The sequence below is a fragment of the Novosphingobium sp. genome (assembly GCF_049240505.1).
Taxonomy (GTDB): Bacteria; Pseudomonadota; Alphaproteobacteria; order Sphingomonadales; family Sphingomonadaceae; genus Novosphingobium.
On the sequence record NZ_JBMLSM010000042.1, the window covers coordinates 1 to 50,803 of the forward strand.

49 protein-coding genes are annotated in these 50,803 nt (G+C 63.8%); 27 read left to right on the plus strand and 22 right to left on the minus strand.

Annotation, left to right across the window (positions count from 1 at the left end; all coding sequences use genetic code 11):
* Positions 1-183 (minus strand): hypothetical protein (locus ACOVQ0_RS03760; protein ID WP_421880325.1); only part of this gene is annotated, 183 nt, incomplete at its 3' end.
* The gene (locus ACOVQ0_RS03765) at positions 180-1,451 is read right to left on the minus strand and encodes an MFS transporter (RefSeq protein WP_421880327.1); all 1,272 of its coding nucleotides are present in this window, start codon (positions 1,449-1,451) and stop codon (positions 180-182) included. The genes ACOVQ0_RS03760 and ACOVQ0_RS03765, both read right to left, overlap by 4 nt.
* Positions 1,452-1,556: 105 nt before the next feature.
* Between ACOVQ0_RS03765 and ACOVQ0_RS03770 the strand changes: the two genes are divergently transcribed.
* Genes ACOVQ0_RS03770 through ACOVQ0_RS03785 form a run of 4 tightly spaced genes read left to right on the plus strand, consistent with a single transcriptional unit; the run spans position 1,557 to position 7,008 of the window.
* Positions 1,557-3,272, plus strand: coding sequence for an alpha/beta fold hydrolase (locus tag ACOVQ0_RS03770; protein WP_421880329.1), 1,716 nt, complete (start codon positions 1,557-1,559; stop codon positions 3,270-3,272).
* Between the two features lie 5 nt (positions 3,273-3,277).
* A complete protein-coding gene (locus tag ACOVQ0_RS03775; RefSeq protein WP_421880417.1) occupies positions 3,278-4,600 on the plus strand; it encodes an MFS transporter in 1,323 nt (440 codons plus the stop codon).
* Positions 4,600-6,165, plus strand: a complete 1,566-nt coding sequence (locus ACOVQ0_RS03780; protein ID WP_421880331.1) for an FAD-binding oxidoreductase — start codon at positions 4,600-4,602, stop codon at positions 6,163-6,165. Before ACOVQ0_RS03775 ends, ACOVQ0_RS03780 begins: the two co-directional genes overlap by 1 nt.
* 18 nt (positions 6,166-6,183) lie before the next feature.
* A complete protein-coding gene (locus tag ACOVQ0_RS03785; RefSeq protein WP_421880333.1) occupies positions 6,184-7,008 on the plus strand; it encodes a cupin domain-containing protein in 825 nt (274 codons plus the stop codon).
* 179 nt (positions 7,009-7,187) lie between these two features.
* Here the strand turns inward: ACOVQ0_RS03785 and ACOVQ0_RS03790 are convergent, their stop codons facing one another.
* The 7 genes from ACOVQ0_RS03790 to ACOVQ0_RS03820 are packed head-to-tail and all read right to left on the minus strand — an operon-like array spanning position 7,188 to position 12,895.
* Positions 7,188-7,916: a hypothetical protein gene (locus ACOVQ0_RS03790; protein WP_421880335.1), complete on the minus strand. Its 729-nt coding sequence runs from the start codon at positions 7,914-7,916 to the stop codon at positions 7,188-7,190.
* 23 nt (positions 7,917-7,939) lie between these two features.
* A complete protein-coding gene (locus tag ACOVQ0_RS03795) occupies positions 7,940-8,602 on the minus strand; it encodes a hypothetical protein (protein ID WP_421880337.1) in 663 nt (220 codons plus the stop codon).
* 2 nt (positions 8,603-8,604) lie between these two features.
* Positions 8,605-9,447: an alpha/beta fold hydrolase gene (locus ACOVQ0_RS03800; RefSeq protein WP_421880339.1), complete on the minus strand. Its 843-nt coding sequence runs from the start codon at positions 9,445-9,447 to the stop codon at positions 8,605-8,607.
* A 1-nt stretch (position 9,448) separates the two neighbouring features.
* Positions 9,449-10,339 (minus strand): VOC family protein, encoded by an 891-nt coding sequence (locus ACOVQ0_RS03805; RefSeq protein WP_421880341.1) that lies wholly within the window; start codon positions 10,337-10,339, stop codon positions 9,449-9,451.
* Positions 10,340-10,396: 57 nt separating this feature from the next.
* Positions 10,397-11,767 carry an MmgE/PrpD family protein gene (locus tag ACOVQ0_RS03810; RefSeq protein ID WP_421880343.1) on the minus strand — a complete coding sequence of 457 codons (1,371 nt, stop codon included), beginning with the start codon at positions 11,765-11,767 and terminating at the stop codon, positions 10,397-10,399.
* Position 11,768: 1 nt separating this feature from the next.
* A complete protein-coding gene (locus ACOVQ0_RS03815; protein WP_421880345.1) occupies positions 11,769-12,590 on the minus strand; it encodes an SDR family NAD(P)-dependent oxidoreductase in 822 nt (273 codons plus the stop codon).
* Positions 12,587-12,895, minus strand: a complete 309-nt coding sequence (locus ACOVQ0_RS03820; RefSeq protein WP_421880347.1) for an REDY-like protein HapK — start codon at positions 12,893-12,895, stop codon at positions 12,587-12,589. The genes ACOVQ0_RS03815 and ACOVQ0_RS03820 overlap by 4 nt, the downstream gene beginning before the upstream one ends.
* A 102-nt stretch (positions 12,896-12,997) precedes the next feature.
* On the opposite strand from ACOVQ0_RS03820, the gene ACOVQ0_RS03825 reads away from it, so the two are divergent.
* The 11 genes from ACOVQ0_RS03825 to ACOVQ0_RS03875 all read left to right on the plus strand — a co-directional run bounded on the left by ACOVQ0_RS03825 (position 12,998) and on the right by ACOVQ0_RS03875 (position 24,698).
* A complete protein-coding gene (locus ACOVQ0_RS03825; RefSeq protein WP_421880349.1) occupies positions 12,998-14,236 on the plus strand; it encodes a methyltransferase domain-containing protein in 1,239 nt (412 codons plus the stop codon).
* Positions 14,233-14,592, plus strand: a complete 360-nt coding sequence (locus ACOVQ0_RS03830) for a hypothetical protein (protein WP_421880351.1) — start codon at positions 14,233-14,235, stop codon at positions 14,590-14,592. The genes ACOVQ0_RS03825 and ACOVQ0_RS03830 overlap by 4 nt, the downstream gene beginning before the upstream one ends.
* The gene (locus ACOVQ0_RS03835) at positions 14,589-16,022 is read left to right on the plus strand and encodes an FAD-dependent oxidoreductase (protein ID WP_421880353.1); all 1,434 of its coding nucleotides are present in this window, start codon (positions 14,589-14,591) and stop codon (positions 16,020-16,022) included. The genes ACOVQ0_RS03830 and ACOVQ0_RS03835 overlap by 4 nt, the downstream gene beginning before the upstream one ends.
* 128 nt (positions 16,023-16,150) lie before the next feature.
* Positions 16,151-17,767 carry an FAD-binding oxidoreductase gene (locus ACOVQ0_RS03840; RefSeq protein WP_421880355.1) on the plus strand — a complete coding sequence of 539 codons (1,617 nt, stop codon included), beginning with the start codon at positions 16,151-16,153 and terminating at the stop codon, positions 17,765-17,767.
* Between the two features lie 4 nt (positions 17,768-17,771).
* Positions 17,772-18,788 (plus strand): zinc-binding dehydrogenase, encoded by a 1,017-nt coding sequence (locus ACOVQ0_RS03845; protein WP_421880357.1) that lies wholly within the window; start codon positions 17,772-17,774, stop codon positions 18,786-18,788.
* A gap of 3 nt (positions 18,789-18,791) precedes the next feature.
* A complete protein-coding gene (locus tag ACOVQ0_RS03850; protein ID WP_421880359.1) occupies positions 18,792-20,165 on the plus strand; it encodes a 3-isopropylmalate dehydratase large subunit in 1,374 nt (457 codons plus the stop codon).
* Positions 20,162-20,767 carry a 3-isopropylmalate dehydratase small subunit gene (gene leuD / locus ACOVQ0_RS03855; RefSeq protein ID WP_421880361.1) on the plus strand — a complete coding sequence of 202 codons (606 nt, stop codon included), beginning with the start codon at positions 20,162-20,164 and terminating at the stop codon, positions 20,765-20,767. The genes ACOVQ0_RS03850 and leuD overlap by 4 nt, the downstream gene beginning before the upstream one ends.
* Before the next feature lie 10 nt (positions 20,768-20,777).
* On the plus strand, positions 20,778-21,698 hold the full coding sequence (locus tag ACOVQ0_RS03860; RefSeq protein ID WP_421880363.1) for a hydroxymethylglutaryl-CoA lyase: 921 nt from the start codon (positions 20,778-20,780) through the stop codon (positions 21,696-21,698).
* A complete protein-coding gene (locus ACOVQ0_RS03865) occupies positions 21,695-22,888 on the plus strand; it encodes a CaiB/BaiF CoA transferase family protein (RefSeq protein ID WP_421880365.1) in 1,194 nt (397 codons plus the stop codon). The genes ACOVQ0_RS03860 and ACOVQ0_RS03865 overlap by 4 nt, the downstream gene beginning before the upstream one ends.
* A 29-nt stretch (positions 22,889-22,917) precedes the next feature.
* Complete coding sequence (locus tag ACOVQ0_RS03870) at positions 22,918-23,832, plus strand: DUF1838 family protein (RefSeq protein ID WP_421880367.1); 915 nt, start codon at positions 22,918-22,920, stop codon at positions 23,830-23,832.
* A complete protein-coding gene (locus tag ACOVQ0_RS03875; RefSeq protein ID WP_421880369.1) occupies positions 23,829-24,698 on the plus strand; it encodes an MBL fold metallo-hydrolase in 870 nt (289 codons plus the stop codon). Before ACOVQ0_RS03870 ends, ACOVQ0_RS03875 begins: the two co-directional genes overlap by 4 nt.
* A 219-nt stretch (positions 24,699-24,917) precedes the next feature.
* Here ACOVQ0_RS03875 and ACOVQ0_RS03880 read toward each other — a convergent pair whose 3' ends face one another.
* The 4 genes from ACOVQ0_RS03880 to ACOVQ0_RS03895 all read right to left on the minus strand — a co-directional run bounded on the left by ACOVQ0_RS03880 (position 24,918) and on the right by ACOVQ0_RS03895 (position 28,175).
* On the minus strand, positions 24,918-25,595 hold the full coding sequence (locus ACOVQ0_RS03880) for a hypothetical protein (protein WP_421880371.1): 678 nt from the start codon (positions 25,593-25,595) through the stop codon (positions 24,918-24,920).
* Positions 25,596-25,963: 368 nt separating this feature from the next.
* Positions 25,964-26,722, minus strand: coding sequence for an SDR family NAD(P)-dependent oxidoreductase (locus tag ACOVQ0_RS03885; protein WP_421880373.1), 759 nt, complete (start codon positions 26,720-26,722; stop codon positions 25,964-25,966).
* A complete protein-coding gene (locus ACOVQ0_RS03890; RefSeq protein ID WP_421880375.1) occupies positions 26,719-27,234 on the minus strand; it encodes a cupin domain-containing protein in 516 nt (171 codons plus the stop codon). The genes ACOVQ0_RS03885 and ACOVQ0_RS03890 overlap by 4 nt, the downstream gene beginning before the upstream one ends.
* Positions 27,231-28,175, minus strand: coding sequence for a fumarylacetoacetate hydrolase family protein (locus ACOVQ0_RS03895; RefSeq protein WP_421880377.1), 945 nt, complete (start codon positions 28,173-28,175; stop codon positions 27,231-27,233). The genes ACOVQ0_RS03890 and ACOVQ0_RS03895 overlap by 4 nt, the downstream gene beginning before the upstream one ends.
* 164 nt (positions 28,176-28,339) lie before the next feature.
* Here ACOVQ0_RS03895 and hisD point away from each other — a divergent pair, with 164 nt between their 5' ends.
* The 6 genes from hisD (at position 28,340) to ACOVQ0_RS03925 (ending at position 33,928) form a co-directional block, all read left to right on the plus strand.
* A complete protein-coding gene (gene hisD / locus ACOVQ0_RS03900) occupies positions 28,340-29,671 on the plus strand; it encodes a histidinol dehydrogenase (RefSeq protein ID WP_421880379.1) in 1,332 nt (443 codons plus the stop codon).
* A gap of 109 nt (positions 29,672-29,780) precedes the next feature.
* Positions 29,781-30,536, plus strand: a complete 756-nt coding sequence (locus ACOVQ0_RS03905) for an SDR family NAD(P)-dependent oxidoreductase (protein WP_421880381.1) — start codon at positions 29,781-29,783, stop codon at positions 30,534-30,536.
* Positions 30,537-30,548: 12 nt separating this feature from the next.
* Positions 30,549-31,700, plus strand: coding sequence for an alpha/beta hydrolase (locus tag ACOVQ0_RS03910; RefSeq protein WP_421880383.1), 1,152 nt, complete (start codon positions 30,549-30,551; stop codon positions 31,698-31,700).
* Between the two features lie 4 nt (positions 31,701-31,704).
* Entirely contained in the window at positions 31,705-32,112 is a 408-nt protein-coding gene (locus ACOVQ0_RS03915) for a VOC family protein (RefSeq protein ID WP_421880385.1), read from the plus strand.
* A gap of 41 nt (positions 32,113-32,153) precedes the next feature.
* On the plus strand, positions 32,154-32,834 hold the full coding sequence (locus ACOVQ0_RS03920; protein WP_421880387.1) for a TetR/AcrR family transcriptional regulator: 681 nt from the start codon (positions 32,154-32,156) through the stop codon (positions 32,832-32,834).
* A 56-nt stretch (positions 32,835-32,890) separates the two neighbouring features.
* Positions 32,891-33,928: a Rieske 2Fe-2S domain-containing protein gene (locus ACOVQ0_RS03925; protein ID WP_421880389.1), complete on the plus strand. Its 1,038-nt coding sequence runs from the start codon at positions 32,891-32,893 to the stop codon at positions 33,926-33,928.
* A 36-nt stretch (positions 33,929-33,964) separates the two neighbouring features.
* Here the strand turns inward: ACOVQ0_RS03925 and ACOVQ0_RS03930 are convergent, their stop codons facing one another.
* The 4 genes from ACOVQ0_RS03930 to ACOVQ0_RS03945 form a co-directional block, all read right to left on the minus strand.
* Entirely contained in the window at positions 33,965-35,053 is a 1,089-nt protein-coding gene (locus ACOVQ0_RS03930) for a VOC family protein (RefSeq protein WP_421880391.1), read from the minus strand.
* A 116-nt stretch (positions 35,054-35,169) separates the two neighbouring features.
* Positions 35,170-35,403, minus strand: coding sequence for a hypothetical protein (locus ACOVQ0_RS03935; protein WP_421880393.1), 234 nt, complete (start codon positions 35,401-35,403; stop codon positions 35,170-35,172).
* Positions 35,403-36,989, minus strand: a complete 1,587-nt coding sequence (locus ACOVQ0_RS03940; RefSeq protein ID WP_421880395.1) for a phytoene desaturase family protein — start codon at positions 36,987-36,989, stop codon at positions 35,403-35,405. Before ACOVQ0_RS03940 ends, ACOVQ0_RS03935 begins: the two co-directional genes overlap by 1 nt.
* Position 36,990: 1 nt before the next feature.
* Positions 36,991-37,800 carry an SDR family NAD(P)-dependent oxidoreductase gene (locus tag ACOVQ0_RS03945; RefSeq protein ID WP_421880397.1) on the minus strand — a complete coding sequence of 270 codons (810 nt, stop codon included), beginning with the start codon at positions 37,798-37,800 and terminating at the stop codon, positions 36,991-36,993.
* Between the two features lie 81 nt (positions 37,801-37,881).
* Here ACOVQ0_RS03945 and ACOVQ0_RS03950 point away from each other — a divergent pair, with 81 nt between their 5' ends.
* Together ACOVQ0_RS03950 and ACOVQ0_RS03955 are read left to right on the plus strand one after the other, a co-directional pair.
* Positions 37,882-38,310 (plus strand): winged helix-turn-helix transcriptional regulator, encoded by a 429-nt coding sequence (locus tag ACOVQ0_RS03950; protein ID WP_421880399.1) that lies wholly within the window; start codon positions 37,882-37,884, stop codon positions 38,308-38,310.
* A gap of 210 nt (positions 38,311-38,520) precedes the next feature.
* Entirely contained in the window at positions 38,521-38,670 is a 150-nt protein-coding gene (locus tag ACOVQ0_RS03955; RefSeq protein WP_421880401.1) for a hypothetical protein, read from the plus strand.
* Between the two features lie 146 nt (positions 38,671-38,816).
* Here ACOVQ0_RS03955 and ACOVQ0_RS03960 read toward each other — a convergent pair whose 3' ends face one another.
* Positions 38,817-39,689 (minus strand): LysR family transcriptional regulator, encoded by an 873-nt coding sequence (locus tag ACOVQ0_RS03960; RefSeq protein ID WP_421880403.1) that lies wholly within the window; start codon positions 39,687-39,689, stop codon positions 38,817-38,819.
* Between the two features lie 86 nt (positions 39,690-39,775).
* Here ACOVQ0_RS03960 and ACOVQ0_RS03965 point away from each other — a divergent pair, with 86 nt between their 5' ends.
* Both ACOVQ0_RS03965 and ACOVQ0_RS03970 read left to right on the plus strand, forming a co-directional pair.
* Complete coding sequence (locus tag ACOVQ0_RS03965) at positions 39,776-40,486, plus strand: CoA transferase subunit A (RefSeq protein WP_421880405.1); 711 nt, start codon at positions 39,776-39,778, stop codon at positions 40,484-40,486.
* Positions 40,486-41,142 (plus strand): CoA transferase subunit B, encoded by a 657-nt coding sequence (locus tag ACOVQ0_RS03970; RefSeq protein ID WP_421880407.1) that lies wholly within the window; start codon positions 40,486-40,488, stop codon positions 41,140-41,142. Before ACOVQ0_RS03965 ends, ACOVQ0_RS03970 begins: the two co-directional genes overlap by 1 nt.
* Before the next feature lie 158 nt (positions 41,143-41,300).
* Here ACOVQ0_RS03970 and ACOVQ0_RS03975 read toward each other — a convergent pair whose 3' ends face one another.
* A complete protein-coding gene (locus ACOVQ0_RS03975) occupies positions 41,301-42,203 on the minus strand; it encodes an oxygenase MpaB family protein (protein ID WP_421880409.1) in 903 nt (300 codons plus the stop codon).
* 17 nt (positions 42,204-42,220) lie between these two features.
* Complete coding sequence (locus tag ACOVQ0_RS03980; protein WP_421880411.1) at positions 42,221-44,668, minus strand: TonB-dependent receptor; 2,448 nt, start codon at positions 44,666-44,668, stop codon at positions 42,221-42,223.
* A 167-nt stretch (positions 44,669-44,835) separates the two neighbouring features.
* Between ACOVQ0_RS03980 and ACOVQ0_RS03985 the strand changes: the two genes are divergently transcribed.
* Complete coding sequence (locus tag ACOVQ0_RS03985) at positions 44,836-45,594, plus strand: helix-turn-helix transcriptional regulator (RefSeq protein WP_421880413.1); 759 nt, start codon at positions 44,836-44,838, stop codon at positions 45,592-45,594.
* A 56-nt stretch (positions 45,595-45,650) separates the two neighbouring features.
* Complete coding sequence (locus ACOVQ0_RS03990) at positions 45,651-46,784, plus strand: acyl-CoA dehydrogenase family protein (protein ID WP_421880419.1); 1,134 nt, start codon at positions 45,651-45,653, stop codon at positions 46,782-46,784.
* Here ACOVQ0_RS03990 and ACOVQ0_RS03995 read toward each other — a convergent pair.
* Positions 46,781-47,743, minus strand: a complete 963-nt coding sequence (locus ACOVQ0_RS03995; RefSeq protein WP_421880421.1) for an acyl-CoA dehydrogenase family protein — start codon at positions 47,741-47,743, stop codon at positions 46,781-46,783. The two genes, ACOVQ0_RS03990 and ACOVQ0_RS03995, sit on opposite strands and share 4 nt — an antisense overlap.
* Before the next feature lie 109 nt (positions 47,744-47,852).
* Positions 47,853-50,803, minus strand: a 2,951-nt coding sequence (gene putA, locus ACOVQ0_RS04000; RefSeq protein WP_421880415.1) for a bifunctional proline dehydrogenase/L-glutamate gamma-semialdehyde dehydrogenase PutA, incomplete at its 5' end; no start/stop codon positions are given.

Sequence of the window (50,803 nt, forward strand, 5' to 3'; positions counted from 1 at the left end):
CGGCACCGCCCCTTCACGATCGAGCACGATTCCTCCCCCGCTTGCCGTGCGGATCGACGAAGTGACGATTTGTCGATCCGCACCGCCGCTCTTCGGGGGTCGGCCACGCTTAGTCAAGTCAGCGGGGGCATCAGCCTGCCCCAGCACATAGCCGATGCCAACGCCTTCGATAACGCTCTTCACGCCCGTTCCCCTCCCCAATCGGGGTAGCGCCCCATTGCCAGCAGCGCCAGCGAGCCCAGCACCAGACAGCCAACGCCCGTCATCAGCGCAAGGTCATAGCGCCCCGTGGAATCGAACACGCGGCCATAGACCACCGGTCCCATACCCCCGCCAAACGCGATCACGGTGTAGAAGCTGCCATAGATCGTGCCATAGGCGCGGCGGCCGAAATAACGGGCGATCAGGTAGGCCAGCAGATCGAATTCGAACCCCGCGCCAAGGCCAAGCGAGATGACCGCCAATGCCGCCTCGGTCGCCCCGATGGTTGGCTGTGACAGCAGGAAACTGCCGATGGCGGGTAGGATCAGGATGCCCACGGCGCAACCCGGTGCCCAGAACCGGTCCAGCAGCCAGCCGCCCGCAACGCGCCCGGCGATGACCGAAAGCCCGAACCCCGCCGTGATCGCACCGATCTGCGGCAGGGTGAACTTCTGCGTGCGCAGGATATTTTCCAGATTGGGCGTGGGGGCCGTGAGCGCAAAGGCGATCAGCAGGAAGGCCACCGTCATGATCCAGAAACGGCGATGGCGCAGTGCCGCGTGCAGTGTCATCCCCGCTTCAATCTCACCTTCCCCAGCGGTCTTGCGGGAACGCGATCCAATCTGCGTCAGTCTTTCCCGAAAGAACAGCGCGACCACCGGCAGGCCGATGACGATAGGCAAGGCCCCGATCACGAAGAACGCGGTGCGCCAGCCATATGTGCCGATCAGCCATGCGGCGAAGGGCTTTACCAGAAAACCGGTGATGCCCGTGCCGGTGCTGGCGATTCCGATGGCAAGGCCGCGATGTTTCTCAAACCAGCCGTTGACGGTGTGCATCCACGTGGCCGTCAGCGTGCCTGCACCCAGAATCGACATGATCACCCACTGACCATAGTAGACCCAGATGTTCCCGCCGCTCAGCCCAAGGCTCATGTACGTCAGGCCGAACAGCACGAGCGAGAGCAGCGCCACCGGCTTTGCGCCATAACGGTCCACCGCAAAACCTGCCATTGGCCCGGTGGCCATGACCACCACCGATTGCACGGTGATGGACCCCATCAACGCGGCGAAGCTCCAACCGAACGCCTGCTGCAATTCGGGCGCAAACATGCCGATGGTGTAGAACGGCAGCGGGCTTAACCCCATTGCCAGCCCCACCATCGACGCCGCGACCACCACCCAGCCTGCGCTGCTGTCACGCGCGGGAAGCGGCGCGATGGAGGACCGGCTTTCGACTGCTGTGGCCATTCGGATTCCCGTTCGTGCGACGTTCAAGGGACTGGACAATGACGAAATGATGGCACATCAATAGTCATATTCATATATCAAATCATCGCAGGGCAGGCAGCACGCATGATTTCGGACGCAAATCCCCATATCACCCGCGGCTATGTCAGCGTCGCATCCGCGTGCGGTGGCGGCAAGCTGGTGCATTATCGCTGCTGCGGCAGCGGCCCGGCAGTGGTCCTGCTGCACGATTCACCCCGATCGTCCCGGCTGCACGTGCCCTTGATGAAAGTGCTCGGCAGGCGGTTTCGCGTCTTTGCACTGGATACGCCGGGCTATGGCAATTCCGATCCCATCGGGTTGGAAGCGCCAACGATTCCCGATTTTGCAAGTGCGCTGGGCGAAGCGCTCGATGCGCTGGGGCTGGCACAGGCGCCCGTCTATGCCACGCATACCAGCGCCAAGATCGCGCTTGCCCTTGCGGCGCGCGGGGGACAGATGCCGCTGCTGGTGCTCGATGGCCTGTCCATCCCCGATCAGCTTGCTTCCGACGATTTCATCACGGCCTATATGCGCCCCTTTGCGCCAGAGCCGACCGGCGCCTTCCTCAGCGCGGAATGGAGCCGCACGCGCGATATGCTCCGCTGGTTCCCGTGGTTCTCGACCCGTCCCGAACATCGCATTGCGATGGAACCACCCTCGGCGGAATGGATGGAGGATTACGGCATCGACCTGTTCTGCGCGGGGCCGCACTATGCCGATGCCTATACCGCCGCCATGCGCTGGAACCCACTGGACGATTTGCACGCGGTGAACGTGCCCACCATCGTCGGCGCGCGGACCGACGATGTGCTCTATCCCCACCTCGACAAGGTTCCCACCGCCGCAAACCCTGCGCTGTCGGTGGAAAGGCTGGGCGCAGATCGCACGGCGTGGGCAAACTGGATTGAAGACAGGCTGGCCAATGGCGGCGGCAGTTCCGCCTCTGCCCACCGGGCAAAGGACGAAGCGGCGCGTGGCTATGTTACGCTTGATCAGGGGCAGGTCCACTGGCAGCGCTTCTCTGGCCCTTGCACAGCCGAACAACGCCCCCTGCTGATCCTTGCCGGGCCATCCACGCTGGAAGGCATGGCATGGGCCGAAGCGATGCGCGCGCACCGCCCGGTGATCGTGCCCGATCTGCCCGGCTTTGGCGATTCCGACGCGCTTTCCGATATGGATGCAGAAGCCATTGCCGATGCGCTGGCCGCACTGGTCGGCAGGCTGGAGCCTGACGCTTGCGATGTGCTGGCTGTCGGCCTTGCCGCGCCCATCGGTGCCATGATGGCGGCGCGCAGGCCGGGGCTGGTCGCCACGCTGACTATCATCGGCGCGCCTCCTTTCGATGCCCCAACCGACGCTGCCCTTTTGCCGCCAGTCGCTTTCGACGCGCTGGCCGGATCGCATCTCCACCAGTTCTGGCACATGTTGCGCGATGGCACAGTGCAGTGGCCCTGGTATTCCGCCGCCCCGGCTGCGGCCCGGCCCGCGCCCGTTCTGCCCGACGCTCACGCGCTGCATCGCGCGCTAACGGGAATGCTCAAACAGCGGACAACCTATGGCAGCGCCATTGCCGCCGGACTGGCCGTGCATGACGCTGCGCTTTGGCAATCGGTTCAGACGCGCACTTTCGTGGCGGTGGGCGATGATCCCGCCACCGCGCAGGCTGCAAGGTTGATCGACCTGCTGCCCGCCGGTGCCGCATTCATGCTGCCCGATGACCGCGCCAGCGCCGCCGCAGCGCTGCACACAGCGATTGTGCGGACCGATCAATCCACACGGGAAAAGGTTTCGGCAATTTGAACGTGATGCCCTCTCCCGCGTGGCCACGCCGGTCCTACGCCTGGTATGTCCTGTCGCTGCTGACGCTGGCCTATGCGCTGGCGATCCTTGACCGGGTTTCGATCGCACTGCTGATCGAGCCGCTGAAGGTTGCGCTCGATATCAACGATACGCAGTTCGGCCTGCTGCAGGGCATGGCCTTCAGCGTGGTCTACAGCGTGCTGGGTCTGCCGCTGGGCATGTTGTCAGACCGCAGACGGCGGGTAACGCTGCTGTTTGGTGGGCTGATGCTGTGGAGCGCGGCAACCATCGGCTGCTCCTTCGCCAGCAATTTCCACGAATTGTTCATCGCACGGATGCTGGTGGGCGTGGGCGAAGCAGCGCTGGTGCCGGTCGCCACGTCATTGATCGCGGATTACTTTGCGCCCGAAGTGCGACCCAAGGCCTATGGCGTGTTCGTAACCGGCAGTTCGCTGGGCACGGCAGCGGCAATGGCACTGGGCGGGCTGTTCCTCGATTGGGCAGAGCGGCTGATTGCCGGAATGCCGGGCCTGTTTGGCACAATGCAGCCGTGGCAGGTGGTTTTCGTGCTGTGCGGCGCGCCCGGTCTTGTTCTGGCGCTGGTGCTGATCCTGACCGCCCGCGAACCGGCGCGGCAGGGCGGCAGCGTGGCCACCGAACCGATCAGCCTGCGCCCGGTGCTGCGCCTGTTCATCGAACGGCCCGGCGCATTCGGCCTGTTCATGCTGGGATCGGTGCTGAATCTCGTCTGCGTCTATGCCATCGTGGGCTGGTTTCCCGCGTTGTTCATCCGCGCGCATGGCTGGACCGCGGCGGAGACCGGCAAGATTCTGGGCATGGTCGGCCTGCCCATCTCGATCTTTGCAGCGGTGAACAGCGGCTGGGTGATCGCCTGGTTGAACCGACGCGGCCATGCCGATGCGCCGGTCCTGTGCGCGATGGGCTGCGCGGCTTCGATGGTGGTGTTCGGCACGCTGGCCTGCCTTGCGCCCACCGGCAATCTGGCGCTGCTGGGCTATGCGCTCAACGCGCTGTTCCTGAACTGGAACACGTCGGCGGTCTATACCGGCTTTGCCCAGATCACGCCCAACGCCCTGCGCGCGCAGGTCATGGCGTTGCAGACCATCGCATCGGGCCTGATCGCGCTGACGGCGGGCAATTTCATCGTGGGCTTCCTGTCCGACACCGTGTTCACCCAGCCCAATGGCATTTCGTGGTCGCTGGGCAGCGTGTTCTTCTGCTGCGGCCTTGCCGCGTTCCTGATCCTGATGGCCAGCCGCCGCAGCTTCCGCACCGCGACTGCCGCTCTTGATGCAAAGGCCGCTTGATGCCCCTGAATGACGATCTGCGCGCCCTGCTCGGGGCCGATGGCCTCCTGACTGACACCGAAAGCCTGCGTTTGCACGGGTCGGACCTGCTGGACGAAGGCGCACCCTGCCTTGCCGTGATCCGCCCCACCAGCGTCGATGCTTTGGCCGAAGCCGTCCGCCTGATCGGCGCTGCGGGCGTGCCGATGGCCCCGCGCGGCGGTGGGCTGACGTATGTTCGCGGCTATGTCGTGCCTGATCGCGGCTTCGTTGCGGTCGATCTTGCGCGGCTCAACCAGATCGTGTCGATCAGCGAAGAAGACATGGTGATCACGGTGGAAGCTGGCGTCACATGGCGGCAGATTCACGAGGCGCTGAAACCGCTGGGCCTGCGCCTGCCCTTCTTCGGCACATTCTCCGGCGCACGCGCGACGGTTGGCGGGGGCCTTTCCAACGGGGCGCTGTTCCTTGGCACGGCGCGGCACGTTTCTGCGGCAGAGACGGTGATCGGCATGGAAGTGGTGCTGGCCGATGGCACGCTGCTCCACACCGGACAGCAGGCGGTAGAGCGCGCGCCAAAGCCGTTCATGCGCACGTTCGGACCGGATCTGACCGGGCTGTTCGTGCACGATGCCGGAGCATTGGGCATCAAGGCCCGCGTCAGCCTGCGCCTGATCCGCGCGCCAAGGGCCAGCGGTTACCTCTCGTTCGGGTTCAGCGATCAGGCCGCCGGCATCGCCGCCCTGTGCGAAGTCGCCCGGTCGGACATTGCCGAAGACGCATACCTGATGGACCCGGACAAGACGCGCATCGCCCTTGCCGCACCCACCGATCTGGCGCGCGATGCCAAAGTGCTGGCAAAAGTCATCGGGCAGGAAGGCGGGCTGCTGAAAGGCCTGAAAGCTGGCGCGAAGCTGGCGCTGGCGGGGCGGTCCTTCATCGACGACGGTTGCCATTCTCTCCACCTCGTCCTTGCCGGGCGCAGTGACGAAGCGGTGGCGGCAGACATGGCCGCCGCGCGCGATATCGCCGCGCGGTTCGGCGGCATGGCCCTTCCCGATTCCATCCCGCGCGCGGGCCGGGCCGACCTGTTCAATCCCGTATCAACGATGGTCGTCGGCCCGCAGGCCGACCGCTGGATCGCGCTGAACGCCAAAGTGCCGCACAGCGAGGCCTTGCGCCTGACGAATGCCATCGAAACCTTGCTCGCACGGCACAAGGCGGCGCTCGACAACGCAGGCGTGATCGTTTCGCGCCTGCTGACCGTGATGGGCACGCACGCTTTCAGCTATGAGCCGGTGATGAACTGGCGCGATAGCTGGTTGCCGTTGCACCGCGATATCCTGCAAGGCGAAAACCGCCTGACCGAACCGCCCGCCGCGCCCGATGCCCGCGCGCTGGTGATGCAGGTGCGCGCGGAGCTGATCGCGCTTTTCGCCGAACACGGCGCAGCGTCGAACCAGATCGGGCGGACGTACCCTTACGCGTCGATCCTGCGCCCTGCGCCGCGTGCCTTGCTGGAAGCGGTGAAGGCGGCGGTCGATCCCAAGGGGCTGATGAACCCCGGCGCGCTCGAACTTTCCTGACCCTTTCAAAGGACCGCTATGGCCCGCCCGCATATCGAATTCGTCCACGCGCAAAACGTGGGCTGGACACCTCGCGCCGACGGGGCAGAGGAAAAGGTGCTGAACGCCGATCCCCTGTCGGACGAAGCCACGCTGATCGTGCGCTATCCGCCCGGCTACAGCGCTCCGGCCAGTTCACCCGATCACGGCGCGGAAGAGTTTTTCGTGCTGGACGGTGCCATCGATATCGATGGGGAAAAGCGGCGCGCCCACGCCTATGGCTTCCTGCCGCAAGGTTCCGGCCTTGGCGTGCGCCACACCGCGCAAGGTGCGGTGCTGCTGGTGTTCCGCCATGCCGCGGGTGACCCGAACGCGCTGGACGGAACCGCGCAGACAATCACGCTCCACACCCCCGCCATGCCGTGGGACGTTTCGACCTATGACCCGAAGCTGATCCATTTGCGCCTCGCGCGGAAGGTTCTGCGGCTTGGCCCGAACAATAGCGGACGCACGTTCCTGCTGACCGGCATGGCGCATGGCGTTCCGGCTGAAGCCACCACGTTACCCGCCGAGATGCACGATCACGCCGAAGAGATGTTCATGCTGCAAGGCGCAATGTGGGCGCCCGAGGGCCGCATGGGCGCAGGCGCCTATTTCTACCGCCCGCCCGGCATTCTGCACGGCCCGCACGTTTCGGAATACGGCTTCCTGCAAATCATGCGATCGCCGGGCGCGAATGCCATCGTCACGCATTGGAGCGACGTTCATCGCCCCTTGCCCATCAATGCACCCTATTGCCCGGTTTTGCCGCATGGCACGCCGCCCGAATGGGCGTGGAAGCTGACACCGCAAACCGCGTGGTAATCCCCCGTAGTAAGTGACCCTCCGATTTCGTCATTGCGAGCGCAGCGAAGCAATCCAGAGCCAGCGCAAACCGCACTGGATTGCTTCGCTACGCTCGCAATGACGAGCAGGGTTCCTCACGAAAAAGTGCCCGCATCTTTCAATGCGGGCACCACCAACTTGCCAACCGGTGAATCGGCTCAGCGGTTCAGTTCGACCAACTCGTACCACGTCTGCATGTAACCGCCGACGCCGCCCTGCACGAAGATCGAGTCATCGTCCGCCGTCACCCACACCTGATAGGGCGGGTGCGCTTCGCCGCCGATGGAGATCATGCTCGCATCTTCGTCGGAGAACTCGTACTTGTAGCAATCGAACGTGCCTGCCGGAACGGTCACCGTTTCCTGCCCCACATAGGCAAGGTTGATTTCCGACTTCGAAATCAACGGCGGGGTTGCGCCGCGATGGTCGGGCGATGGCAGGAAGCAGGGGAACTTGCGCTTGTGCGGCCCCTTGCTGCGGTCCATCTTGCGGGTGATGTAGGCGTCAGCCACGATCGGGTGCGTGCCAAAGCCATCGAACGGTGCATCAATCGCCATCGTCTGCGAAACACGGCCGATGGACGGGCCATAGCTCTCGCATTCTACCGTGTCCTTGTTGATGATGAACAGGCCCGAACCCATGAATTCATCACCGATCACCAGACGGACGAAGCAGTCCATCGGGCGGTCGTTTTCATCAAGGCTGTACACGATGTCGCGGTGGACGGTCGGCGCCGGTTCGTCGATTTCGCAACGCGCCCGCAGCGTGCGCTTGCCATCGGTGTGGTGCGTCCAGGTAAACTCCTCGCGGCCACGCTCTTCACCTTCGCGGCCGGGCTTGCGCGAGGTGTAAAGAACCTTGCCGCTGATGGTCCGATGCTTCTGCAATGGAAATCTCCCTTTCGTGTAATTCAGACGGGGGTGGCGATGCCGAGGAAGCTGGCAATCAGCACGACGACCCACAGCACCATCACGGTGGGCTGGGTAATAGCGATGACCCCGGCAATGGCCTTGTCGCCTTCAGGCGTCGGGCCATTTTCGCGCAGGTCGATGATTGCGGGGAACAGCGGCACCAGTTGGCGGCGCACCAGCAGGCCAATGGAAATGCAGGTGGCCAGCGCCAGGAGCTTCAGCGAGATGAACAGCGGCAGGGCGATAGCGCCGGCAAGGCCCGCAACGCCGCTGCCGATCAGCGCGGCCAGCACAACGTAACGCACCGCGATGTCCACGCGCTTGTAGCCAGCGCCCGCAGGCCCGTGCTTCAGGTGGACCGTCCATGCCAGCGCCAGCCATGCAAGGCCAAGCACCCAGACGAGCAGCGCTGCGGAACCCGGCACGTCGATCCAGCCTTTGGCCACGGCAAGGCCGAACCCGGTGGGAAACGCCAGAATCAGCGTGGTGCGCGGAGCCATGTCGATGTTGTTGAGGATTTTCAGCGCCATCATCCGCTCCGGCACCGAACGGGCCGGATCGATCATGAAGCGCGAGCTGTAGAACGCGCCCAGATCACCGCCCAGCCAATAGACCGGGATCAGGATGTGCAGCAGTGTGAGCAGCGAAAGGCCGATGTCCATATTCAAGCCTTTCCACCGAAAAATGCCACCATCGCGTCATGCCGCGCGGCGCGGAATTCGACGGCATCAAGACGCGGCAGTTCAACGAACGCGCCATCGCCCAGCAGCTTTTCCAGCGCCACGCTGGAATCGTACAACGGATCGTTGATCGCGGCGGTCACCAGCGTCGGGCAGGCGATCAAGGCCATGCGCTTGTCGGCAGGCCATTTGAACGCGGCGCGATAGTTGAGGTGATAGGTCGTGCTGGCCTTCATCACTTCGACGATCCATGCGTGCAGATCGGCTGCGCTGCCAAGCCCGCCATCACGGCGGCCCGCACGGGTGCGTCTATACCACGGGAAGAACACGTATTGGTCGCGGCAGAACTGGAACAGTCGGGCAAGATAGGCGCCATCCAGATCGGGTTCGAACGGGAAGGCATAGGTGGCCAGAATCTCTTCCAGTTCCTCGCCTTCCATCAGGCTGACGCCATCCAGCACCAGCGCAGAGACACGCTCTGGCGCCCGAATTGCCAGTTCGGCGGCAATCGCCGCGCCAGTGTGCGAACCATAGACGCGCACTTTTTGCAGACCCACCGCATCCATGAACGCCAGCGCTGCGGCAGCGAGGTCCGGGATCGTAGGTTCCTGATCGGACAGCGGGTCGCTATCGCCGTTACCGGGCGTGTCGGGCGCATAGACGCGCGCTTCGGCGGCGAAATCTTCGATCAGCTTTATTTGCTGGCGTGAACTGCCGGGCGATGCGTGGAGGACCAGCAGCGGCTCGCCACTGTCACCCGCATAGCGATAGTGCATCTGGCCATGCGGCACGTCCACGAAGCCGCGCTTGATTGCAGGGCTGCCCATCTCAGATTTCTCCCCCTTCGACCACTTCCAGCAGCGCGCCTTCGGGCGTCACCAGCATGCCGCTGCGCCTGCCGCCATAAACCGCGCCTTCGCGCACCACCGGCGCACTGGCCCAATGGCCTTCAAGCCGGTCAAAATCGGGATAGAGCATGGTGGTGATCGCAACGCCGGGTGGCAAAGCGCCTTCATGGCGTGGGCGTTCGGTTGCCGCGTCAGGATACTGGTCCAGTTCAAGGAACACCTGCCCGCCGCCGCGCGCCGTGGTCAGTTCGGTCTTGGCCGTTTCAGGCAGGCCGAACGCCTTTTCGATCATGGAATAGCGGATGGCCACCGGATCGATCATCGGCAGGCGCAGCACGTCCTTCACCCACTGCGCGGTCTTGCGCAGATCGGGGCAGGCCAGCACCATGATGAACGGACGGTCCACCAGCGATTTGGGTTCAGGCAGACCCGTGCCAGGTCCCGGTTGCAGGATTTCCGTCAGATAGACCGTTTCCAGATCCGCCCCGCGCACCTGCATCGGCTTGACCGTGGCAAAGCCATCCAATGGCTTGGGCGGGCCGATCACTTCGAAGGGGCTTTGCAGCATCTTTTCGTTCACGGCTTCAACGTCGGTCACGCACAGTTCGATGGCGGCCCAGCCATAAGTGCGGATCGGCGCATAATCGGGCACCGGATCGCCTTCGACAAAGCGCAGGAAAACCTCGTCGCCCGAAGCGGGTTGCAGCACGGCATAGCGGCGTCCGGCGCTGGCCGGTGCATTCCACGCGGCAGCAAGATCGGCGGGCACGTCGCCCTGCTCGACCGTGCGATACTCCATCCAGCTTTCATAGCGGGCAATGGCGTCGTTGATGTCGCCGACGACGTGCGTGGCGCACTTCAGTAAGGTCATGGTGATTCCCCGCTGTGTGGAAATTATTTGATATAGATATAATACAAATGCAAGCGCTTATGACAGCACGCCGCTGCCAATGATTGCGCCCATCGCGTCAGCCTGCTGATCAAGGCCCAGGACCGCGCGTTCCAGCGCTTCATGCACTCCGGCCAAACCGCCAAACGACAGGCAACCTTTCGCCTTTTCAGCGTGTTGCGCATCGCTCAGCGGCCATTCGGGGGAGCCGAGCTGCGCGAGAACCGGCTGCACCAGTTCGCGCCCGTCCAGCGTCCGGACCACGGCGCGCGCAGGCACGAAGGCGGCCAGATCAGGGTTGTCATCGGCGATCACGGTGATCTTGTTCGCCAGTACCAGAACCTGCGGATCGTCCAGCGCCTCGCCCCCGAAATCAGCCAGCGTCACCTTGCCGCGCAGCAGCGTCACCGCCGCCAGATACTGCATACACAGCCGCGCATAGCCCGGTGCCATCCCCGCTTTCGCAGGACGCCCGACAAGCCGATGGATCAGCGGCGGCGCATGATATTCAAGGCTTTCAAGGTTCGCCGCCTGCAATCCCTGCTCGGCCAGCAACTGCTGCACCGCCACGATGCCGCCATGCCCGGCGCGACCCGTGGGAAACGGCTTCCAGCTCACCTCGGTAATGCGATGCCCCTGCCCCAGCCTTGCCAGCGCCGGACCAAGCGCTTCGCGCACTTCCATCAGCGCAAAGTATCCGAACGGCCCGTCCAGCGGCCGCGTAACCCCCGGCATTCCACCCCGCGCCAGATCGATGGCGACAAGGCTGTTGCGGGCGGCATTGGCCACCTGCACTGGCAGGGCAGGCTTGCCCTCGACGTGCGCCTGCATCGTGCCCGAAACCAGCGCCAGCGCATGGCCGAAAGCATCCAGCGCCATATCGCGCGGCATGGCGCCAAGGCTGGCAATAGCCGCCACGCAACCAAAGATGCCTGCCGTTGCCGGGCGGAAGAACTTCAGCGCATCGGGCGCGGCTATGCCCAGCGTCACGGCAACATCCACGCCTGCCACGATAGCGGTCAGAAACTGCTCTCCGCTGACCCGTTCGCCCCGCTGTGCCTCTGCCAGCAGGGCCGCCAGCACCGTCGCCATCGGGTGCAGCACGGCAGGTTCATGGACGCAATCGTACTCCTGACCGTGGATCTGGAAGGCATTGACGAAGGCGGCAGACGGCGCGGGGAGGCGCACATCGGGCCTGCCCAGCACGCCCGCCACATCGCCCGCGCCCCAGCCCTGCACCATCGCCAGCACTGCATCGGCATGGGCGGCATTGCGCCCCGCCACGCCCACAGCCAGCGAATCATGCAGGAACGTCTTGGCCCGCGCCTTCACATCTTCCGGCAGGTCTGCCCAGCGCAGCGACAGCGCGTGGTCGATCAGCACATGCGCCGGGTTTGCGGCCTCTGGCATATCAGTGCGGCTCCTCGCCGCCAGACACGTTCATGCTTTCGCCCGTGATATAGGACGCCTCTGCCGAACACAGGAACGCGACCGCATTGGCCGTATCCTCCGGCAAACCGGGGCGGCCCAACGGGATTCGTCCTGCCATGTTCTTCAGATACTGCTCGACGCTGATGCCCTGCACGGCGGCGAAGTGTTCGTTCTGCCACTTGCCAAGGCCGGTGGTCACATGGTTGGGGCACACGTTGTTCACGGTGATGCCATGCGCGCCCAGCTCGATGGAGGCAGACCGCACCAGCCCGACCAGCCCGTGCTTCGACGCGGTATAGGCCTGCGCGTGCATGAAGCCCGACTTTGCCGCTTGGCTGGCGATGTTGACGATGCGCCCGCCCTTACCCTGTTCGATCATCACTTCGGCAGCAGCCTGAAGCCCGAACCACGCGCCAGTCAGGTTCACGTCGATCACCGCGCGCCAATCGTCCGCCGACACTTCGCCCAGCGGCTTCATGATATAGCCGATCCCGGCGTTGTTCACCCAGATATCCAGCGAACCGTGGGTGGCAACCGCATGGGCCGCCAAGGCACGCACCTGATCCGGGTCACGCACGTCGCACGAGAAGGTCGATGCCGCGCCAGGCATCGATTCGGCCACTTCGCGCATTTCCGCCTCGGCCCCGATCATCGCATCGGGCGTGGCCGAATCGCGCGATCCGCCGATGTCGGCAATGACCACGGCGGCGCCTTCTTCACTCAGGCGGCGGGCAATCGCCTCGCCCAAGCCCTGCTTGCGGCCTGATCCGGTGATGACGGCAACCTTGCCTGCAAACTTCACGCCGTCACCTCTTCGGTGGTCATGAAAGTCACCTCGACCATGCCGCCGAATGCTGCGGCCACTTCGCCCATTGCCGCGGTCGACACGTCCTTTTCGAACTGGGCCATGTCCGCAATATCAAGCACTTCGATATAGCCGAACGGCGGCTTGGCATCGCTACCCATGACTCCGGTCGTGCGGAACACGCGGAAGCTGGCAATGGATGGCAGCGCGTTCACGGTGGGCAGATCGACGCTGCGCGCCCAGTCCAGATAATCCGCCTCGGAAACGCCGGGCTTCAGGTTGAAAACTGCGAAAATATGCATGGCTCGGTCCTCGCTTTGCCGCCTGCCGGTCAATCGCAAGTATCATCCTTGCTTCTGCCGAAAGGTCAATATACCCTATGAATATAACAAATGAGGAAGGCCGTGAACTCTTCATCACACACCCCGTCCCCGGTTTCGAACGACCCTAGCGCCGGTTACGATGGTCCCCCGGACTATCGCGTGATTGGCCGCCACGCGGTTTTCCCCGAAACCAGCCATGACGAGATCGAGCGGATCAACTTTCTGGCCCAGATGAACCGGCATCTCGCCGCGCGCGTGGTGCCGGGTGTGAAGGCGGCTTACGACGCCCGCGTGGTCCCTGCCTTCGAAGCCGCGCATGGCCGCCCGATGGCAGACCGCCACGAAGCCCGCCGCGCCATGCTGGAAGACCCTGCGTTTCAAACATGGTCGGCCCTGCGCCGCATGACGATGGAACAGCGCCAGCAGGCAGGCCGATGGGCCGCCCTGCGCCAGCGCGAAAAGCTGAACGCCATTGCCGCCGATCTGACCGATGGCGATCCACGCCTCAGCCTTGATCCGTCATTGCCGATCCCGCGCTATGTCTCGGCGGTGGACCACCACTGTATGCCGGGCAGCTATCACACCGAATACTTCCCCGGCGATGCGGTAAACGGCGCGAACTACGATCACGCCGGCTTCGTCACGACAGGCGGATTGCTGGGCAAATATTCCGATGGTGGCGGCCACGCGGTCGTCAAATGGGTCAAGCGCAACCTGCCCGATTTCAAGCCGCAGAAGATCCTCGAAATCGGCGGCACGGTCGGTCATTCCTCGCTGCCGCTGGCGCAGGCTTTTCCACAAGCGGACATGACCGTGGTAGACCTTGGCGCACCGGTTCTGCGCTATGGCCTTGCCCGCGCAAAGTCGCTGGGCGTAGACAATATCCGCTTCGTGCAGGCCAGTGGTGAGGATCTTTCGATCTACCCGGATGCCAGCTTCGACTGGATCCAGACGACGATGTTCCTGCACGAACTGTCGACCAAGGCCCTGCGCGCGATCTTTGCCGAAACGCGCCGCTTGCTGAAGCCGGGCGGCATCGTGCTGCATGTGGAGCAGCCGCAATACGCGCCGGAAATGCCCCTGTTCGAACAGGCGATGCGCGATTGGGATGCGTTCTACAACAACGAGCCGTTCTGGAGCCGGATGCACGAGATGGATCTCGACGCCGAAATGGTGGCCGCAGGGTTCGACCGTGACAAGCTGATCCACGGCGGCGTGACCGGCGTGGTCGATCGCGAACTCTTCCCCGATGCGGAAGAGGATGACACCGAAGATTATGGCCGCAAGGCCGCATGGCATGTGATCGGAGCTGTGGCATGAGCTTTGCCGACGCCCTCGCCGGAGCAGGCGCAAAACCTGCTGGCAAACGTCCCTATTTCCTCGAACCGCAGGTGGAGCGCGTCCTCGCCATCACGATGGCAATGGCGCAGGAACTTGCCGTCGCCCGCCAGCGCGGCGACACGCTGGAACGCCTGCTGCTGGAAAAGGGCGTGCTGACGCCGGGCGAGATTGACGCTTTCGTGCCCGATCGCGCCGCATCGGCTGAACGCCAGATGTGGAATCAGGAATTCATCGCCCGCATCCTGCGCATCGTGCAGCAGGAAAATGAAGCGGCGGCAGGCGCTCCTGATGTGGCTTCGGGTGAGATTGGCGAAGAACTGGCCAACGACGCATGATGCCAGCCCGCGAAATGCCAAACTTCGAATATGTGATCCCGGTGCTCGTCATCGGCGGCGGAGCCTGCGGCTGCATCGCCGCGCTTTCTGCCCACGATGCAGGCGCGCAAGTGCTGCTGGTCGAGCAGGATGAACGCCCGATGGGCAGCACCGGCATGAGCCAGGGCCTGATCTGCGCCGCCGGAACCAAGGCGCAGGCCGCCTTGGGCATCGAAGACAGCGCGGATCGCTATTTCGAAGACATCATGGCCAAGACCAAAGGCCTGACCGACCCGGTTCTGGCCCGCGCGATTGCCGATCATGCCGGACCCACAGTGGACTGGATGGTCGAAGTGCACGATCTGCCGTGGCAATTGGATACGGGTTTCCGCCCGGTCTATGGCAACTCCACGTTCCGCGTGCATGGCTGGCGCGGCCACGGCGGGCAGGACATGGTGGACCTGCTCCACGCCCGCATGGCAGACGCCGGAATCGATGTGATGCTGGGCGCCAGGCTGGTCGAAGTCCACGCCGATGATACAGGCCGCATCCACGGCGTCACGCTGGAACGTCCTGATGGGGCGCGCGAACTGGTCGGCTGTGAAACGCTGATTCTGGCCTGCGGCGGATTTGCAGCCAATCACGCAATGGTCGCACAGCACATGCCCGATGTGGCCCACGCGCGGAACAACGGCCACGAAGGCAGCCAGGGCATCGGCATCACCATCGGCCAGCAGCTTGGCGCAGCGTTTGGCGATATGGGTGCCTATCAGGGCTATGCCATGCTCACCGAGCCACAGGGCATCCCGGTGCCGCCCGGCGTTCCGGTCGAAGGTGGCGTACTGGTAAACATCGAAGGCAACCGCTTCACCAACGAAGTCGAAGATATTGCCGGCATGGTTCATCCGGTTCTGGCCCAGCCCGGCGATCATGTCTGGGTGGTGTTCGATAAGCGCATCGAAGGGCTGACCGATTACATCCCCGAAATGCAGCAGCTGATTGCGCTGAACGCGGCGAAAAAAGCCGATACGCCAGAGGAACTGGCCGCCCTGATTGGCGTGCCTGCCGATGCGCTGGCCACAACACTGGCCGAAGCTCACACCGCGCAAGCCAGCAACCAGCCCGATGCACAAGGCCGCATCTGGGGCGATGACAAGCCGCCCGTCGCCCCCTTCCGCGCGGTAAAGGTCGTCGGCGCGATCTTCCACACGCAGGGCGGGCTTCAGATCGATGGCGCGGCCCGCGTGCTGCGCGCGGATGGCACACGCCTGCCCAATCTGTTCGCAGGTGGCGGCGCGGCGCGATCCGTCTCAGGCCCGGCGCATTGGGGCTATCTGCCCGCGATGGGCCTTGCCACGGCGGTCACTTTCGGTCGCCTTGCCGGTCTGGGAGCCGCTGCACTGGCCCAGCAGGCCGTCGATGCCGGATGGCAAATTCCGATCTGCGGATAGGCGAATTGCCCATTTGCAGTTCGGTAGATTATTTGACATATCATTATAACAATTAGTCTGCACGGACCTGAATCGGTCATAGAGTTCAGCCCCGTGCGGCAAAGCGGAAGATCACGATGTCCGACAGCATGACCCTTGCCAAAATCGCCACGGCCCCTGCCGATCTGCGCGCCCGTCTGGAATCGATTGTCGGGGCGGATCACGTCACGTCCGATGAAGCCACGCTGCGCCTGTTCAGCGAAGACATCTGGGCGCGCGGCGATCATGTGGTGATGCTCTCGGTCGCGCCTGCCAATACGGCAGAGCTGGCCGCGGTTGTTGCCGCCACCAATGATGCGGGCGTTGATCTTGCCCCGCGTGGTGCGGGCATGAGCTATACCACCAGCTACACCCCCGCCACCGACACCACGATCACGCTCGACATGCGCCGCATGGACCGCGTGCTGCGCGTCAGCCCCGAAGACATGACCGTCACGGTCGAAGCAGGCTGCACCTGGCTGGCGCTGAACGAAGCACTGAAGCCGCATGGGTTGCGCACCCCGTTCTGGGGGCCGATGTCGGGCATCTATTCCACCATCGGCGGCGGGCTGTCACAGCTTAACGCCATGTTCGGTGCGGGCCACTACGGCACGTCCAGCGAAAGCGTGGTTGCGATCACGATGGTCCTTGCCGATGGCCGCACCTTGCGCACCGGCGCGCGCGGTCCTGATGGCGATACCCCGCATTATCGCCACTATGGCCCTGATCTGGCAGGCCTGTTCATGGGCGATTCCGGCACGCTGGGCATCAAGGCGGAAGTGACCCTGCGCCTGATCCGCGCGCCCGGCTTTGAAGATTCCGTGTCGTTCTCGTTCAAGACGGGCGAGATCATGCTGCAGGCGCTGGCCGAAATGACCCGCGCGGGCATCGCTTCGGAAACCTGCGGCTTCGACCCCGGCCTGACCAAAGTCCGCATGAAGCGCATGTCGATGGCCAGCGATGTGAAGACGCTGGGCAAGGTGATCGCCAAGGAGAAGTCTTTCGGCAAGGGCCTGCTGGCCGCTGCCAAGATCGCCATCGGCGGGCGCAACTTCATCCCCGAAGAGGAATACCCGCTGCACATCACGGCAGAGGGGCGCTGCAAGGAAGCCGTAGCCGCCGATATCGCCACCGCGCGTGAAATTGCCGCCCGGTTCGAAGGCGAAGAGATCGAAAACTCCATCGCCAAGGTCATCCGCGCGATGCCCTTCCCCGCGCCGAATTCCATCCTCGGCCCCGAAGGCGAAAGCTGGGTGCCGGTCCACGGTCAGGCCTCGCTGTCCACGGCGCCAGCCATGTTCGCCGAAATCCGCGCCTACTTCGATTCGATGCAGGAAACCTTCGACAAGCACGGCATTTTCAACGGCTTCCTGTTCTCATCGCTGTCCACCACAGCGCTGGTGATCGAACCTGTGTTCTTCTGGCCCGAAGGCTATCGCCCGATCCATGAATCGATGGTCGAACCGGCCCACCTCAAGAACCTGAAGCAGCTTGGTCCCAATGCCGATGCCACCGCGGTGGTCACCGAAGCACGCGAACATGTGAAAGCCATCTGCAAGAAGTATGGCGCTGCCCACTTCCAGATCGGCCGCGCCTATACCGCCTATCGCGAAAGCCGCGACGAAGCGTTCAAGGACGTGCTCGATGCGGTCAAGGCCGTCGTCGATCCTCGCGGCATCTTCAATCCCGGCTGTCTCGGCTTCCCGATCCGTGAAGGGCGGAACTGATCGCATGGGGGGGCAAGAAACCTATCGCGCGATCCGCCTTGAACGGATCGCACCATCCTTCCGCGAAGGTGCGGATGTGGTCGAACTGCCGGTGACCGAACCCGCACGCGGTGAAATTCGCGTGCGCAACCTGCATTGCGGCGTGAACGCCATTTTCGATACGCAGATCGCCCGCAACGCGGTCGATTACGTCAAGATCGCCTTGCCTACATTCACCGGCGTCGAAGCCATCGGCGTGGTTGAAGCGGTTGGCGAAGGTGTGACCGGCTATGCCGTTGGCGATGCCGCCGTCACCGTGCGCTTCACCGGCGGCTATCGTGAGGCAAACACCGCCGCCGTGGCCAACTTCGCGCCCGCCCCTGCCGCCACGCGCGAATATCTCGCGCTCGCCTCAACTGGCGTGTCTGCGCTGGTCGCGCTGGAACAGATCGGCGAAGCGCGCACGGGCGAAACGGTTGCCGTATCCGCCGCAGCAGGTGGCTTGGGTCACCTCCTCGTGCAGCTTGCCGTCCTCAAGGGCTGCCGCGTGATCGGCGTGGCAGGCGGCGCTGAAAAGTGCGCGTTCGTCGCCTCGCTGGGGGCAGAGCGGGTGATCGACTACCGTTCCGAAGACGTCGGCGCGGTGCTGGCAGCGGAATATCCCGGCGGGATCGACGTTGCCATCGATACCGTCAGCGGCACGATCTTCGACGCATTCCTTGCCAACATTGCCAACCACGGACGGCTCGTTGTCGGCGGCGCGGCGGCAGACCTTGAAGGCAGGCCCGAAGTCGTCACCGCCCCACGCATCGCCCACTCCATCTATTACAAGGGCGCATCGGTGCGTGGCTTCATGAACGGGCTGCTGACACCGCACTGGGACGATGCGCGCAAGCGTCTGTTCCGCCTCTATCAGGACGGCAAGCTGCGCGTGACGTTCGACAGCCAGCGCAATGTGGGCATTGAAGGCATTTACGACGGGATCGAACGGCTGCTTTCAGGCAAGTCGATGGGCAAGGTCATCGTCGATCTGCAGTCATAACCGATGACAGTTTCACCCAAGACGCTTTTCGAAAAGATCTGGGATGCGCACCATGTGGCCCAGACGGCAGGCGGCGCGCACCTGATCGCGATTGACCGCGTGTTCCTGCACGAACGCACCGGCGCGGCGGCGCTCAAATCGCTGGCCGCCAATGGCCGCCCTGTGCGCGATCCGGCGCGGGTCTTTGCCGTGATGGATCATATTGTCGACACGCGGCCCGGGCGCGGCGATGGCACATTGATGCAGGGCGGCAGCGCCTTCATCACCGAAACCCGCGCCGCTGCCCACGCCGCCGGGATCACCCTGTTCGACGTGAACGATCCCGATCAGGGCATCACTCACGTCATCTCGCCCGAACTAGGCATCGTCCTCCCCGGCGCAACCCTTGTCGCGCCCGACAGCCACACCTGTACCCAGGGCGCGCTGGGCGCTTTCGCATGGGGCATCGGATCGTCCGAGGCCGAACATGCGATGGCCACCGGCGTCCTGCGGCTCGACCGGCCAAAGACCATGCGCGTAACCTTCACCGGCGCGCTCACCGCAGGCGTCACACCCAAGGACATGGCGCTGCATCTGCTGGCCACCCACGGCGCGGGCGGCGGTGCAGGCCATGTGGTTGAGTTTGCCGGAGAAGCCGTCACCGCACTCGACATCGAAGGCCGCATGACCCTGTGCAACATGGCAACCGAGTTTTCGGCCATGACCGCGATCATCGCGCCTGATGACAAGACGTTTGCCTATCTCGCCGGTCGCCGCCACGCGCCTGCGGATTTCAGCGATCCCTATTGGGCCACACTGACAACAGACGACAGCGCATCCTTCGACCACGAAATCGTGATCGACGCTGCCACCATCGCCCCGATGGTAAGCTGGGGCACCAGCCCCGAACACAGCATGGCCGTGACCGCCACGGTGCCGCAGGGGCCGGAGCGCGCCCACGCCTATATCGGGCTGGACGCGGGCCAGACGCTGGCAGGCACGCCCATCGATGCCGCCTTCATCGGTTCCTGCACCAACGCCCGCCTGTCAGACCTGCGCCGCGCCGCCGATCTGCTGCGTGGCCGCCATATCGCGCCGTCGATCCGCAAGGCGCTGGTCGTCCCCGGCAGTTCTGCCGTGAAACGCGCGGCGGAGGCCGAAGGGCTGGACAAGGTGTTCACCGACGCCGGTTTCGAATGGCGCGCCAGCGGCTGTTCGCTGTGCTTCTTTGCCGGCGGCGAAAGCTTCCCCGAAGGCGCGCGCACGATCAGCAGCACCAACCGCAATTTCGAAGGCCGCCAGGGGCCGGGCATCCGCACCCACATCGCCAGCCCCGAAACCGTTGCCGCCAGCGCGATTGCAGGGGTGATTGCCGATCCGCGGGAACTCGCACGATGACCCCGTTCACCACGCTCCATTCCACCGCCATCCCGCTGCTGCGCGATAACGTCGATACCGACGCGATCATCCCCAGCCGTGAGATGAAGACCACCGGACGCACTGGTCTGGCGGACGGTCTGTTCGCCCCGTGGCGCTATACCGATGTCGCCGCGCGCGTGCCCGACCCTGCCTTCCCACTAAACCAGCCACAGGCGCAGGGCGCGGCCATCCTGCTGGGCGGCGCAAACTTCGGCTGCGGTTCCAGCCGCGAACATGCCGTTTGGGCGCTGGCCGAATATGGCATCCGCTGCGTGATCGCGGAAAGTTTCGCCCCCATCTTCCGCGCCAACTGCATCCGCAACGGCATTCTTCCGATCACGCTGGACCGCGCCGCCGTGGATAGGCTTGGCTGGCAGACGCTCGACGTTGACCTCACCACGCAAACCGTGCGGTGCGGCGATCAGGCCCACGCCTTCACCATTGAGGACGAACCGCGCCTGATGCTGCTTGAAGGGCTGGACGCCATCGCCCTCACCCTGAAATCCCTCCCCGAAATCGACGCATGGACCGCCGCCGACCGCGCCCGCCGTCCGTGGATCTATGCCGGAGCCCCAAAATGACCGAGTTGGCATGACCGAAATTCTCGTATCCGAAGTTGGCCCGCGCGACGGGCTGCAATCGATCAAGGCGGTAATGCCGCTTGCCGCCAAAAAGGCATGGATTGCCGCCGAAGCCGCCGCCGGTGTGCGCGAAATCGAAGTGGGCAGCTTCGTGCCGCCCGCGCTTTTGCCGCAGATGGCCGATACGGCGGAACTGGTGAAGTTTGCGCGCACGATCCCCGGCCTGAACGTCGTCGCACTGGTCCCCAACGCCAAAGGCGCGGCCCGCGCGGTTGAGGCTGGCGTCCACGGCCTGTCCATCCCCTTCTCGATGTCCGAAACGCATTCCCTGCGCAACGTGCGCAAGGATCACCCCGCAATGCTGGCCGAAATTGCCGAAGTCGCCCGCATCGCACGTGAAGGCGGCGCGCACTTTGCCGTGGGCCTGTCCACCGCATTCGGCTGCACCATCGAAGGCGCGGTTTCCGAAGACGCCGTTGTCCGCCTCGCCGTCGCCTCGGCAGAAGCGGGCGCACTGGAATTCAGCCTGTCCGATACCACCGGCTATGCCGACCCCGCGCAGGTCCGCCGCCTCGTGCGCAAGGTGAAGGCCGCTGTCGGCGCAGACAAGCTGACCACGCTCCACCTGCACAACACGCGCGGTCTTGGCCTCGCCAATGCGCTGGCCGGGCTTGAAGAAGGCATCACCACGATCGATTCCTCACTCGGAGGCCTTGGCGGTTGTCCTTACGCGCCGGGCGCTTCGGGCAATCTCGTCACCGAAGACCTCGTGCTCATGCTCAATTCGATGGGCCTGAAAACCGGCATCGATCTCGAAAAGCTGCTCACCGTGCGGTCAATCCTTGTCGAAGCCCTGCCGGGAGAGCCGCTCTACGGCTTCACTCCCGATGCAGGCCCGATGATGGATTACAACGAAAGGATCGCCCGATGACCGAGGCCCACAACAACGGCCCCACCCCGCTCGCGGGCATCCGCGTGATCGAATTTACCCACATGGTCATGGGGCCAACCGTGGGCCACATCCTTGCCGGGCTTGGCGCAGAAGTCATCCGCGTCGAACCCATCGGCGGCGATTCCACCCGCCGCCTTCTCGGCTCCGGCTCCGGCTATTTCCCGATGTACAATCGCGGCAAGCAGTCGATCTGCCTCAACCTCAAGTCCACCGAAGGTCTTGCCGTAGCGCGCGATCTGGCCGCCAGCGCCGATGTGCTGGTCGAAAACTTCCGCCCTGGCGCATTGGACCGGCTCGGCCTTTCGTATGAAACGCTGTCGGAAACCAATCCCGGCCTCGTCTACTGTTCGGAAAAGGGCTTCCTCCCCGGCCCTTACGAACAGCGCACCGCGCTGGATGAAGTGGCGCAGATGATGGGCGGCCTTGCCTATATGACCGGCCCGCCGGGACGCCCGTTGCGCGCAGGATCCAGCGTGGTTGACGTGACCGGCGGCATGTTCGGCGTGATCGGCATCCTTGCCGCCTTGCAGGAACGCCAGCGCACCGGGCGCGGGCAAAAGGTCGTCGCCAGCCTGTTCGAAACCACGATCTACCTTGTCGGGCAGCACATGGCGCAGTTCGCCGTCACCGGCAAAGCCGCTGCCCCCATGCCCGCGCGCATTTCGGCATGGGCCATCTATGACGTGTTCGAAACGGCGGATGAACCGGTGTTCATCGGCGTGGTCAGCGACAGCTTGTGGGAAAAGTTCTGCGCCCTGTTCGCCCTCGATGATCTGTGGGCCGAACAAGACCTGCGCACCAACAATGCCCGCGTTCTGGCGCGTGACCGCATCATGCCGCAAGTCCGCGCGCTGATGGCCACGATGACTCGCGATCAGATCGTGACAAAGCTGGAAGGCACCGGCCTGCCCTTTGCCCCCATCGGTCGCCCCGAAGACATGTTCGACGATCCCCAGCTCGCCAATGGTGGGCTTGAAGACGTAACCCTCGACAATGGCAAAGAAACCCGCCTGCCGACCATTCCGCTGGAAATGGGTGGCAAGCGCCCCGGCGCTCCGGTCACTCTGCCACAACCGGGGGCCGATGGCCGCGCGATCCTGCAAAAGCTGGGCTACCCGGCAGACCGCATTGCCGACCTGATCGGCCAGGGCGCGGTAGAGACTGCCTGATCCAATCCAGAAACGTGGGGAATATGCCGATGACCGATTTCGACACCAGCGACGAGAACTTCCTGCTCAGCCGCCGCACCATGCTGACGGGCGTTGGGCTCACTGGCGCGGCCATCGCCGGAGGCTCCGGCCTGCTGGGCGCATCCCCCGCCTTTGCTGCGGAACTGGCGCGCGAGGAAGGCATCCCGACAGACGCCGCAGCCCGCATCGCCATGATCCGGCGTATGCGCCTGCGCACCGATCCGGGCATCGTTTACTGGTGGTTCCGCGGCCGCAACTATGCCCAGCAGGGCGCAAAGCTTACCCCGCTGTGCGAACTGGTGTTCGGCGCTGTGATGAAGGTCAATCCGCTGGCAGACGGCAGCATGGAACTGACCTCCTACGAACTCGGTTTCCGCACGGCCCCCGGCAGTAGCGAACGCTCGGACCAGCTCCGCAACCCGCTGACCGGCGAGATGGTGGACGTTCCGTTCGTACCGGTCGGGCCGACAACGGTGCGCTACAGTGCTGCCAATGATCTTATCTTCGACGGCAAGATCGGCAATACCACCTTCAAGGCCGAACACGTGCCCGAACTGTTTTACCACATGGGCGATCAGATCACCTTCCAGCAGCACACCGCTGCGGACACAGAAACACCCGGCCTGCCTGCGCGCCGTCTGAACGACATGACGATGATCACCAGCCCGGCCAAGGAAGCGCTCGACCCGCGCGTCCACTGCGCCAGCGCCACGGGATATGGCACCGATCTTTCCGACTATGCCCGCTGGTGGAAGATGCCCGCTGGCATGGGCACGCAATGCCTGCGCAGCGTTGGCCGCAAGGAAACCAGCTATGCCGGTATGCCGAAGGACTGGGTGGACATGCTCGCCCGCGTAAACCCCGAAGGCGCACGCAATCCGCAAACGCTGTTGACGCTGAAACAGGAAGAATACCGCAATTGATCCGGGCATTGGGCCTCGTCCTTGCCGCTGGCCTCCTTGTGGGGGCGAGCGGTGAGGACGACCCGTTGACTCGCCCCATCACCGGGGCTGACGCTGCGCGGTGGCTTGAACCCCAAGGCCCGGCGCAAGTGTCTGGCAACACCTGGTATATCGGCACGCGCCGCATCCGGCAGGCCGTGATCGATACTGGCGCAGGGCTAGTGCTGATCGACGCAGGCCTGCCCGAAAGCTTTGCCACCACCACCGCGCATTTCGCCGCCCTTGGCCTCGATCTGCACAAGGTTCGCCTGATCCTCGTCACCGAAGCGCATTACGATCATGCCGGTGGCGTGGCCGCCGTGGCTCGCGCCAGTGGCGCGCGCGTTGCCGCATCACGCTGGACCGCCGCCGCCATGCGCGAGGGCATCAGCGGCCATGACGATCCGCAAGCCTCCTCGCTCATCGCCTATCCCCGACAGACAAAGGTGCGCGCGCTGCGCGGTGGCCAGCGCATCCGCATGGGCAGAACCACCATCACCGCCCATGCCATGCCGGGGCACACGCCGGGCAGCATGGGCTATTCATGGCAAAGTTGCGATGCGCAGCCGTGCCGCACGGTGCTGTTCGCCGCCAGCCTCAACCCGCTGGCCACCGGCAGCTACACCTATCGCGCCAACCCAGCGCTGGTCGCCGGAATGCGCCGCACGCTGGCAGGCCTTAACACCGCGCCGTGTGATATCCTTCTGACCGGTCATCCTGAACATTCGGGCGCAGATGCCCGCCTGACTGCCGCACTCGAAGGCAAAGCCGACGCCTTCGCCTCCCCCGGAGCCTGCGCCACGCTGGCCCGCAAATACGGCGCTCTGCTGGACCGGCAGCTTCCCTGACCGCAGGGCCAACCCAATAAATAGCCCGTCATCCTGAACTTGTTTCAGGATCCATTTTGCCTGTCGGGCTGCCGTTGTTGGCGAGAGATGGACCCTGAGATAAACTCAGGGTGACGATCTGGTTGGAGCGGTCGCGTTCGCCATCTAACCTTTGCTACAAACGCAAAAAGGGCGGCCCAACCGGACCGCCCCCTTGTTTCTCGCATCAATCCACCCGGATCATAACGGCTTGACCGTTCCCAGGAAGCAGATGCCCGAAATCGTGATCCAGTAGACATAGGCCATCAGGCGGCCATACAGGAATTCACGTTCCAGCGCGGCTTCTTCTGCCGGGTTCGGACCTTCGGCCAGACGGCGGAAGCGCACCGTCCACAGGCGCATGATCCAGCGCAGGCCCAGCCCGATGCACAGGGTGAAGCCATAGAGCGTCAGCTTGGCCGCATACCAGCGCGATCCTTCGCCCGCTTCAAGCGGCCCGTGGCCCAGCAGCGAGGAGATGCCGACCACGAAGATCGTCGGGATCAGCACCCAGCGGATCTTCTCGTCGATCTTGGTCAGCATCACACCGCGATCGGTTTCGCGGAAGATGAAGGCCGACCAGCACAGCGCCAGCCATCCGGCCACGAAAATCCACATCGCAGTGAGATAGCCCCCGCCGTAGGGCTGCAACCCGTAGATGTTGCCCATGTGCAGCCCCAGCGGCAGCAGCGTGATAATGCCGGTGCGCGCCAGAATATCGATGCGATAGGCGGTTTCCATGTGCCGCCTGCGCTCGTCCATCGAGAGCTTGCGATTGATGACGTTAAAGCTTGTCTGGAAAACACCCCATTCACCGCCCAGCCAATAGACCATTGCGATGATGTGGACCCAGCGCAGTACCAGCACTTCTTCGATCAACGACTTTCCCCTTAGATGCGGAAGCCGCCACTAAGCCGATGCGCACAAGCCTTTGAAAAGCCGCGCATGACGCGGGCGATATACGCCCTCATGGCGATGCCTCGTTCCCCGCCGGCATCCCTGTCCGGCCTGAAGTTTGCGATGGCATCCCGGCGGATGGAGCCTTGCGATTCCAGCAGCCGTTCAACAGTATCAGAGCGTGCGCGCGGACCGTTCTGGCCTTGCGCCCGTCATCCTCCTCAATCGCCAACATGCGATACGGGAAACAGGGATTTGTGGGAAAATGCCCGCACAACGGTTATAAACCGGGGCTTCGGGAGATCTGAAAGCGCAATTTCCGAAGTGCACCTAGATGCACCTAGGCGCACCTAACTGCCGTCTGTGATCACCGTGCCGCCATCAACCACAAGGTTTTGGCCCGTCACAAACGCGCCTGCGGCAGAGCCGAGAAACGCCACCGCGCCCGCCACTTCGGCAGGGGTGCCGGACCGCCGCAGCGGCGTCATGCCCATGCGCCGCGCCATGAAGTTGGCATCGTCCAACAAGGGCCTGGAAAGTTCGGTGGCGATGAATCCCGGCGACACCGCATTCACCCGCACGCCCTGTGGCCCCCACTCCACCGCAAGGTTGCGCGCCAGTTGCGCAACGCCCGCCTTGGCCAGCGCATAGGCATTGATCCGCCCATTCCCGCGCAAGGCCGAAAGGCTGGCGACCAGCACCGCCGCCCCGCCCCCGCGCGCCGCGATGTGCGGCAGGGCAAGGTTGCACAGCACGACCTGGCTGCGCAAGTTGATCGCCATGACGCGGGCGTAATCGTCCATGTCGATATCGGCAAAGGGTCCGGGCTTTCCGGTGATCCCGGCATTGCAGACCAGCAGGTCCAGCCCGCCGAGTTCGGCACAGGCAAAATCGACCAGCCTTGCCAGTGCGGCGTCATCGGTCACATCGCAAGGGCATCCCGGCATTGCCAATTCGGCGGCGACCCTTGCGGTATCGCCCGTATCCTCGCTGGAAATGACCACGCGCGCGCCTTGCGCGATCAGCGCTTCGGCAATCGCACGCCCGATGCCGCGCGTCGATCCGGTGACGATGGCCGCCTTGCCGGACAGGTCGAAGAGGCCGCTCATTTATTTTCGGGCCGGTCTTCCGCCAGCGGCTGCCCGTTGTGGAGGTAGGCCGGTGCCTCGATCAGGATGAAAGCGATGCGGCACACTTCGTCGGTGGCATTGCGCCACAAGTGATTGGTGCCGCGCTGCACGATCACGCCGCCTTCGCGCACGGTGGTCTTCACGCCGTCTTCCAGCTCCAGTTCGATCTCACCCTTCAGCACGATGCCGTAGTCGATGGAATTGGTGCGGTGCATCGGGCTTTCCTGATGCGGCAGCATATCGCAGATGCGGATCACCGACCCGCCGTTCAGCGTCAGCCCCGCATCGCGTTCGCGCCCGTCGGTTTCGTCGTTGTTGTCTGCCGGGACCGTGGCCGTGGTCCACATGGTGAGCATCGCCGCATCGCCGCTGGGGATCAGCCGCGTGGGGCTGAGGTCTTCCGACTTGAACCGCGCACGGCCATTTTCATCATGGCCGGTAACAACGCGCTGAACGAGAGGAAGCCCGGATTCGGAAACGCCGCTGGTCATGCCTTCACCACTTTCTGTTCAATTGCACCAAAGGGCGCCCGCCCGTTTGCGTCCACACCTTCCATGCGAACCACATCGCCAAAGCGCATGAAATCGGTGCGTGCCGCGCCTTCGTCGATCACTTCGATCCCGCGCCGTTCAGCAATGCAGGACGAACCGATTTCGCGGAAGTTGGCGTTTGAGACAGTGCCCGATCCGATCACCGTGCCCGCCACCAGATCGCGCGTGCGCGCAGCATGGGCGACAAGTTCGTGGAAGCCGAAGCCCATCGGTTCGCCATTGGCCGCGCCAAACCGCCGGCCATTCCAATCGACGTTGAGGTTCAGGCACACCCGGCCATCGCGCCAGTCAGCGCCCAGTTCATCGGGCGTGACGGCAAAGGGGGCCATGCCGCAGGGCGGCTTTGCCTGAACCCAGCCAAAGCCGGTCTTCATTTCCGGCCCGGCCAGCGTGCGCAGCGACCAGTCGTTGATCTGCACGACAAGACGGATGTGCGCCATCGCATCCTCCGCCGAAGTGCCCATCGGCACCGCATCGACGATCACGCCGAATTCGCCCTCAAAATCGATGCCGAGCGCTTCGTCCACGAACTTCACGTCATCGCGCGGGCCATAGAACCGGTCGGACGTGCCCTGATACATCAGCGGCACATCGGTCTTGGGCTTGGTAATGCCCAACACCGCGTCCATCAGATCGCCGTGGCTCTGGAAAGCGGACCCATCGAGCCACTGCCACGCGCGCGGCAATGGGGCCATGATCTGCGCCGGGTCCAGCGCATCGGGGAACGTGTCGATGGCGGCAAGCTGCGCCGCCACTTCGGTCCAGCGTTCAAGCGCCTGCTGCATGGTGTCAACAGGTGCCGCCGCACAGGCCGCGCCATCGGGCGATACCGCCACCAACCGCCCGTCCTTTGTTCCGTCACGCAAGGTTGCCAGCCGCATCTGTGTTTTCTCTCCCGACAGTAAGTCCATCCTGCCGATAGGCACGCCCGCGCTGCCGGACAAAGGCATTCAGTCGATAGCGTCGCATCGATACTATGCGATGGTCGGTGCGCGCAGGGTGCTGCAATGGCGGGGACATTGCAATCAAGCGTGCGGGGAGACTCATGGCCATTTGGCTCAAGCGCGGCGCAGCCGCAGACGTAAAGGCAGAAACCGACCGCAAGGTCCGCGATATCGTGGAAGCGGCGCTGGCCGATATCGAAAAGCGCGGCGATGCCGCCCTGCGCGACATGAGCATCAAGTTCGATGGCTGGGACCGCGAGGATTACCGGCTTTCGCAGGCCGAAATCGACGCCGCGGTTGAAAGCCTGACCCCGCAGGAGCGCAAGGACATCGAATTCGCGCAGGCGCAGGTCAAGAACTTCGCCCAGATCCAGCGCGCTTCGATGGTGGATGTGGAAGTCGAAACGATGCCCGGCGTGGTGCTTGGCCACAAGAACCTGCCCATCCAGAACGCGGGCTGCTATGTTCCCGGCGGCAAGTATCCGCTGCTGGCATCGGCGCATATGAGCGTCATCACCGCGAAGGTTGCAGGCGTTCCGCGCGTGATCACTTGCGCCCCGCCGTTTCAGGGCAAGCCCGCACGCGCCATCGTTGCGGCACAGGCGATGGCCGGGGCCGATGCGATCTATGCCTTGGGCGGCATTCAGGCGATCGGCGCGATGGCCATCGGCACGCAGAGCATCGATCCGGTGGATATCCTTGTCGGCCCGGGCAATGCCTTTGTGGCCGAGGCCAAGCGCCAGTTGTTTGGCCGCGTGGGCATAGACCTGTTCGCCGGGCCGACCGAAACGCTGATCATTGCCGACGAGATCGGCTGTGACCCGGAAATGGCCGCGACCGACATTCTGGGACAGGTTGAGCACGGGCCAGACAGCCCCGGCGTGCTGCTGACCAACAGCGAAAAGTTTGCCCGCGAAACGATGGCCGAGATCGAACGCCTGCTGCAGATCCTGCCCACCGCCGATCATGCGCGCAAGGCGTGGGAGACGTTTGGCGAAGTGATCGTGGCCGAAAGCTATGACGAAATGGTGCGCATTGCCGACGATATCGCCAGCGAACATGTGCAGGTGATGACCGCCGATCCCGTTTACTTCCTGAACAACATGACCAACTATGGCGCGCTGTTCCTTGGGAACCGCACCAACGTTTCCTACGGCGACAAGGTGATCGGCACCAACCACACCCTGCCGACGAAGAAGGCCGCGCGCTATACCGGCGGGCTGTGGGTGGGCAAGTTCCTGAAGACCTGCACCTATCAGAAGGTGTTGACCGACGAGGCATCGACGCTGGTGGGCGAATATTGCAGCCGCCTGTGCGCGCTGGAAGGCTTTGCCGGGCATGGCGAACAGGCCAACATCCGCGTGCGCCGCTTTGGCGGGCGCAACGTGCCCTATGCCGGGCAGGCAGAGCCGAGCGAACTGACGCGGGCGTGATGATGGCGCCTTCGCTTCGTCATTCCCGCGCAGGCGGGGATCCAGTCGAGGGTCTGCGCCGTGCCGCGCTGGATTCCCGCCTGCGCGGGAATGACGAAGTTGGGAGTGCGTGATGATACCCCAAACCCCATCGTTCCGGCTGGATGGCAAGCGTGCCGTGGTGACCGGCGCGGGGCGCGGTATCGGCCTTGCCGCCGCCGCCGCGCTGGCACAAGCAGGCGCGGCGGTGACGCTGGTGGCGCGATCATCGGCAGAGATCGCGCAGGCGGCGGAAGCCATCGGCAACGGGGCGCAAGCCGCAACGCTCGACGTTTCCGATACCCAAGCCGTGGCTGCGTTCTTTGCCGAACGCGATCCGTTTCACGTGCTTGTCAACAACGCCGGGACCAACCGCCCCAAGCCGATGTGGGACGTCACCGAAGCCGATTACGATGCGGTGCTGGGCCTGAACGTGAAGGCTGCGTTCTTTGTGGCGCAAGCCTGCGCGAAGGCGATGATCGATGCGGGCACGCAAGGTTCGCTGATCCACATGGGGTCGCAGATGGGCCATGTGGGCGGGCCGAACCGCAGCCTTTACTGTGCAAGCAAGTGGGCACTGGAAGGCATGAACAAGGCCTTTGCGCTGGACCTTGCAGCCCACGGCATCCGGTCGAACACCATCGCACCCACATTTATCGAAACGCCGTTGACCCAGCCGATGTTTGCCGATGCCGCCTTCAAGGCCAGCGTGCTTTCGAGGATCAAGCTGGGGCGCATCGGCAAAGTGGAAGACCTGATGGGCGCGGTGCTGTTCCTTGCCACCGATGCCTCTGCCCTGATGACCGGGACCAGCCTTGTCGTGGATGGCGGCTGGACCGCAGAATAGGAAGATCCCAAGATGTTCGAACCCTTTCCCGGAAACTACGTCTGGAACCTTGGCATGAATCTGGCGCTGATTGCCGGGGGCAATCATGGCGAGTTGGACGAGGTTTGCCGCCCGGTGCGCGAAGCGGCCAAGGCCGGAGCCGATGCCGGATCGGCGCAACTGTTCGATAGCTGGATTGCCGTGGCCGATCAGGTAGCGCGCAATGCGGCACGCGACGAAGCTGAAGGTTTTGCGCTGTCTGCCGGGGCCAAGTATCTGCGCGCTTCTGGCTATTACCTTGGTGCAGAACGGTTGCAGAGCCGTGATTACGCACCGCGCTGGGCCGCCTATGACAAGGGCCTTGAACTCTATCACAAGGGCAGCGCGCTGAGCGGTCTGCACGTGGACAAGGTCGAGATTCCCTATGAAGGATCGAGCTATCCGGCGATCTTCATTCACGACGGCAGCGGCACGCCGCGCCCCACGCTGGTTTCGGTCAACGGCCTCGATTCCATGAAGGAGCAGGTCAATCTCGCGGGCCACGGCGCGGTCAATCTGGCGCGCGGCATGAACACGCTGTTCCTTGATCAGCCGGGCACCGGTGAAGCGATCCGCAAGCGCAATCTGCCCGCCGTCTATGATGCCGAACGCTGGGGCAGCCCGGCGTTCGATTACCTGCTGACGCGCAGCGATGTGATCCACAGCCAGATCGGCATCTTCGGGCTTTCGTTCGGCGGGTATCACGCCCCGCGCATTGCCGCCAACGACCCGCGCTATGCCCTGTGTGCGGTGATGGGCGCGAACCATGTATGGGGCCAGCGCCAGCGCGAACGTGTGGCCAACGAAGGTGAAAACCCCGTGCCGCATTACTGGGACCATGTGATGTGGGTCTTCGGCATCGATAACCAGAGCGATTTCCTGAACTATGCCGATCAGATCACGCTGGACGGGCAGGTGGAGAAGATCCGCGTGCCGTTCCTGATCACGCATGGCGAAGGTGATCGCCAGATTCCCGCCTATAACGCGCAGATGTCCTATGATCAGGCGGTGAACAGCCCCAAGCGCACCTTGCGCATCTTCACCAAGGCGGACTTCGAAGTGGAGCATTGCGGCGCGGACAACGGCACCGGGATGCGCGATTACATTGCCGACTGGTGCGCGCAGACCTTTGCCGAGATGAGCTGAACCCGTGGCCGAATTCACCTTTCATCACGGTGGCGTCTCTGTGCCTTCGCTGGACGAGGCGATCGAATGGTATGGCCGCGTGCTGGGGTTCGAAGTGGAAAAGCGCTTCTACATCGAAGCTGCGCGCAGCCACACCGCGATGGTGCGCAAAGGGCCGTTGCGGTTCGAGATTTTCGAGGTGGAGGGGGCGGCCCCCCTCCCCGAAGATCGCCGTTCCGTGCCGCGTGACCTGAAGACCCACGGCAACAAGCACGTCGCTTTTCGCGTGGAAGATCTCGACGCATTTCTGGCCGAGATGGAGCAGAAGGGCGCGGACGTGGCCTTTGTGGTGCGCGAGGCGTTCGGCAAGGGCTGCTTCATCCGTGACCCGGCGGGCAATCTGATCGAATTTGTGGAAGAACCTGACGCCTGACCATTGCCCCGGCGAAAGGGTGCGGGCAATCATCCGCCGCGATGCAGCCCACAGATAGCCCGCCACCCCTTTCTGCCAAGCAACTGGCCGCGCAGGCGCGGTGCGCGGCGATGGTTGCACATGCGCGGGCACAGATCATGGCGGTCGGCGTCGATCGCTTCAGCGTGAACGAGGTGCTGCGGCTTTCGGGCGGATCGAAGGCCACGCTGGCCAAATACTTTGACGACCGCAACGGCCTGATCGCCGCCGCCATCCGCGAAGAGGCGCTGGGCGCGGTGGCAGCGCTTCATCTCGACAGCGCAGAAGCTCGCGCGGAGCCACTGGCGCAAGCCCTGGCGCGGGCCTTGACCGGGGTGTTGCGCTTCTATCTCTCCGCAGGCTCGCTCGCGCTCTATCGCGCCGTCATCAGCGCCGCGCCTGCTTCAGCGGGAGCGGCGCAGGCGTTCTATGAGCAGGGCCATCGCGTGATCGTGAACGGGGTCGCAGCGCTGCTCGAAGCGCGCCAGCCACAGGACGTGCGCGCAGATCTTGATTGCGCCGACGTGGCTGACCAACTCCTCCACGCCATTCGCGCAGGCACATACGAACGAGCGTTGATCGGGCTGAGCGAGGGGACGGGCGATGAGGCGGGCGATGCGGCGGGCGATGCGGCGATAGAGGCGCGCATCGCCGCCACGCTGGCGCTCGCCCTTCCTGGCATCGAAAGTCCACGAACCGCTTGATCGGGTGCGCCTTTAGATATATGTACCGATGGTACACATAATCGAGAGGACGCGCCGTGACATTTCTTCGCAACGCTTGGTACATGGCCGCGTGGGCCGACGAGATCGGGGACGCAGGCCTTGCGCGCACGATTGCCGGAAAGCCGACGTTCCTTTTCCGCCGGACCGACGGCACGGTCGCCGCATTGCTCGACCGCTGCCCGCACCGCTTTGCGCCACTGTCAAAGGGCACGCGCGATGGCGATGTGGTGGTCTGCGGATACCACGGCCTGGGCTTCGGGGCGGATGGCAAATGCCTGCGCAATCCCTTTGCAGACCGGATTCCCGCAGGATCGGACATTCCCGCCTTTGCGGTGGAGGAGCGCGACGGGATTGTCTGGCTGTGCGGTGGAGAGGCGGAGCGGGCCGATGCGGCGCTGATCCCGGACTTCGGCTTCGTGCCCGATGCCCCGCACAGCCGCACCGTTCGCGGCTATACGCTGATGGCGGCGAACTACGAATATGGCACGGACAACCTGCTTGACCTGTCGCACATCGAATTTGTCCACAAGGGCACGTTCGCAGGGCAAGGCGTGATCTTCGGCGGCGAACACAGCGTGCAGGTGGAAGGCGATACGCTCCATTCGAACTGGTGGATGCCCGATATCGCGCCGCCTTCGGTGGCGCAGGGCGTGTTCCCGCCCGAAGCGAAAGTCGATCACTGGCTGGACATGCGCTGGAACGCGCCGGCATCCATGCGCCTGCACGTGGGCGTGGCTCCGCATGGTGCCGGGCGTGCGGCCGGGTTCGAGGTGCCGCAGGCCCATATCCTGACGCCCGCTGACGACCACACGACGCACTACTTCTGGTCGTCCACCCGCTATCACGATCTGGACAGCGCCGAGGCGGATGCCATGCTGCTGGCCCTGTTCGGAGAGGCTTTCGATCTGGAAGACAAGCCGATGATCGAAGCGGCCTATGCCAACGTGCGCGGCAACCTTGCGGCGGGAGGGGACTTCTGGAAGGAAAAGCCCCTGTCGCTGGGCATCGACCAGGGCGGCACCCGCGCGCGGCGCATTCTGGAACGGATGATAGCCCAGGAGCAGGCGACGTAACAGGCGGCAGGCTGACCCCGCCGCCTGTTCGTCGGGTCAGATGGCGTGTTCGTCGTCGGCGGTCAGGTTCGCCAGATCGCCTTCGATCGGCTGCTTGCCCGGCTTCTGTCGGCGGAACGGATCGAAGCTCTTGCGGTCATGATCGAATGTCATGTCCCACGGAATGTCATCGCCCCGGAAGATCGCGGGCGCGTTGTGCGACCATAGCAACGATCCGAACTTGAAATCCCACGCGCGCGGCACCCAGTTATCGTCCAGATAATCGGTATCGGCATGATATTCCGCCTCGCCCGCGTGGCCGGGGATTTCACAGTAGTAGTAGATCGCGCTGGAAATGCGGTGGCGGGAAATGCCTCCGCTCGTGTTCATCGTGGTGTTCTTCCAGCCCTTGTTGTCCATGATGTTGGCACCCAGCATCACTTCGTCGATATCGTCCATGCCAAACGCAATGTGCATGAACTTGAAGTGATCCGGCGCAATCGGCAGGTCGCAGTTCACCCAGAAGATCGAATGGTGTTCGAACGTGCCGCCCGCCCGCGCAAAGATGCCCGTGCCCTTTGAATGGTCGACATAGCGAAAGCCCATGTGTCGTTCATAGAATTCAAAGCTGCCGACATAATCCGGGCTGAAGAACACCACATGATTGATCGTCTTGGGAATGGCCTTTTTGCGCCAGATGCGGTGCTGGTTGAAGCGTGGCCATTGCGAAGGCGTGTTGACCGGGCTGCTTTCCGAAACCACGGCCCGCTTGTCCCACACGCGCAGGCCAATCGGCTGGCCATCGGGGCAGACGCAGTGCACGGTGCCATCGGCATCGCGCGTGACCGGCACTTCGCTGGCAAGGCTGGCGGCGATCCTTTCCAGATTCTCCGCCGTATCCACGCCCCAGACGGTTTCCTTCACGCCATCGCCGGGAAAGGGATCGGGCGCAGGCAGCCGCGCATCGCCGTGCTTCACCACGATGACCCGGCTGCCCGAAGGCAGCCGAAACACGCTTTCGCTGTCGGTGCCGCTTTCCAGCGAAAGCCCGAAATCGACCCAGAAGCGGGTGTGTTCGGCAATGTCGGCAACGCCGAAGACGACGCTTTCGACACCAAGAACAGCGGGGGTGTTGGCAAGGGGCATGATATCTCCCGGAACTCTGTCAGAAGCCTCTCATGCCCAAGGCCGGGGCAATGCAGCAAACCGATGTTTCCGCATCTTCGCTATCGACGGACTGGATGGATCGGGCGACGCGATTTTCAGGTCTTGCGGAACAGCATCGTCAGCAGGAACACGAAGGTCTTGAAGTCGATCAGCTTCAATGCCGCCCGCGCCTCTTCCGGGGTCAGCTTGGCCACCATCGGCATCGCGCCGAATATCTTGCCGCGAATGACCAGCGCATTGCCATCGCGCTCCACCTTGCGGATGGCCATGAGTTCCTTGTCCTGTGCATCAAGGATCTTCGCCACCGGCACCTTGCCCGAATTGCGCATCAGAATGCCCTCCCGCAGACCTTGTCGTAATCAATGCCCATGTCGTCCATCATCTGGATCGCCGTGGCGCGCCCTGCGCCAAACACGCCGCCGCCCGGATGCATGAACGGCCCGACCAGATAGAGGCCGTCCACCCCCGGCACGCGGAACGATCCGAGATCGGGTGTGGGGCGATGCCCGGCTGATTGGTAGAAGAACGGCGCGCAGCCGTGGATATCGCCCTTGATGAAGCTGGCCGGGCTATCGCGTTCATGGTCCACAGGGGACCGGATCAGGCGTCCGGTGATGTTGCTGTCATCAAGGTTCGCATAGAACTTGCGGTACTGCGCCAGCGCCTTGTCCGCCACTTCCAGCTTGCGGTCTTCCCACGATGCCGGGCCGCCGGGGTGCAGGTTATAGGGCGCAAAGTTCACGCCATAGAACACGCCTGCCCCTTCGGGCGCGCGGGATGGATCGAAGATGGTGTTGTCACCGCCCGCGATCAGCCGCTCGCTCACTTCGCCGCGCCGCAGCTTGTCGTATTCCAGCAGCATGTCGCGCACGCTGTAAAAGTCCATCAGCTCGGTCATCATCGCGTTGCAATCGTTGCCGACTTTCAGCCGCAACCGCTCTTTCAGCGTCATGTGCGTGAGGTTGATCGAGAAGGTCGATTGCGTCACGCGCTCTGCTCGTTCCAGCACCGGTTCGGGCGTTTCACCCACGAACTTGCGCAGCACATGCGGGTGGATCGCGCCGATCACGCCATCGCGGGCCATGAAGGTTTCACCGTCGGTCAGTTCCAGCCCCACGGCCTTGCCGCCCTCAACGATCACGCGGGCAACTTCGGCATTGCAGCGCACTTCGCCGCCGAAATGTTCGATCGCGCGGACCAGCGCCTTCGACAATTCGCCCGATCCGCCCTTTGGCATGGAACAGCCATAAGTGTGCACGATGCCCGGCATCACGAAAGCGCCCATGCCGGTGCCCAGTTCATCGGGCATCTGCAGGTTTTCGGTCACCATGCGGACGATGTGCAGCTTCAGCAGTTCGCTGTCGAAATAGGCATCGACGATATCCAGCGCAGTGCGCTGCATCAGGTCCAGCAGGAAGCGCCCTTCGTCAGACTGGTCCATCATCGCCACGAACGCGCCCAGCGGGAACGGCGGCGAATAGAGCCCGCTGACCAGCATCGGCAGCGCGGTCTGGCTCATCTTCACGAACTTGCGGTATGCTTCGGCGTCCTTCGGGCTGCACACCCGCGCCAGTTCCTCGCACGTCCGGTCCAGATCCTTGTAGCTGCGGATGACGGTGCCATCCTCCCAGATCGAAACGTGGACCAGATCGGGATAGATGTATTCCAGCCCGAACTTTGACAGCAGGCCCAGTTCATCGTCCCGCAGCATGGGATTGCCCTGGATCATGATGTGGACGTTGGAATGTTCATCATGCCAGAAACCGGGATGCAGCAGTTCGCGCGTGGAAACTCCGCCGCCAAAGTGGGGCTTGCGTTCCAGCACCAGCACCTTCTTGCCCGCCTTGGCCATATATGCGGCGGCGGTCAGGCCATTGTGGCCCGCGCCCATCACCACGATATCGTATTGGCTCATCTCAATGCTCTCCTGCAAAGAAGGACCGGAAGCCGGCAATGCCGGGGACGTGTGAAGCCCCGCCACCATCGCAGACCAGAACCTGTCCGGTAATGTTGCGCGCCGCATCGCTGGCAAGGAACGCCACCGCTTCGGCAATGTCTTCAGGGTCGCCCAACTGATCGCGCAGGGTTTCGTCTTCCACGACCTTGCGCAGCGGGGGCGGAAAGGCTTCGCGCAAGGCGGGCGTCATCGTCATGCCGGGTGCCACCGCATTGCAGCGCACGCCCTGCTTGCCGTGGCTGGCCGCGATGGCGCGGGTCATCTGGATCACGGCGGCTTTGCTGCTGGAATAGGCGGCCTGAATCAGGTGTCCCTGCAATGCCAGATTGCTGACCGTGTTGACGATATTGCCGCGCGTGCGCACCAGATGGGGCAGCGCGGCACGGCACGCGATCATCGTGCCGCGCACGTTCACGACATAAGTCCGGTCCCACAGCGCGGTGGCCATGTGTTCAATATCGCCATCGGCCTGCGCGATATCGGGGCCGAGCAGCGCGGCGTTGTTGTGCAGCACGTCCAGTCTGCCGAAGTGGGCAATGGTCTGCGCAACCATCGCCTCGACCGAGGATTCCTGTTCAAGATCGAGCGCAATCGCCAGTGCGCCGGGCAGTTCATCGGCCAGCGCCTGAGCACGGGTCACCGCAATATCGGCAATCGCCACGCGGCCTCCGCGTGCGGTGATCAGGTGCGCCGTGGCTGCACCGATTCCGCCTGCGCCGCCGGTTACGATGGCCACTTTGCCATCCATGCGGATTGCATCGCCGGTCATGCTATCTCCCACCTTGTTCTTGCGTTGCGCCCGGTCATAAGACAGGCAGGACAAAGCGGAAGACGGCACTTTTTTGTGCCCATGCAGGGACGTATGGAACAGCGCGAACTGGCCGATCTGGCCGCCGAAATGGCGCTTCACGGCAAGGACCGCGATGATCCCGCGCGCGAGGTTATGGGCCTGCTGGGGGATCGCTGGTCAACGCTGATCCTGCTGGTGCTGGGCACCGGCACGTTCCGCCACGCCGAACTGCGCCGCACGCTGGCGCAACTTTCCGCAGAGCAGGCTATTTCGCAGCGGGTGCTGACGCTGAAACTGCGCACGCTGGAACGCGATGGCTTTGTGGTGCGCGCGGTGACGGCGGACGTGCCGCCCAGGGTCAGCTATGCGCTGACCCCGCTGGGCACCGACCTGCACACACAGGCGCGAGGCCTGATAGACTGGATCAACGCCCGCGCCCCGCAGATCCGCGATGCGCGTGAGGCGTTTGACGGGGTGCAGTTTGCGTAGACACCCTAAGATACCGTCATGCTGAACTCGTTTCAGGATGACGTTTCCCACCTCGCACCGGCGCTTCCAACATAGAGCAACTGCACCATGAACCCTCTCCCCTCGGTCCTTGCCGGCCTTCCGATCGAATCCGCATCAGGTTGAAAGGTCGTGGCCGATGGCACCGCATTGTTCATTCTGATGGGGCGGGCATTGAGGCCATGCTGAAGCGTGCCAATCAGGGCACCTAAAAATTCGATCACGCTGGACGCGCTGATGATGCTGGGTGCAAACTCCGATGCCGCGACGGAAGTGCGCGCCTATGTGCTTGAAACCCTGCGCGGAGTACCCGTGCCGCCGCCGATACGCCACGTATCTTGAAGATCCGGCGGCCCATGCGCCCAAGAAGCTGTCACCCGAATGGGGCGAAGGGCCGCGTTCGCGCTTCCCGATGCCCCCGGACCGCCGCTGGGATGAGCGCATTTCTGAAGTGCACCTAGATGCACCTAGGCGCCCCTAAGCTGTCCTCAACCGGCGACAGACAGGTGCGCGGCGCGCCGGAAAAGCTCCAGCACAACGGGGTCCGTCTCGTTCGAACGGATTGCCACTTCGAACCGCAATTGCGATTTCGGGCGAGTGTGAAATTCGGCCAGTTGGCCGCTCTCGATCAGCCGCCGCGCCATCACTTTTGGAAAGACCGCCGCCCCCGCACCATTTGCAACGATGCCGAGCATCGCCTCGACATTGTTGCAGGTGTTGATCGCCCGCACCGGCAGTCCCGCTGCCTTCAGGCTCTCACATGTCACGCGATGGAGCGGGGAATGTTCCCCGACGGACCAGATCGGGATGCCGCCGGACAGGCCGTTTCCCGTGGCGATTGAAGGGCTTGCCAGCCACGCGAGGTCTACCGCCCCGATAGGGGCAGTGCGCAGGCCGGGGCTGGCGACCGGGCCTGCCAGAAAGGCAATGTCGCGCGTGCCCGCCAGCACGTTCTGCAGCATCCGCGCCGTCAGATCGAGGTCGATATGCAGGGTGACGCCGGGCAGGTCTTTGCTGATGGCGCCTGCAAACTGCGGCAGGCAGGTGGCGGCGGCAATTTCCCCTGCGGCGATGCGCACGATGCCCGCCGCGCCCGCGTGGTTTCCCGCTTCCAACAGCGCGCTTTCCAGCCCGGCCAGCAGCGGCTCGCAATCCTGCACAAGCTGCCGTCCGCGCGCGGTGAGGACGACGCCGCGCCCTTCGCGCCGGAAGATGGCGACACCAAGCTGGCCCTCGATCTCGCGCACGCGGGCGGAAATGGCGGGCTGCGTGGTGTGCAGCCGTTCCGCTGCGGCGCGGAACGTACCGAGCCGGACGATCCACAGCAACGTTTCGAGGTGGTAGATCGCCAGTTTATGCATCAGCAGCTCTTATCAATGAGTCATAAAATTAATCATTGGATCAAAAGGCAATCAAGCCCTAATCTTCGTTCAAACACGGAGGATTCATGGCCGGAAAGATCTATCCCGATGCCCGCACAGCGCTTGACGGGCTGCTGCACGATGGAATGCTGATCGCCAGCGGTGGCTTTGGCCTTTGCGGCATTCCCGAAAGGCTGATCGACGCCATCGTGGAAAGCGGCGTCAAGGCGTTGACGGTGGCCAGCAACAACGCCGGGATCGACAATCAGGGCCTGGGCAAGCTGCTGCGCACGCGCCAGATCGCCAAGATGATTTCGTCCTACGTGGGCGAAAACAAGGAGTTCGAGCGCCAGTATCTTGCAGGCGAGCTTGAAGTGGAGTTTTCTCCGCAGGGCACCCTGGCCGAACGGATGCGCGCTGGCGGTGCTGGCATTCCGGGCTTCTACACCAAGACCGGCGTGGGCACGCTGGTGGCAGAAGGCAAGGAAATCAAAGAGTTCGGCGGACAAGAGTTTGTTCTCGAACAGGGCATCTTTGCCGATCTGGCCATCGTGAAGGCATGGAAAGCCGACACCACCGGCAACGTGGTGTTCCGCAAGACCGCGCGCAATTTCAACGTGCCCGCCGCCACGTGCGGCAAGGTCTGCGTGGTCGAGGTTGAGGAACTGGTCGAACCCGGCGCGCTCGATCCCGATGCGATCCACCTGCCCGGCGTCTATGTCCAGCGCATCGTCGTGGGCGCGCCCTATGACAAGCAGATCGAATTCCGCACCACCCGCAAGAGGGAGACCGTCTGATGACCACGCATGATGGCCTGACCAAGGGCTGGAGCCGTGACGAAATGGCCGCCCGCGCCGCAAGGGAACTGCAGGACGGGTTCTATGTGAACCTTGGCATCGGCATCCCGACGCTGGTGGCAAACCACGTTCCTGCGGGGATGACGGTAACGCTGCAATCCGAAAACGGAATGCTGGGCATCGGTCCGTTCCCCTATGAAGGCGATGAAGACGCCGACCTGATCAACGCGGGCAAGCAGACGATCAGCGAACTGGCGCATTCGGCCTATTTCGACAGCGCGCAGTCGTTCGCCATGATCCGTGGCGGCAAGATCGACCTGACGGTGCTGGGCGCGATGGAAGTTGCCGAAAACGGCGACATCGCCAACTGGATGATCCCCGGCAAGATGATCAAGGGCATGGGCGGCGCGATGGATCTGGTCGCGGGCGTCAAGAAGATCATCGTGGTAATGGAACACTGCGCCAAGGACGGCAGCCCCAAGTTCATCCCCGCCTGCACCCTGCCGCTGACCGGCAAGGGCGTGGTCGACATGATCGTGACCGACCTTGCCGTGTTCCAGCGTGCCGATCACGATTCCCCGTTCCGTCTGGTCGAATGCGCGCCGGGGGTTACGCCTGAGGAAGTGCGCGAAAAGACGACCGCGCATTACGTTTGAGGCGTTCCGCAAGCGGGCGTCAGCTTCATAATTATCGTCACCCTGAGCTTGTCTCAGGGTCCATTTCTCGACCAATAGCCTTGGCATGATTGGCGAAATGGATCCTGAACCAAGTTCAGGATGACGAGGGTTGTGGCGTGAACGTTGCGTTCAATACGTCAGGCGAACGCAGGCTCTCGCATTTCGCCAAGCAGCCTGCGTTGCTGCGCCGGTGAGCGATAGAGGAAGTCTGCGGGCAGCCCCAACCGCAGCGATGCCTGCACCGGTGCGGACTTGGCGTCCATGCGCTTGTCGGCCAGTTTTCCCGCCATTTTCAGCGCCAGCTTTTCGGGCACCGACAGGTCGTATTCACGGCCAAGGCCAAGGCATTGGCGGATATGCGGTGGAAGGAGCGATACTGCGGCGCGTGCCACCGCGCGGTGCAGGAACTTTGGAATACTGGGCGCGGCGCGGCCGGATTCGATGATGCCGAGAAATTCTGAGATGATCGGGTGCGGTTCGAACCGGGGTTCGAGTTCTTCCATCATCACCATGAAATCAGCGATCGATTGCGGCGTGCGGCGCGCGCCGAACTGGCGGCCGATCGCTTCGCCATCGCGCATGAAGCGGTCCTTGTCGGCCTCGGTCACCGGGGACACGAACCGGTCATAGGCCATCAGGAAGCCATAGGATGCGGTGGCCGCGACCCAATCGAGCAGCACCGGGTCCATCGCCCGGTATTTTTCGCCGCCGGGCGTTTCGCCCACCACTTTGCCATGCATCCGGTTGACCATGCCGATCACGTTGCGTGCGGTGCTGGCCGGGCCATAGCAGGCCAGCAATGCCACCGTGCCGGTGCGGCGTGAACGCCCGATGGGATCGACCTTGTATGTCGAATGATCCCACACCCCGCTGCGGATGCGCGGCTCGGCAAATTCCAGCAACACCGCCGCGATCCCGCCAATGCCCAGCGCTATCTGGTTCTTGTAGACGCGCCATTGCACCGAATCCGGCGGCAGGAGTGCAGGCTCCCCCTGCGGCGATGCGAAATCGATCCGCGTGCCAAGGTAGTTGTCAGCCATTGCTGCAATTTCCACCATCAGAAGTTATACCCCAGGGTCAGGCCGAAGGTGCGGGGCTGGTTGGGAAAGCGCACCACGACGTTGGCGTTGCTGGCCACGGCGGACCAGTAATACTTGTCGAACAGGTTCTTGGCCCAGAGCGAGGCCGACCAGCCGCTGTCGCTTTTCAGGCCGATGTTGGCGTTGACCACGGTGAAGGCATCGATCTTGTAGATATCGATATCTTCGAAGATCGTGTTCGATTGCGATTGGTGGCGCAGGCCCATCGTGGCGCTGGCGGTAAGGCCATCTGCGACCGGCGCTTCATAAGCGATCAGCGCGCTGGCCTGCCAGCGGGGGCTGTAGATGAATTCCGCGCCATCGAAGTTCTGTGGCTGCCCCGCGGCGTTGGTGCCGTTGTAGCCGTTGATCCGCGTTTTCAACCAGAGCGCGTTGCCGGTGATGGTCAGGCCGTCTGCCGGGCGCAGCGTGAGTTCGCCTTCCACGCCATAGGCTTCTGAATCGGGCACGTTATCGAGCCGGGACAGCGCGGTGTAGATGGGATCGGCAAAGTAGGTGCTGATCTGCTTGTCGCGGTAATCGTAATAGAACGCGGCGACATTGGCCTGAACGCGGCGGTCGGCAAGGCTGGCCTTGAAGCCCAGTTCATAGGCGGTCAGCTTTTCCTGGGTGACCGGGGCATTCTGGCGGGCAAGGTTTGCGGCGTTGATCGGCGTGGTGCCCGATTTGTACCCGCGCGAGACGGAGGCATAGACGAGCGTATCGTCATTGGGCGACCAGTCGAGCGCGACGCGCCATGCCACGTTATCTTCCTTCAGGACCGAGCGGACTTCTCCGAACGTGCCGGTGACAGGATCGAATGTGTTGCACTGCCCCTGCGATATCGGCGCGGCAAATACGCCATAGCTCTGGAAGTAAAGCGCGCGGTTCACGACATTGACGTTGGGCAGCATGTTGCCGTTGAAATCGCGCGAGCAGCCGTTGTAGCGCTGGCGATCCTCGGTGTAGCGCACGCCTGCGGTCAGCTTCAGCGTTTGCGTGAACTGCCAATCGGCATTGGCGAAAATGCTCCAGGTGCGGGTGCGGATATTGCCGATATCCTCATAAGTACGGAAGGCCTGTGCCATTTGCGTGGGGGTGTAGCCCAGCGAATTGAACGGTGTGGCCAGCAGCCCTGCGCCTGCCGCGCGGATCAGGCCGACATTGGCGTTCTGGCCCAATTGGGTGCGGTTGGAATCGAGGATGCGGTCGTTTGCGTAATAGCCGCCGACCAGCCAGTTGATCGTTTCCGTTTCCCCTTCGAAATGGACTTCCTGCGCGAAGGATTTGATCCGGCCCACGCCGTTCTGGATCAGGATTTCGAACGGCGATCCGCTCCAGTCGAACAGGGCATCGCGGCGGAAATCGTTGTAGCTGGTGAGCGAGACGAACTTCGTGGTTTCGCCAAGGTACTGGTCCCAGCGCAGTTTCAGGCCCCAGAACCGGTTGTTTTCACGCAAGGGACCATCGAGGCCAAGGCCGGTGCCGATATCGGCAGAGCGCGTGGCTTCGGGTGCCCAATCGGCCTGCGTGGCGCTGGTCGGCTGGTTGGCGGCGATATAGGCGGCCAGACCCGGCGCGTTGAAGAAGCGCGAATTGCTGGTGCCGCCCACCGGATTGGTGGCAGGCGTGAAGCCCACGCCCTGCCCGGCGATGGTATCCGACCGGTTGCGCCACCAGAACGCCGACAGATCGATATGCGTGGCATCCGAAGGATCGAAAGCCAGTGCAGCGCGCACGCCCAGCTTGTCGACCTTGCCCAGCCGTTCACCGCGCGAATTGCTGACCTGCCAGCCCTTGTCCGACTGTTCGGACCGCACGGCGATGCGTGCCGCCACGCCTTCGCCCAAGGGGCCAGAGACATGCGCGCCAAGGTTCCACGTCTGGTAATTGCCGATATCGGCGGTTACGCCGCCTTCGAACGTATCGGTGGGCTTGGCCGTGATGAAGTTGATCAGGCCTGCCGTGGTGTTGCGGCCATAGAGCGTGCCCTGCGGGCCTTTGAGCACTTCGACCCGTTCAAGGTCCATCACCGGGCCGGTGTTCATGATCGGATAGGCATAGGCCACTTCATCGACATAGGTGCCAACGGTGGACGTGGCCGAGAGGTTGATCGTGTTGAAGCCGATGCCGCGCAGGGTGTAGGTCGGCACGCCCTGATAGCTTTGCGCCACGGTAAAGCTGGGCGCGATGGTGGTCAGATCACGCAGGTCGGTCACGCGCAGGGCCTGCAGCGTTTCGCCGGTCACGGCCTGAATTGCCATGCCCACATCGTTGAGCGATTCCGCGCGGCGCTGGGCCGTGACGATGATTTCGTCCGCACCGGCAGCAGGTGTGGCTTGCGGCTCTTCTGCGGCGGATGCCGGCATTGCGCCCAAGGTCCACAGCGCGGTGCCGACCAGAAATGCCCCAAAACGTCCCTTCATGTCCGATCCTCTCATTCAGGCCTTTGGCCTTCATTGGGCCTTGTCGGTGGCCGGGTCTTTGTGCCAGCCTTCCGCCAAGGGTGATGCAAGAGGACGTTTTTCCGGGTGCTGCGGCAAGCTGTCATCCCCGTCAGGTTTTGCGAAGACCAAGCAGAAGGGCCGATTTCTTGACCGATGCGAATCCCGAAGGCGGCGCGGAATGCTGGGCCTTGATGCCCGCGCTGGTGGCGCAGGTTCAGGCGGCAGGGGACCGGGTGGCAATGCCCTTCATCGCGGCGCAGGCCGATCTGGGCGATCCGCAGGCGATGGCGGACGAGGCGGGACGACCCTATGCCGAAACGGCGTTTCGCTGGGTCGATCCGGGCCACCATTACTGGCGCGATCGCAAGCTCGCACTGCAATCGCCGTTCCTTACGGCGGCGCGGCTGACGGCAGAGCCGTTCTTCTATTCAGGCGGAAAGCTGGCATCGTGGCGGCCGAGCCATCTTCTGGATGGGGTGGACTGCGCGGCGATTGCGCGGACCTTTCCCGGCGAGGCGATCATTGCGCCGGTGCATCTGCCGCGCGGTATCGTGGGCGCGGTGGTGTGGTGCGCGCCAGAAGCGGTGGGCGTGGCGGAGCGCTTTGCAGAGCACGGCGCGACGATGCATTCGCTGGCGCTGCGCATGGTGGCCACGCACAACGAGGCGCGCGGACGGCCAAGAAACGCATCGGTGCCGCAGCGGCTTACCCGCCGCGAAGTGCAGTGCCTGCGCTGGGCAGCGGCGGGCAAGACCGATGGCGAAATCGCCACGATCCTCGACATGTCGCATTCCACGGTGCGGTTCCATCTGCGCAACGCCGCCGGAAAACTGGGCGCGACGGGCCGGGCGCAATCGATCCAGCTTGCCGCCGGGCTGGGCTTTGTTGGGGCAGGATCATCCTGACGCATCCATCAGCTTTCGCAATGCCGCGCATCGCGTCATCTCCTTGAGGCATGACGATGCAGACCCACACCGCGCCCGCCGAGATCGAAGCCTTTCGTGCCGAAGTGCGCGCATTCCTTGCTGCCGAGCTGACGCCAGCCTTGCGCGAAGGCGCGGCGCGGGCGACCAGCGTGTTCGTCGATCCGGCGGTGACCATGCCGTGGCTGGCGATCCTTCACCGCCGGGGCTGGGCCGCGCCCGATTGGCCTGCCGAGTTCGGCGGGCCGGGCTGGGACGACATGCAGCGCTATGTCTTTGCGGCGGAATGTGCTGCGGCGGGTGCGCCTTCGCTATCGCCGATGGGTCTGAAGATGGTGGCGCCGGTGATCATACACTATGGCACGGCGCAGCAGCAGGCCCATTACCTGCCGCGCATCCTTTCCGGCGAGGATTACTGGTGCCAGGGCTTTTCCGAACCCGGTGCGGGATCGGACCTTGCCAGCCTGAAGCTGCGCGCGGATCGGGACGGCGCGGATTACGTGCTGAACGGATCGAAGATCTGGACCACGCACGCGCACTTTGCCAACCGCATGTTCTGCCTTGTGCGCACATCGACAGAAGGCAAGCCGCAGGCCGGGATTACGTTTCTGCTGCTGGACATGGCCACGCCCGGCATCACGGTGAAGCCGATCCGCACTCTGGCGGGCGAGCATGAGTTCAACCAGGTGTTCTTTGACGATGTGCGCGTGCCGCAGGCCAATCGCTTGGGGCAGGAAAACGATGGCTGGACCGTCGCCAAGCACCTGTTGGCGTTCGAGCGCGGCGGCAAATATGCCCCGCCGCTGATCGCGCGGCTGCGGCAACTGGAGGCACGGCGCGATGTCGATCCGCTCTTGCAGGCGCGGGTCGTCGCGGAACAGGTTCGGTTGCGCGCGCTTCAGGCACTGGAACTCAAGGCCATGCGCAACGACGCGGGCGACCGGATGCTGATGGCTTCGACGCTGAAGGTGCTGGGCACCGAAGCGATGCAGCGGATTGACGCGCTCGCCTGCGAGATACAGGGGCCAGCCGCATGGGCTATGCCGAACGGCCAGACGCCGGTGGACGAAGCTGTGGCGGTGCCACGCTATCTGAATGATCGCGCAGCCAGCATCTATGCCGGGTCTAACGAGATCCAGCGCGATCTGATTGCCAAGGCTTTGTTGCGTTAGGCCGCGCGTAGAATGCCGACGAGCGCGGCTTCGCTGCCGAGGCCTGCCGCGATCGTCAGCAGGCGTTTGAACCGCGCGCCAAGCGTCAGTTCTTCGGTCAATCCCATTGCGCCGTGCAACTGCACTGCACCTTCGCCCACGATCCGCGCAGCATCGCGCACGCCATAGCAGGCAGAAGCGACGGCGGTTGCATCCTGCGGCGCGATGACGGCCGCCTCTGTCAGCGCCTCCGCTTGTGCGAGGGCGAGGTGCATATCGGCAAGGCGATGCCGCAATGCCTGAAACGAGGCAATCGGCGCGCCGAACTGATGGCGCTGGGCAAGGTAATCGGCGGTATCGACCAGCATCCGGTGCATCAGGCCGACGGCTTCGGCACAGCGACCCAGTTGCATCAGCGCGTCGGCATCCGTGTCACCCGGCCCGATCGCGGCGGCGCTCACCCCTTGGAAATCGACCGTCGCGGTCTGGGTGCCATCGTGCATCGCAATCGTGGTGCACATGAGGCCCGCATCATCGGCGCGAACGATATAGCGCTGACCTTCGATCACCAGCACAAACAGGTGCGCTCCGGCAGCGCCCGAAACAAGCGTTGCGGTGCCTTCGATACGCCGCTGTGCGATCACCTGTGGCAGATTCACTGCGTTTGCCGTGCAGATCAGCGCAGCGCGGCGCGTGCCACTGGCAAAGTCTTCAGCATCGGGCAGCGCATCGCCCGCCACAAGGCACGCCACCGCATGGGAAAGCCAGTCCGCCCCGGCCAGCGCGGGGCCGAGTTCCGCCATCGTCAGTGCGATGTCAGCCACCCCGCCGCCAAAGCCGCCCAGCGCTTCTGGCAGGGTCAAGGCACCAAGGCCGATGCTCTCGCACAGGTCCGCCCATTGCGGGCGATCAACGCTGACTGTCAGCCTTTGCAGCGCATCGCGCAGCAGCAGCTGTTGCTCTGAAAGGTCGATATCCATGCTGGCCAAGCGTCATCTCCCGTAGCGCTGATGTTCGCGTTTCCGCAATCACGGCGCAAGCGGCAAGCTGACAGGCTTGGCAGGATTTGGGCAGGATTTGGGCAGGATTTCACCCGATCATCATCAGGCTGGCGTTGCCGCCTGCTGCGGTGGTGTTGATTGAGGTTGAGACTTCCTCGACCAGCCATTCGCACACATAGGCGCACGGGCTTTGCGCATTGGCGGTGTGGACAGAAAGAACCGGGCCGGGCATCGCGGCAACATCGGCCAGCGTGCTTTCGATGAATGCTGCATCCCCTTCTGCCAGTACAGCGGCGAAGGCTTCGGCAGGGCGCGGCGCAAAGGCAGCGGCCACAGCGGCGGGCAGGCCTTCGGGCAGGTTCATGCCCTGCACCATGCCGCGATTGCCGGTGGCAAGGACGGCGGCCATCTGTTCCAGCAAACCGGCGTGGGTGGAGGGGCGCAGCAGGATCGTGCCGCGCGGATGCAGCGCATAGAGATTGCGTTCGCCAACCGGGCCGGGCAGTTCAAGTTCCACCCCCAACGGCGAGGCATCGGCATAGCGGCGCGCCTTCAATGCCGCATCGCGTTCACCCTGCGTATCGAGCCATTCGGCAAACTGGTGGATCGGCGTGGAGAGGTGCGAAGCGCGTGCGGCAAACACCGGCGGGCGGTCCACCAATCGGCCAAGGTAAAGCGGGCCACCCGCTTTGGGTCCGGTCCCGGAAAGGCCGCGCCCGCCGAAGGGCTGCACGCCGACGATGGCGCCGATCACATTGCGATTGATATAGATGTTGCCCGCCATGATCTGCGAAGTGACGTGCGAAACCGTCTCGTCCAACCGCGTGTGCAGGCCGAAGGTCAGGCCATAGCCGGTGGCGTTGATATCATCGATCAACTGGCCGAGCCGTTCGCGGCGAAAGCGCAGGACGTGGAGCACCGGGCCGAACACTTCGCGGCCCAGATCGGCCATGCTGTCGATCTCGATGATCGTGGGGGCAACGAACGTGCCGTGGACGGTGTCTTCGGGCAGCGATTGCTGATCGATAGTCAGGCCCTTGGCGCGCATCGCGATGATGTGGGCTTCGATGGTGTCACGCGCCTCAACCGTGATGACCGGCCCGATATCGACATTCAGCGCGTCAGTGCGGCCAATGGACAGTTCGCGCAGCGCGCCTTTCAGCATGGCCAGCGTGCGGTCGGCGACTTCATCCTGCAGGCACAGCACGCGCAGGGCAGAGCAGCGCTGGCCCGCGCTGTCGAACGCAGACGCAATCACATCGGCCACGACCTGTTCGGCCAGGGCCGAGGAATCGACGATCATCGCATTCTGCCCGCCGGTTTCGGCGATCAGCGGGATGGGGCGGCCCTTGGGCGAAAGGCGCGTGGAAAGCTGACGCTGGATCAGGCGCGCGACTTCGGTGGACCCGGTGAACATCACCGCAGCGGTCTGGGGCGCGCCGACCAGCGCCGCACCGATGCGGCCATCGCCGGTCACCAGTTGCAGCGCGTCTTCAGGCACGCCCGCTGCGTGCAGCAGGCGCACGGCTTCGGCGGCGATCAGCGGCGTTTCCTCAGCCGGTTTGGCCAGCACCGGATTGCCCGCCACGAGCGCAGCGGCCACTTGTCCGGTGAAGATCGCCAACGGGAAGTTCCAAGGGCTGATGCACACGACCGGGCCGAGCGGCATTTGCGCCGCGCCGAAGGTCTGCCGGGCCTGCACCGCGTAATAGCGCAGGAAATCGATGGCTTCGCGCACTTCGGCAATGGCGTTGGGCAAGGACTTGCCCGCCTCGCGCATGATCAGGCCAAGCAGGATGGGCATCCGCGCCTGCATGGCGCTGGCGGCGCGTTCGAGAATGGCGGCACGGCTTGCCACGGGTTCGTCGCGCCAGCGTGAACCGGCGGCGCGGGCGACGGCTGCCGTGGCAAAGGCGGGATCGACTTCAACGACATGGCCAACGACATCGCGGTGATCTGCGGGATTCAGCACTGAGCGCAATGTGCCTTGCGCTTCGGTCGGTCCTGCCCGCCATTCCACTTTCGCGCTGTCCTGCAAGGCTGCGGTCAACGTGGCCAGCGTGCTTTCGCTGGCCAGATCGACTCCCGTCGAATTGCGGCGGTCGGGATAAAGCGCTGACGGCAGGGCAATGCCATCGTGCCGCGCGCCGGGCTGGGGCATGGCTTTCACCACCTCTGCCGGATCAGCCACCAGATCATCCACCGGAACCGCAGGATCACCGATACGGTTGACGAAGCTGCTGTTCGCGCCGTTTTCCAGCAACCGGCGAACGAGATAGGCCAGCAGCGTTTCGTGCGTGCCGACGGGCGCATAGATGCGGCACGGGCGGTCCAGCTTGTCCGCGCCGACGACCTGCCGGTAGAGCGGTTCACCCATGCCATGCAGGCACTGGAATTCGTATTGGCCGGTGCTGAAATCCGCCTCTGCCAGATGATAGATCGTGGCCACCGTCTGCGCATTGTGCGTGGCGAACTGCGGGAACACCGCATCGGGTGCGGCCAGCAATTTGCGGGCGCAAGCGATGTAGGCAACGTCGGTGTGGACCTTGCGCGTATAGACCGGGAAATCGGCCAGCCCGTCCACCTGCGCGCGCTTTATCTCTGCGTCCCAATAGGCGCCCTTGACCAGACGGACCATCATGCGCCGCCCGGCACGGCGGGAAAGATCGACGATCCAGTCGATCACCGCCGGGCACCGCTTGCCATAGGCCTGAATGACGAAGCCCAGCCCGTTCCACCCGGCCAGCGCGGGATCGAGCGCAAGGCTTTCCAGGAGGTCGAGCGAGAGTTCGAGCCGGTCGGCCTCTTCCGCGTCGATGTTCAGCCCGATGTCATAGGTCATGCACAGCGCGGACAGCGCTTTCACGCGGGGCAGCAGTTCGGCCATGACGCGATCCGCCTGCGCGCGGGAATAGCGCGGGTGCAGCGCGGACAGCTTGATCGAGATGCCCGGCCCTTCGACAATGCCGCGCCCCGCCGATGCCGCGCCGATGGCGTGGATCGCGTTCTCGTAGTCGCGGTAATAACGGGCGGCGTCCT

What these genes read in the sequence shown, in the direction of transcription:
- ACOVQ0_RS03765 (WP_421880327.1), bottom strand. Translation starts at nt 1,451, where the DNA reads ATGGCCACAGCAGTCGAAAGCCGGTCCTCCATCGCGCCGCTTCCCGCG.
- ACOVQ0_RS03770 (WP_421880329.1), top strand. Translation starts at nt 1,557, where the DNA reads ATGATTTCGGACGCAAATCCCCATATCACCCGCGGCTATGTCAGCGTC.
- ACOVQ0_RS03775 (WP_421880417.1), top strand. Translation starts at nt 3,278, where the DNA reads ATGCCCTCTCCCGCGTGGCCACGCCGGTCCTACGCCTGGTATGTCCTG.
- ACOVQ0_RS03780 (WP_421880331.1), top strand. Translation starts at nt 4,600, where the DNA reads ATGCCCCTGAATGACGATCTGCGCGCCCTGCTCGGGGCCGATGGCCTC.
- ACOVQ0_RS03785 (WP_421880333.1), top strand. Translation starts at nt 6,184, where the DNA reads ATGGCCCGCCCGCATATCGAATTCGTCCACGCGCAAAACGTGGGCTGG.
- ACOVQ0_RS03795 (WP_421880337.1), bottom strand. Translation starts at nt 8,602, where the DNA reads ATGGACATCGGCCTTTCGCTGCTCACACTGCTGCACATCCTGATCCCG.
- ACOVQ0_RS03800 (WP_421880339.1), bottom strand. Translation starts at nt 9,447, where the DNA reads ATGGGCAGCCCTGCAATCAAGCGCGGCTTCGTGGACGTGCCGCATGGC.
- ACOVQ0_RS03805 (WP_421880341.1), bottom strand. Translation starts at nt 10,339, where the DNA reads ATGACCTTACTGAAGTGCGCCACGCACGTCGTCGGCGACATCAACGAC.
- ACOVQ0_RS03810 (WP_421880343.1), bottom strand. Translation starts at nt 11,767, where the DNA reads ATGCCAGAGGCCGCAAACCCGGCGCATGTGCTGATCGACCACGCGCTG.
- ACOVQ0_RS03820 (WP_421880347.1), bottom strand. Translation starts at nt 12,895, where the DNA reads ATGCATATTTTCGCAGTTTTCAACCTGAAGCCCGGCGTTTCCGAGGCG.
- ACOVQ0_RS03830 (WP_421880351.1), top strand. Translation starts at nt 14,233, where the DNA reads ATGAGCTTTGCCGACGCCCTCGCCGGAGCAGGCGCAAAACCTGCTGGC.
- ACOVQ0_RS03835 (WP_421880353.1), top strand. Translation starts at nt 14,589, where the DNA reads ATGATGCCAGCCCGCGAAATGCCAAACTTCGAATATGTGATCCCGGTG.
- ACOVQ0_RS03840 (WP_421880355.1), top strand. Translation starts at nt 16,151, where the DNA reads ATGACCCTTGCCAAAATCGCCACGGCCCCTGCCGATCTGCGCGCCCGT.
- ACOVQ0_RS03845 (WP_421880357.1), top strand. Translation starts at nt 17,772, where the DNA reads ATGGGGGGGCAAGAAACCTATCGCGCGATCCGCCTTGAACGGATCGCA.
- ACOVQ0_RS03850 (WP_421880359.1), top strand. Translation starts at nt 18,792, where the DNA reads ATGACAGTTTCACCCAAGACGCTTTTCGAAAAGATCTGGGATGCGCAC.
- leuD (WP_421880361.1), top strand. Translation starts at nt 20,162, where the DNA reads ATGACCCCGTTCACCACGCTCCATTCCACCGCCATCCCGCTGCTGCGC.
- ACOVQ0_RS03860 (WP_421880363.1), top strand. Translation starts at nt 20,778, where the DNA reads ATGACCGAAATTCTCGTATCCGAAGTTGGCCCGCGCGACGGGCTGCAA.
- ACOVQ0_RS03865 (WP_421880365.1), top strand. Translation starts at nt 21,695, where the DNA reads ATGACCGAGGCCCACAACAACGGCCCCACCCCGCTCGCGGGCATCCGC.
- ACOVQ0_RS03870 (WP_421880367.1), top strand. Translation starts at nt 22,918, where the DNA reads ATGACCGATTTCGACACCAGCGACGAGAACTTCCTGCTCAGCCGCCGC.
- ACOVQ0_RS03885 (WP_421880373.1), bottom strand. Translation starts at nt 26,722, where the DNA reads ATGAGCGGCCTCTTCGACCTGTCCGGCAAGGCGGCCATCGTCACCGGA.
- ACOVQ0_RS03890 (WP_421880375.1), bottom strand. Translation starts at nt 27,234, where the DNA reads ATGACCAGCGGCGTTTCCGAATCCGGGCTTCCTCTCGTTCAGCGCGTT.
- ACOVQ0_RS03895 (WP_421880377.1), bottom strand. Translation starts at nt 28,175, where the DNA reads ATGCGGCTGGCAACCTTGCGTGACGGAACAAAGGACGGGCGGTTGGTG.
- hisD (WP_421880379.1), top strand. Translation starts at nt 28,340, where the DNA reads ATGGCCATTTGGCTCAAGCGCGGCGCAGCCGCAGACGTAAAGGCAGAA.
- ACOVQ0_RS03910 (WP_421880383.1), top strand. Translation starts at nt 30,549, where the DNA reads ATGTTCGAACCCTTTCCCGGAAACTACGTCTGGAACCTTGGCATGAAT.
- ACOVQ0_RS03920 (WP_421880387.1), top strand. Translation starts at nt 32,154, where the DNA reads ATGCAGCCCACAGATAGCCCGCCACCCCTTTCTGCCAAGCAACTGGCC.
- ACOVQ0_RS03930 (WP_421880391.1), bottom strand. Translation starts at nt 35,053, where the DNA reads ATGCCCCTTGCCAACACCCCCGCTGTTCTTGGTGTCGAAAGCGTCGTC.
- ACOVQ0_RS03935 (WP_421880393.1), bottom strand. Translation starts at nt 35,403, where the DNA reads ATGCGCAATTCGGGCAAGGTGCCGGTGGCGAAGATCCTTGATGCACAG.
- ACOVQ0_RS03940 (WP_421880395.1), bottom strand. Translation starts at nt 36,989, where the DNA reads ATGAGCCAATACGATATCGTGGTGATGGGCGCGGGCCACAATGGCCTG.
- ACOVQ0_RS03945 (WP_421880397.1), bottom strand. Translation starts at nt 37,800, where the DNA reads ATGACCGGCGATGCAATCCGCATGGATGGCAAAGTGGCCATCGTAACC.
- ACOVQ0_RS03950 (WP_421880399.1), top strand. Translation starts at nt 37,882, where the DNA reads ATGCAGGGACGTATGGAACAGCGCGAACTGGCCGATCTGGCCGCCGAA.
- ACOVQ0_RS03960 (WP_421880403.1), bottom strand. Translation starts at nt 39,689, where the DNA reads ATGCATAAACTGGCGATCTACCACCTCGAAACGTTGCTGTGGATCGTC.
- ACOVQ0_RS03965 (WP_421880405.1), top strand. Translation starts at nt 39,776, where the DNA reads ATGGCCGGAAAGATCTATCCCGATGCCCGCACAGCGCTTGACGGGCTG.
- ACOVQ0_RS03970 (WP_421880407.1), top strand. Translation starts at nt 40,486, where the DNA reads ATGACCACGCATGATGGCCTGACCAAGGGCTGGAGCCGTGACGAAATG.
- ACOVQ0_RS03975 (WP_421880409.1), bottom strand. Translation starts at nt 42,203, where the DNA reads ATGGCTGACAACTACCTTGGCACGCGGATCGATTTCGCATCGCCGCAG.
- ACOVQ0_RS03980 (WP_421880411.1), bottom strand. Translation starts at nt 44,668, where the DNA reads ATGAAGGGACGTTTTGGGGCATTTCTGGTCGGCACCGCGCTGTGGACC.
- ACOVQ0_RS03990 (WP_421880419.1), top strand. Translation starts at nt 45,651, where the DNA reads ATGCAGACCCACACCGCGCCCGCCGAGATCGAAGCCTTTCGTGCCGAA.
- ACOVQ0_RS03995 (WP_421880421.1), bottom strand. Translation starts at nt 47,743, where the DNA reads ATGGATATCGACCTTTCAGAGCAACAGCTGCTGCTGCGCGATGCGCTG.